The sequence below is a fragment of the Alteromonas sp. genome (assembly GCF_984505615.1).
In genome coordinates, this window is sequence record NZ_CFHOXV010000023.1 from 1 (window position 1) to 57,349 (window position 57,349).

59 protein-coding genes and 1 other annotated feature (1 of these 60 cut by a window edge) are annotated in these 57,349 nt (G+C 50.3%); of the genes, 31 read left to right on the forward strand and 28 right to left on the reverse strand.

Annotated features, from left to right (window positions below):
* The first annotated feature begins 321 nt into the window (after positions 1–321).
* Positions 322–1,068: a substrate-binding periplasmic protein gene (locus AC4PME_RS12900; RefSeq protein WP_491046368.1), complete on the forward strand. Its 747-nt coding sequence runs from the start codon at positions 322–324 to the stop codon at positions 1,066–1,068.
* Here AC4PME_RS12900 and hisIE read toward each other — a convergent pair.
* The 8 genes from hisIE to hisG are packed head-to-tail and all read right to left on the reverse strand — an operon-like array spanning position 1,034 to position 8,134.
* Complete coding sequence (hisIE, locus tag AC4PME_RS12905; RefSeq protein WP_119501882.1) at positions 1,034–1,654, reverse strand: bifunctional phosphoribosyl-AMP cyclohydrolase/phosphoribosyl-ATP diphosphatase HisIE; 621 nt, start codon at positions 1,652–1,654, stop codon at positions 1,034–1,036. The two genes, AC4PME_RS12900 and hisIE, sit on opposite strands and share 35 nt — an antisense overlap.
* 11 nt (positions 1,655–1,665) lie before the next feature.
* Complete coding sequence (hisF, locus tag AC4PME_RS12910) at positions 1,666–2,451, reverse strand: imidazole glycerol phosphate synthase subunit HisF (protein WP_119501881.1); 786 nt, start codon at positions 2,449–2,451, stop codon at positions 1,666–1,668.
* Complete coding sequence (gene hisA / locus AC4PME_RS12915) at positions 2,433–3,170, reverse strand: 1-(5-phosphoribosyl)-5-[(5-phosphoribosylamino)methylideneamino]imidazole-4-carboxamide isomerase (protein ID WP_491046367.1); 738 nt, start codon at positions 3,168–3,170, stop codon at positions 2,433–2,435. The genes hisF and hisA overlap by 19 nt, the downstream gene beginning before the upstream one ends.
* Positions 3,170–3,772 carry an imidazole glycerol phosphate synthase subunit HisH gene (gene hisH, locus AC4PME_RS12920; protein WP_119501879.1) on the reverse strand — a complete coding sequence of 201 codons (603 nt, stop codon included), beginning with the start codon at positions 3,770–3,772 and terminating at the stop codon, positions 3,170–3,172. Before hisH ends, hisA begins: the two co-directional genes overlap by 1 nt.
* The gene (gene hisB, locus AC4PME_RS12925) at positions 3,772–4,842 is read right to left on the reverse strand and encodes a bifunctional histidinol-phosphatase/imidazoleglycerol-phosphate dehydratase HisB (protein ID WP_119501878.1); all 1,071 of its coding nucleotides are present in this window, start codon (positions 4,840–4,842) and stop codon (positions 3,772–3,774) included. Before hisB ends, hisH begins: the two co-directional genes overlap by 1 nt.
* Positions 4,839–5,921 (reverse strand): histidinol-phosphate transaminase, encoded by a 1,083-nt coding sequence (gene hisC / locus AC4PME_RS12930; protein WP_119501877.1) that lies wholly within the window; start codon positions 5,919–5,921, stop codon positions 4,839–4,841. The genes hisB and hisC overlap by 4 nt, the downstream gene beginning before the upstream one ends.
* Positions 5,918–7,225: a histidinol dehydrogenase gene (gene hisD, locus AC4PME_RS12935; RefSeq protein WP_491046366.1), complete on the reverse strand. Its 1,308-nt coding sequence runs from the start codon at positions 7,223–7,225 to the stop codon at positions 5,918–5,920. Before hisD ends, hisC begins: the two co-directional genes overlap by 4 nt.
* A gap of 6 nt (positions 7,226–7,231) precedes the next feature.
* Positions 7,232–8,134 carry an ATP phosphoribosyltransferase gene (gene hisG, locus AC4PME_RS12940; protein ID WP_119501875.1) on the reverse strand — a complete coding sequence of 301 codons (903 nt, stop codon included), beginning with the start codon at positions 8,132–8,134 and terminating at the stop codon, positions 7,232–7,234.
* Between the two features lie 46 nt (positions 8,135–8,180).
* Positions 8,181–8,297: a sequence feature (His leader region), on the reverse strand.
* Between the two features lie 234 nt (positions 8,298–8,531).
* Here hisG and AC4PME_RS12945 point away from each other — a divergent pair.
* Both AC4PME_RS12945 and AC4PME_RS12950 read left to right on the forward strand, forming a co-directional pair.
* The gene (locus AC4PME_RS12945) at positions 8,532–8,855 is read left to right on the forward strand and encodes a hypothetical protein (RefSeq protein ID WP_491046365.1); all 324 of its coding nucleotides are present in this window, start codon (positions 8,532–8,534) and stop codon (positions 8,853–8,855) included.
* Between the two features lie 109 nt (positions 8,856–8,964).
* Positions 8,965–11,682 (forward strand): M16 family metallopeptidase, encoded by a 2,718-nt coding sequence (locus tag AC4PME_RS12950; protein WP_491046364.1) that lies wholly within the window; start codon positions 8,965–8,967, stop codon positions 11,680–11,682.
* Positions 11,683–11,847: 165 nt separating this feature from the next.
* Here the strand turns inward: AC4PME_RS12950 and arsB are convergent, their stop codons facing one another.
* The 8 genes from arsB to AC4PME_RS12990 form a co-directional block, all read right to left on the reverse strand.
* On the reverse strand, positions 11,848–12,864 hold the full coding sequence (gene arsB / locus AC4PME_RS12955) for an ACR3 family arsenite efflux transporter (RefSeq protein WP_491046363.1): 1,017 nt from the start codon (positions 12,862–12,864) through the stop codon (positions 11,848–11,850).
* Positions 12,865–12,875: 11 nt separating this feature from the next.
* Positions 12,876–13,610, reverse strand: a complete 735-nt coding sequence (arsH, locus tag AC4PME_RS12960) for an arsenical resistance protein ArsH (RefSeq protein ID WP_491046362.1) — start codon at positions 13,608–13,610, stop codon at positions 12,876–12,878.
* Positions 13,610–14,083 carry an arsenate reductase ArsC gene (locus AC4PME_RS12965; protein WP_491046361.1) on the reverse strand — a complete coding sequence of 158 codons (474 nt, stop codon included), beginning with the start codon at positions 14,081–14,083 and terminating at the stop codon, positions 13,610–13,612. Before AC4PME_RS12965 ends, arsH begins: the two co-directional genes overlap by 1 nt.
* Before the next feature lie 21 nt (positions 14,084–14,104).
* On the reverse strand, positions 14,105–14,443 hold the full coding sequence (locus AC4PME_RS12970; protein ID WP_491046360.1) for a metalloregulator ArsR/SmtB family transcription factor: 339 nt from the start codon (positions 14,441–14,443) through the stop codon (positions 14,105–14,107).
* A gap of 125 nt (positions 14,444–14,568) precedes the next feature.
* Positions 14,569–15,105 (reverse strand): nucleotidyltransferase family protein, encoded by a 537-nt coding sequence (locus AC4PME_RS12975; protein ID WP_491046359.1) that lies wholly within the window; start codon positions 15,103–15,105, stop codon positions 14,569–14,571.
* 26 nt (positions 15,106–15,131) lie between these two features.
* Positions 15,132–15,698: a lipid-binding SYLF domain-containing protein gene (locus tag AC4PME_RS12980; protein WP_491046379.1), complete on the reverse strand. Its 567-nt coding sequence runs from the start codon at positions 15,696–15,698 to the stop codon at positions 15,132–15,134.
* A 227-nt stretch (positions 15,699–15,925) separates the two neighbouring features.
* Positions 15,926–17,845 (reverse strand): methyl-accepting chemotaxis protein, encoded by a 1,920-nt coding sequence (locus tag AC4PME_RS12985; protein WP_491046358.1) that lies wholly within the window; start codon positions 17,843–17,845, stop codon positions 15,926–15,928.
* A gap of 189 nt (positions 17,846–18,034) precedes the next feature.
* A complete protein-coding gene (locus tag AC4PME_RS12990; protein ID WP_491046357.1) occupies positions 18,035–18,925 on the reverse strand; it encodes a TraB/GumN family protein in 891 nt (296 codons plus the stop codon).
* 139 nt (positions 18,926–19,064) lie between these two features.
* Between AC4PME_RS12990 and AC4PME_RS12995 the strand changes: the two genes are divergently transcribed.
* From AC4PME_RS12995 to AC4PME_RS13055, 13 genes are all read left to right on the forward strand, one after another.
* On the forward strand, positions 19,065–19,964 hold the full coding sequence (locus tag AC4PME_RS12995) for a sulfite exporter TauE/SafE family protein (protein ID WP_491046356.1): 900 nt from the start codon (positions 19,065–19,067) through the stop codon (positions 19,962–19,964).
* Between the two features lie 69 nt (positions 19,965–20,033).
* Positions 20,034–21,341: an alpha-amylase family glycosyl hydrolase gene (locus tag AC4PME_RS13000; RefSeq protein ID WP_491046355.1), complete on the forward strand. Its 1,308-nt coding sequence runs from the start codon at positions 20,034–20,036 to the stop codon at positions 21,339–21,341.
* Positions 21,342–21,436: 95 nt separating this feature from the next.
* Positions 21,437–23,350 carry a DNA repair helicase YoaA gene (gene yoaA, locus AC4PME_RS13005; protein WP_490710244.1) on the forward strand — a complete coding sequence of 638 codons (1,914 nt, stop codon included), beginning with the start codon at positions 21,437–21,439 and terminating at the stop codon, positions 23,348–23,350.
* 11 nt (positions 23,351–23,361) lie between these two features.
* Complete coding sequence (tsaB, locus tag AC4PME_RS13010) at positions 23,362–24,036, forward strand: tRNA (adenosine(37)-N6)-threonylcarbamoyltransferase complex dimerization subunit type 1 TsaB (RefSeq protein WP_491046354.1); 675 nt, start codon at positions 23,362–23,364, stop codon at positions 24,034–24,036.
* Positions 24,037–24,174: 138 nt separating this feature from the next.
* Positions 24,175–24,480: a hypothetical protein gene (locus AC4PME_RS13015; RefSeq protein ID WP_303575407.1), complete on the forward strand. Its 306-nt coding sequence runs from the start codon at positions 24,175–24,177 to the stop codon at positions 24,478–24,480.
* A gap of 126 nt (positions 24,481–24,606) precedes the next feature.
* Positions 24,607–25,335 (forward strand): Slp family lipoprotein, encoded by a 729-nt coding sequence (locus AC4PME_RS13020; RefSeq protein WP_232373368.1) that lies wholly within the window; start codon positions 24,607–24,609, stop codon positions 25,333–25,335.
* Between the two features lie 82 nt (positions 25,336–25,417).
* Positions 25,418–26,257, forward strand: a complete 840-nt coding sequence (locus AC4PME_RS13025) for an alpha/beta fold hydrolase (protein ID WP_491046353.1) — start codon at positions 25,418–25,420, stop codon at positions 26,255–26,257.
* A 123-nt stretch (positions 26,258–26,380) separates the two neighbouring features.
* A complete protein-coding gene (gene fadD, locus AC4PME_RS13030) occupies positions 26,381–28,033 on the forward strand; it encodes a long-chain-fatty-acid--CoA ligase FadD (RefSeq protein WP_491046352.1) in 1,653 nt (550 codons plus the stop codon).
* A 63-nt stretch (positions 28,034–28,096) separates the two neighbouring features.
* Positions 28,097–29,257, forward strand: coding sequence for a ribonuclease D (gene rnd, locus AC4PME_RS13035; protein ID WP_491046378.1), 1,161 nt, complete (start codon positions 28,097–28,099; stop codon positions 29,255–29,257).
* Positions 29,258–29,277: 20 nt separating this feature from the next.
* On the forward strand, positions 29,278–29,574 hold the full coding sequence (locus AC4PME_RS13040; RefSeq protein WP_303575399.1) for a YcgL domain-containing protein: 297 nt from the start codon (positions 29,278–29,280) through the stop codon (positions 29,572–29,574).
* Complete coding sequence (locus AC4PME_RS13045) at positions 29,574–30,572, forward strand: lytic murein transglycosylase (RefSeq protein ID WP_491046377.1); 999 nt, start codon at positions 29,574–29,576, stop codon at positions 30,570–30,572. The genes AC4PME_RS13040 and AC4PME_RS13045 overlap by 1 nt, the downstream gene beginning before the upstream one ends.
* A 1-nt stretch (position 30,573) precedes the next feature.
* Positions 30,574–31,236, forward strand: a complete 663-nt coding sequence (locus AC4PME_RS13050; protein WP_491046351.1) for a fumarylacetoacetate hydrolase family protein — start codon at positions 30,574–30,576, stop codon at positions 31,234–31,236.
* Entirely contained in the window at positions 31,236–31,727 is a 492-nt protein-coding gene (locus tag AC4PME_RS13055; RefSeq protein ID WP_474881832.1) for a YcgN family cysteine cluster protein, read from the forward strand. Before AC4PME_RS13050 ends, AC4PME_RS13055 begins: the two co-directional genes overlap by 1 nt.
* 7 nt (positions 31,728–31,734) lie before the next feature.
* Here AC4PME_RS13055 and AC4PME_RS13060 read toward each other — a convergent pair whose 3' ends face one another.
* From AC4PME_RS13060 to nhaB, 3 genes are read right to left on the reverse strand one after another with little or no spacing between them, the layout of a single operon-like run.
* A complete protein-coding gene (locus tag AC4PME_RS13060) occupies positions 31,735–32,286 on the reverse strand; it encodes a GNAT family N-acetyltransferase (RefSeq protein WP_491046350.1) in 552 nt (183 codons plus the stop codon).
* Positions 32,283–32,804 (reverse strand): disulfide bond formation protein DsbB, encoded by a 522-nt coding sequence (dsbB, locus tag AC4PME_RS13065; RefSeq protein ID WP_491046349.1) that lies wholly within the window; start codon positions 32,802–32,804, stop codon positions 32,283–32,285. The genes AC4PME_RS13060 and dsbB overlap by 4 nt, the downstream gene beginning before the upstream one ends.
* Before the next feature lie 16 nt (positions 32,805–32,820).
* Entirely contained in the window at positions 32,821–34,404 is a 1,584-nt protein-coding gene (gene nhaB, locus AC4PME_RS13070; RefSeq protein ID WP_474869121.1) for a sodium/proton antiporter NhaB, read from the reverse strand.
* Positions 34,405–34,689: 285 nt separating this feature from the next.
* Between nhaB and fadR the strand changes: the two genes are divergently transcribed.
* From fadR to AC4PME_RS13090, 4 genes are all read left to right on the forward strand, one after another.
* Entirely contained in the window at positions 34,690–35,400 is a 711-nt protein-coding gene (fadR, locus tag AC4PME_RS13075; protein WP_474846489.1) for a fatty acid metabolism transcriptional regulator FadR, read from the forward strand.
* Positions 35,401–35,625: 225 nt separating this feature from the next.
* A complete protein-coding gene (locus tag AC4PME_RS13080) occupies positions 35,626–36,006 on the forward strand; it encodes a VOC family protein (RefSeq protein WP_119501851.1) in 381 nt (126 codons plus the stop codon).
* A 78-nt stretch (positions 36,007–36,084) separates the two neighbouring features.
* The gene (locus AC4PME_RS13085; RefSeq protein WP_119501850.1) at positions 36,085–36,444 is read left to right on the forward strand and encodes a phasin-related domain-containing protein; all 360 of its coding nucleotides are present in this window, start codon (positions 36,085–36,087) and stop codon (positions 36,442–36,444) included.
* A gap of 79 nt (positions 36,445–36,523) precedes the next feature.
* Positions 36,524–37,105, forward strand: coding sequence for a hypothetical protein (locus AC4PME_RS13090; RefSeq protein ID WP_491046348.1), 582 nt, complete (start codon positions 36,524–36,526; stop codon positions 37,103–37,105).
* A gap of 43 nt (positions 37,106–37,148) precedes the next feature.
* Here the strand turns inward: AC4PME_RS13090 and AC4PME_RS13095 are convergent, their stop codons facing one another.
* From AC4PME_RS13095 to AC4PME_RS13105, 3 genes are all read right to left on the reverse strand, one after another.
* Positions 37,149–37,328, reverse strand: a complete 180-nt coding sequence (locus AC4PME_RS13095) for a hypothetical protein (RefSeq protein ID WP_303575388.1) — start codon at positions 37,326–37,328, stop codon at positions 37,149–37,151.
* A 207-nt stretch (positions 37,329–37,535) separates the two neighbouring features.
* Complete coding sequence (locus AC4PME_RS13100) at positions 37,536–38,921, reverse strand: hypothetical protein (protein ID WP_491046347.1); 1,386 nt, start codon at positions 38,919–38,921, stop codon at positions 37,536–37,538.
* A gap of 49 nt (positions 38,922–38,970) precedes the next feature.
* Positions 38,971–40,422 carry a DUF3336 domain-containing protein gene (locus tag AC4PME_RS13105; protein WP_491046376.1) on the reverse strand — a complete coding sequence of 484 codons (1,452 nt, stop codon included), beginning with the start codon at positions 40,420–40,422 and terminating at the stop codon, positions 38,971–38,973.
* A 195-nt stretch (positions 40,423–40,617) separates the two neighbouring features.
* On the opposite strand from AC4PME_RS13105, the gene AC4PME_RS13110 reads away from it, so the two are divergent.
* The 3 genes from AC4PME_RS13110 to AC4PME_RS13120 are packed head-to-tail and all read left to right on the forward strand — an operon-like array spanning position 40,618 to position 43,930.
* Complete coding sequence (locus AC4PME_RS13110; RefSeq protein ID WP_490710254.1) at positions 40,618–41,826, forward strand: DUF445 domain-containing protein; 1,209 nt, start codon at positions 40,618–40,620, stop codon at positions 41,824–41,826.
* A gap of 2 nt (positions 41,827–41,828) precedes the next feature.
* On the forward strand, positions 41,829–42,494 hold the full coding sequence (locus tag AC4PME_RS13115; RefSeq protein WP_491046346.1) for a TetR/AcrR family transcriptional regulator: 666 nt from the start codon (positions 41,829–41,831) through the stop codon (positions 42,492–42,494).
* Positions 42,494–43,930: a wax ester/triacylglycerol synthase domain-containing protein gene (locus AC4PME_RS13120; RefSeq protein WP_491046345.1), complete on the forward strand. Its 1,437-nt coding sequence runs from the start codon at positions 42,494–42,496 to the stop codon at positions 43,928–43,930. The genes AC4PME_RS13115 and AC4PME_RS13120 overlap by 1 nt, the downstream gene beginning before the upstream one ends.
* 19 nt (positions 43,931–43,949) lie before the next feature.
* Here AC4PME_RS13120 and AC4PME_RS13125 read toward each other — a convergent pair whose 3' ends face one another.
* Entirely contained in the window at positions 43,950–44,678 is a 729-nt protein-coding gene (locus AC4PME_RS13125) for a DUF4403 family protein (RefSeq protein WP_491046344.1), read from the reverse strand.
* Positions 44,679–44,791: 113 nt separating this feature from the next.
* Here AC4PME_RS13125 and AC4PME_RS13130 point away from each other — a divergent pair, with 113 nt between their 5' ends.
* Positions 44,792–46,408, forward strand: a complete 1,617-nt coding sequence (locus tag AC4PME_RS13130; protein WP_491046343.1) for a GMC family oxidoreductase — start codon at positions 44,792–44,794, stop codon at positions 46,406–46,408.
* 40 nt (positions 46,409–46,448) lie between these two features.
* Here AC4PME_RS13130 and AC4PME_RS13135 read toward each other — a convergent pair whose 3' ends face one another.
* Positions 46,449–47,057, reverse strand: a complete 609-nt coding sequence (locus tag AC4PME_RS13135) for a TetR/AcrR family transcriptional regulator (protein ID WP_119501840.1) — start codon at positions 47,055–47,057, stop codon at positions 46,449–46,451.
* Positions 47,058–47,200: 143 nt separating this feature from the next.
* On the opposite strand from AC4PME_RS13135, the gene AC4PME_RS13140 reads away from it, so the two are divergent.
* Positions 47,201–49,225 carry an oxidoreductase gene (locus tag AC4PME_RS13140; protein ID WP_491224403.1) on the forward strand — a complete coding sequence of 675 codons (2,025 nt, stop codon included), beginning with the start codon at positions 47,201–47,203 and terminating at the stop codon, positions 49,223–49,225.
* Between the two features lie 40 nt (positions 49,226–49,265).
* Here the strand turns inward: AC4PME_RS13140 and AC4PME_RS13145 are convergent, their stop codons facing one another.
* From AC4PME_RS13145 to AC4PME_RS13155, 3 genes are read right to left on the reverse strand one after another with little or no spacing between them, the layout of a single operon-like run.
* A complete protein-coding gene (locus AC4PME_RS13145) occupies positions 49,266–50,372 on the reverse strand; it encodes a retropepsin-like aspartic protease family protein (RefSeq protein WP_491046802.1) in 1,107 nt (368 codons plus the stop codon).
* Positions 50,369–50,827, reverse strand: coding sequence for an acyl-CoA thioesterase (locus AC4PME_RS13150; RefSeq protein ID WP_119501837.1), 459 nt, complete (start codon positions 50,825–50,827; stop codon positions 50,369–50,371). The genes AC4PME_RS13145 and AC4PME_RS13150 overlap by 4 nt, the downstream gene beginning before the upstream one ends.
* Complete coding sequence (locus tag AC4PME_RS13155; RefSeq protein ID WP_491046803.1) at positions 50,811–51,521, reverse strand: DUF8198 family protein; 711 nt, start codon at positions 51,519–51,521, stop codon at positions 50,811–50,813. The genes AC4PME_RS13150 and AC4PME_RS13155 overlap by 17 nt, the downstream gene beginning before the upstream one ends.
* A 141-nt stretch (positions 51,522–51,662) precedes the next feature.
* Here AC4PME_RS13155 and AC4PME_RS13160 point away from each other — a divergent pair, with 141 nt between their 5' ends.
* The 6 genes from AC4PME_RS13160 to AC4PME_RS13185 all read left to right on the forward strand — a co-directional run bounded on the left by AC4PME_RS13160 (position 51,663) and on the right by AC4PME_RS13185 (position 56,213).
* Positions 51,663–52,229 (forward strand): elongation factor P hydroxylase, encoded by a 567-nt coding sequence (locus AC4PME_RS13160; protein ID WP_442858465.1) that lies wholly within the window; start codon positions 51,663–51,665, stop codon positions 52,227–52,229.
* Positions 52,226–53,353 (forward strand): ATP-NAD kinase family protein, encoded by a 1,128-nt coding sequence (locus AC4PME_RS13165; RefSeq protein WP_491046804.1) that lies wholly within the window; start codon positions 52,226–52,228, stop codon positions 53,351–53,353. The genes AC4PME_RS13160 and AC4PME_RS13165 overlap by 4 nt, the downstream gene beginning before the upstream one ends.
* 9 nt (positions 53,354–53,362) lie before the next feature.
* Positions 53,363–53,662, forward strand: a complete 300-nt coding sequence (locus AC4PME_RS13170; protein WP_119501834.1) for a YfcL family protein — start codon at positions 53,363–53,365, stop codon at positions 53,660–53,662.
* Between the two features lie 190 nt (positions 53,663–53,852).
* Positions 53,853–54,476, forward strand: a complete 624-nt coding sequence (locus tag AC4PME_RS13175) for a FlgO family outer membrane protein (RefSeq protein ID WP_119501833.1) — start codon at positions 53,853–53,855, stop codon at positions 54,474–54,476.
* Positions 54,476–55,228 (forward strand): FlgO family outer membrane protein, encoded by a 753-nt coding sequence (locus AC4PME_RS13180; protein ID WP_491046805.1) that lies wholly within the window; start codon positions 54,476–54,478, stop codon positions 55,226–55,228. Before AC4PME_RS13175 ends, AC4PME_RS13180 begins: the two co-directional genes overlap by 1 nt.
* Before the next feature lie 4 nt (positions 55,229–55,232).
* Positions 55,233–56,213: a FlgO family outer membrane protein gene (locus tag AC4PME_RS13185; RefSeq protein ID WP_491046806.1), complete on the forward strand. Its 981-nt coding sequence runs from the start codon at positions 55,233–55,235 to the stop codon at positions 56,211–56,213.
* 162 nt (positions 56,214–56,375) lie between these two features.
* Here the strand turns inward: AC4PME_RS13185 and mnmC are convergent, their stop codons facing one another.
* On the reverse strand, positions 56,376–57,349 hold the final stretch of the coding sequence (mnmC, locus tag AC4PME_RS13190; RefSeq protein WP_491046807.1) for a bifunctional tRNA (5-methylaminomethyl-2-thiouridine)(34)-methyltransferase MnmC2/FAD-dependent 5-carboxymethylaminomethyl-2-thiouridine(34) oxidoreductase MnmC1. It continues 1,015 nt past the right edge of the window; the window shows 974 of its 1,989 coding nt (coding positions 1,016–1,989); its start codon lies beyond the right edge, outside the window — the gene reads right to left on this strand; it ends in the stop codon at positions 56,376–56,378.

Consider the following 57,349-nt stretch of genomic DNA (forward strand, 5'->3'; position numbering starts at 1 on the left):
AATGGTAGGTTCCATTGAACCGGAAGGGATGTAATACCAGTCTGCCACACCGGCGCGCACAAACAACATCAGGCCGATAAATATAAAAAAGGATTGATTGTCTTTCCAAATTCGCTTCAGTCCGGTTGGCTTGTCTTTCATAGTCATCCTCTGATAGTTAAAAACATTGCTGGTCTGAATGTCAGAGCTGTTGTCCGGTGAAATAGTTCATCCACAGATGTAACAAGGTATGAAAACGGTAGTAATCGGTCGGGTGTCATTTTTATTGATGATAAAGCATGATATCGTACGTTTTATAATCACTATTGGTACGGTTCAGGGATGCGTATCTCTTTTGTATTACTCTTGTTTTTGATTATCAGCCACCCTCTGCCCGCTCAAAGTACAGTTCTGCAGGTGGTGACAGAGTCATCGCCTCCTTATCACTACCTCAATAAATATGGCAGGGTAGACGGCGAGACTACGCACAAAGTAAAGGCTATCCTTGAGGCCGCCGGGGTAAAAGGAGAGTTTGCGTTATATCCCTGGGCCAGAAGTATCACAATGGCAGAACGTCAGGCCGGCACACTTATCTATTCCATTGCACGGACACCGGAGCGTGAAAAACAGTTTCACTGGCTGGCTGAAGTGTCGGCTTTTCATCTTGCCGTTGTTGGCCTCAAAAGCCAGCCTGTTGCAAACGGGGAACTAAAGCAGGGATATCTCACTAACTATACATTTGCTGTGCAACGGGACGACATCAGCTACCACTGGTTACAGCAACAGGGGTTCAGGGAAGGTCAGAACATGCTGGTATGTGCAGATATTCAGTGCTCGTGGGAGTATCTGTTGAGGGGGATGGTCGATTTTATCATCGAAGATCCTGCCCTGATTCCTGCAACGGCGAAGAAATTAAACGTGGACGGGGAGCAGCTCAATCCAATAATGGATATTCCCGAGCTTGCCGTGACCGGCTATCTGGCTGCCAGTAAAGACACGGATCACGCTGTTGTGTCGCAACTGAAAGAAGCGGCACAACAGCTGGGCATGGGGATTACTTCTGGTGACGGGCGCGTAGCACCGCAATGACATCTTTCATTGACATGTCGCTGGCCTGCAGCAGCACTGTCAGGTGATAAAGCAAGTCGGCCGCTTCGTTCTTCAGCTCTTCTTTATCCTGCACCGTTGCAGCAAGTGCAGTTTCCACGCCTTCTTCACCCACTTTTTGAGCGATGCGTTTAATGCCTTTGCTGTACAGTGAAGCGGTGTAACTGGACTCAGGGTCCGCATACTTACGCTCTGCCAGAACCCGTTCCAAATCACCCAGGAACGTATAAGCCGGCGCCTGATTATCGAACCAGCAGCTTTCCGTTCCTGTGTGGCAGGTCGGGCCTTTCGGGCGGGCTAGGATCAGTAAACTGTCGTTATCGCAATCGCTACCCACTTCAACAAGGTTCAGAACGTTGCCAGACTCTTCGCCCTTCATCCACAAACGCTGTTTAGAGCGGCTGAAAAAGGTGACTTTTTTCGAATCAAGAGTCGCTTCCAGCGCTTCCGGGTTCATGTAACCTTGCATCAGCACTTTGCCGGTTACGGCATCCTGCACGATAGCCGGAAGCAGGTTATCCATTTTATCCCACGCTAATTGCGTCAGATTGTCTTTAGTAATAATCATTAAATTGTTCCTTAACGGCCGTGACGGATACACATGGGAATAGCCTGAGACGCCAGGGTATCTTTCAGTTCGTGCATATCAATGATGCCCTTGTGAAACACCGACGCTGCCAGCGCGCCATCTACGTCTGCCTGCTTAAATACGTCGGTAAAGTGCTCAATAGCACCGGCACCGCCTGAAGCGATAAGTGGTACGTTACACACGTCACGCACGGCTTTCAGCTGTTCGATGTCGTAGCCCTTACGCACGCCGTCCTGATTCATACAGTTCAGTACGATTTCACCGGCACCGCGTGACTGCACTTCTTTAATCCAGTCGATGGTGTGCCACTGAGTTTGCTGAGTGCGGCTTTCGTCACCGGTAAACTTGTACACATCGTAACGACCATTCGCTTCGTTGTAGAAGCTGTCGATACCAATGACCACGCACTGCTGACCATAAATGTCGTGCAGCTCGTTGATGAGATCTGGGTTAGAAAGAGCTGGGGAATTAATGGAAATCTTGTCCGCGCCCATTTCTAAAATACGTCCGGCGTCTTCCACCGATTTAATGCCACCGGCTACGCAGAATGGAATATCGATGACCTGGGCAATACGGCTTACCCAGCTTTTATCGACAACACGTTGATCAGACGACGCGGTAATATCATAAAACACCAGTTCGTCGGCACCGGCTTTAGCGTACTGTTCTGCCAGTGGCACAATGTCGCCAATGATTTCATGGTTGCGGAACTGAACGCCTTTAACAACCTTACCGTCGCGTACGTCGAGACAGGGAATTATCCGTTTTGCCAGCATGCGATAGCCTCCTCAACGGTAAATTTACCTTCCAGCAGGGCGCGGCCTAAAATCACGCCGCCTACATTGGTAGGACGAAGAGCACGGATGTCATCCAAGCCGCCAATGCCGCCCGATGCTTGCCAGCTCACTTGCGGGAATTGGGCACATACGTCGGTGTATAAATCTACGTTGCTGCCTTGCAGGGTGCCGTCACGGCTGATGTCAGTACACAGCACGTGTTTTACGCCGACTTCCTGAAAATCTTTCAGCAGACCTTCCAGTGCCACGCCGGAGTCTTCCTGCCAGCCGTGGGTAGCAATCATTCGCTCACCGGCGTCGTTGATGTTTACATCCAGTGCCAGCACAATTTTTTCTGCACCGTACTTCTGCATCCAGCCTTTCACCAGTTCTGGCTGCTTTACTGCCAGAGAACCGATTACTACGCGGCTTACACCAGAATCTAACAGTTGGGCCACGTCTTCTTCGCTGCGAATACCGCCGCCAGCCTGAAACTTCATGCGTTGGGTATCGACCATTTTGCGGATAAGCGTAAGCTGTCGTTTGCTGGTGTCTTTGGCACCGGTGAGGTCGACAATGTGCAGCCACTCAGCACCCTGATCGGCGTAGTCATGTACCACGTCTACCGGATCTTTCTGGTACTGGGTTTTCTGGTTGTAGTCACCCTGGAACAGGCGCACCACGGCGCCGTCGATTAAATCAATTGCTGGAATAATCATTACATTTCCACAAAATTAGTCAGAAGTTGTGCGCCGGCTTCACCGCTTCGCTCGGGGTGGAACTGCACGCCGAAGAAGTTATTGCTGTGCAAGGCGGCAGAGAACGTTTGGCCGTATTCACAGGTGGCCAGGGTTTTGTCGTATACCGGCACGGCAAAGCTGTGCACAAAATAGAAATAGGTGTCAGCCGAAATGCCCTTGAACAGCGTGTTGCTCTCAAGCGGCGTTACCGTGTTCCAACCCATATGAGGCAGGCGTAACTCACCCGCTTGCAAGCGGGCAACATGACCCGGCATCAGGCCTAAACAGTCAATCTGACCGTTGCTGGTTTCATCCGAAGTTTCGACCATTAGCTGCATACCTAAACACACGCCGAGCACGGGTTGTTCCAGTGAACGAATGGTGTCGGTGAGGTTCTTGCCGTTAATGCTGCGCATGGCGGCATAAGCACTGCCCACGCCGGGCAGGAACACTTTGTCGGCGGCTTTGATGATGTCGAAATCATCAGATACATCCACCGTCACGCCCAGGCGCTCAAGGGCAAATTTCACCGACGAAATATTCGCACAACCGGTGTTAACAATAACAATCTTCTGCGCCATTACAGAGCTCCTTTACTGCTCGGCAAGGCATCGCCCTGACGGGTAATCGCCTGGCGTAATGCACGACCAAACACTTTGAACAGGCTCTCTACCTGGTGATGCGCGTTTCCTTCGCTGGTGGAAAGGTGCAGGGACAGGCCCATGCTTTGCGCCAGTGAATAAAAGAAGTGAGGTACCATTTCAGTGGCCATTTCGCCAACCTGATCGCGGCTGAACTCTGCATCCATTTTCAGGTAAGGGCGGTTAGAAATGTCCATGATGCACTCGGCACGACATTCATCCATAGGCAGTGCGAAACCAAAGCGACCAATGCCGCGCTTATCGCCCAACGCCTTTTTCAGCGCGTCGCCCAGGGCCAGTGCCGTGTCTTCCACGCTGTGGTGATCGTCGATGTGCAGATCGCCGTCAACCGACACCTGCATTTCAAAACCGCCATGGGTAGCAATCTGATCCAGCATGTGGTCGAAGAAACCCATTCCGGTGTGAATTTGTGATTTGGCCGTAGAGTCCAAATCCACCCGCACGCGGATATCGGTTTCAGACGTCTTACGCACCACTTCCGCAATGCGCGATGATGCCAGTAAGGCTTTTTCGATATCTTTCCAGTTGTTGGTTTCCGGATTGTACTGGAATGATTTGATGCCCATGTTTTCGGCCAGCTGCACATCAGTGATGCGATCGCCAATCACATAAGAACGGGTAAAGTCGATGCGGCCCTGTTGCAGGTAGTCTTTAACCAGCCCGAGGTTAGGCTTGCGGCAAGCACAATTTTCGTGGTCGAAGTGCGGACAAATCAGCACATCATCAAACGTGACACCCTGAGATTCGAAAATCGCCATCATCGCATTGTGCGGCTTGTCGAAATCTTCCTGCGGGAAGCTGTCAGTGCCTAAACCGTCCTGATTCGACACCATGACCAGTGAGAAACCGGCAGCTTTCAATTTTAGTAAAACAGGAATAACGTTTGGCTCAAATACCAGCTTTTCCAGGCTGTCTAATTGCTTATCTACCGGCGGCTCTTCAACCAGCGTACCGTCTCGATCGATAAATAAAATAGCTTGCTGACTCACTTGGAAGCTCCTGTCTGGGAAAAATAATCATTAATCAGCTGTAGCAGGCGGTCGTCCTGCTCCGGACTGCCGATGGTTACGCGCAGGCAGTTTTCCAGATTCAGCTGTTTGGACTGGTCGCGAATAAGCATGCCGCGCTCAACCAAATATGCCATAAGTTCTTTGCAGCGCGCATAACGGAACAGCACGTAGTTGGCTTTGGTGTCGCCCACCATTTCGAATGCTTCAAACGCATTCAGTGCTTCTGTGAGGCGGGCTTTCTCTGCGTTAAGAATATCGACTTGCGCATGCAGGCGACCGATGTTTTCTTCGCTAAGCGCCTCGGCAGCGATCTGCGCCACCGGATCCGGAATAGGATAAGGCGCAATCACTTTCATCAGCGCAGCAATCACATCGTCATTAGCAATGGTAAATCCACAGCGTAAACCAGCCAGCGCAAAAGCTTTGGAAAGGGTACGCAGGATCACCAGATTCGGGTAATCTGCCAGCTTGTTCGCCCAGGTGTTCTCTGCGTCAAACTCAATGTAGGCTTCGTCAACCACTACTAACGCTTTGTCAGTGAAGTGGCGCAGCACGGTGTCCAGATCCTGTTTAGCCACCTGTGTGCCGGTAGGATTATTTGGCGCACAGATGAACACCACGTTAACGTCGTCGTTGCTGCAAATAGCTTCCACATCGAGGCTGAAGTCGGCTTTTAATGGCGCCTTTTTCACGCCAATATCGCAGGTTTCTGCGCTTATCGCGTACATGCCGTAGGTGGGCGGACAAATCAGAATGCTGTCTTTACCCGGCGTACAGAACGTGCGGATAAGCAGTTCAATGCCTTCGTCGGCACCGCGGGTCACCATCAGCTGGCTTTTCGCGACACGGGCGTAAGCCGAATAACCGTTAATCACGCCGTCAGGCTGACAGGACGGATAACGGTTGAAGTGGCTGCTGTCCACGTCGTAGTGGTTAGCAAACGGCGATTCGTTGGCATTCAGCCAGTCCTGACCACCGGCGTAAAGGCGGCGCGCTGATTCATAAGGTTTCAGCGGGATCAGGTTGTCATTAATCAGATGGTCGACCAGACTGCTCATTGGTCATTCCCCTTTTCAAGCTCAGCCATACGCAGGGCAACAGCCTGTTCGTGGGCATCAAGTCCTTCTGCGCTGGCCAGCTTCATAATGGCCGGACCCAGATTACGCATGCCGTTGGCAGACAATTCCTGCACAGTAAAACGACGCATAAAATCAAGCAGACCTAAACTGGAATAGTTGCGCGCATAGCCATATGTTGGCAGCACATGGTTGGTGCCCGAGGCGTAATCGCCCGCAGATTCCGGTGACCATTGGCCAACAAAAATGGAACCGGCATATTTGATGTCGGTTAGTAGTTCACGGGCGTTGTCGGTCTGCACAATTAAGTGCTCCGGCGCGTAGGCGTTGCTTACCAATACTGCCTCGCTAATGTTACCGGTGAGGATATAGCGGGCATTTTCCATGGCCTGAGAAGCAATGCTGTTGCGGGACAGTTTCGCCAATTGCAATTCTACCTGCGCTTTAGTGGCTTCAATAAGCGCTTCACTGTCTGAAACCAGAATGGCCTGGGAATCCGGACCGTGTTCAGCCTGTGACAATAAATCCGAGGCCACAAACGCGGCATTGGCGTTGCCGTCAGCCAGTACCAGCACCTCTGAAGGACCGGCTGGCATATCGATAGCGGCACCGTCGGCGCGCTGACTGACCTGTTGTTTGGCTTCAGTCACAAAACTGTTGCCCGGGCCAAATATCTTGTCCACTTTAGCAATGCTTTCTGTACCAAACGCCATGGCGGCAATGGCCTGGGCTCCACCACAAAGGTAAATTTCTTCAATGCCACACAGTGAAGCTGCAAGAGCGATTTCCGGGGCGATTTCACCGGCCTGGTCAGGCGGTGTGCACAGCACTTTGCGTTCGCATCCGGCAACCAGCGCCGGTACGCCCAGCATCATCACGGTTGACGGTAACGGTGCACTACCGCCGGGAATATAAAGGCCGACAGCATCCAGCGCGGTAAAACGTTGCTCGCAGACTACGCCCGGCGTAGTCGTCAGGATAATATCCTGAGGTTTCTGCGCTTCGTGGAATTGTTTTACGTTGTTAAACGCAACCAGCAGGGCGTCTTTTACGTCGGTGGAAACCCGTGCTGCCAATTCGTCTCGTTTTGCAACAGAAAGGGGCAGGCTATTCAGTGAAGCACAGTCGAACTTCCGGGAGTATTCCAGTACCGCTGCATCGCCCTGTTGGCGTATCGCTGCGAGTATGTCTGCAACGGTCACCCGGAGACTGTCTGAGTTTTTCATTACCGGCCGGGCGAGGGCTTCTGTCTGCCCGGCAGGTGAAAGTGAGGACCAGTTGATCATGGCAGATTAACCCATCATTTTTTCAATTGGCATAACCAGAATAGAACGACAACCTAAGGATTTCAGTTTCTCCATGGTTTCCCAGAATAAGTCTTCAGGGCTGACCACGTGTACCGCTACCGCATCATCAGACCCGGCAAGAGGCAGTACCGTAGGGTTCTCAGCGCCTGGCAGTAAACTCTTTACTTGTTCCAGGTAGGCTTTCGGCGCGTGCAGCATGATGTACTTGCTTTCTTTGGCCTGAATGACGCCATCGATACGGGGCACAAGACGATTCACCAGCGCTTGTTTCTGCTCTGAAAGCGCACCGTCAGCACGTTGGATGAGCACCGCTTTTGAACGGAAAATAACGTCTTCTTCCACAAGACCGTTAGCTTCCAGTGTGGCACCGGTTGAAACCAGGTCACAAATCGCATCGGCCACACCGGCGCGGGGAGCAACTTCTACTGAGCCGGTCAGCATCACAGCGCGGGCATTGATATTATTTTCTTTGAAATAACGCTCAAGCAGGTAAGGGTAGGTCGTTGCTACTTTTTTACCTTCCAGAGACTGAATACCTTCGTATTTCATCTCCTGCGGTACCGCGATAGACAAACGGCAACCACCGTAATCCAGGCGACGCAGTACTTCAAAATCAGACGCTTTGCCGGCCGCCTGACGTTCCAGCATTTTCTCTTCTAATTCGTTTTCGCCGATAAAACCCAGGTCCACAATACCGTCCATGACCAGACCCGGAATATCGTCGTCACGTACGCGCAGTAAATCGATAGGCTCATTAGTGGAATGGGCGATGAGAAGGCGGTCACGGATGTATAATTTAATACCAATCGCTTTTAGCAGCGCGATGCTGTCATCGCTGAGACGGCCTGATTTCTGAACTGCAATACGCAGACGTTTGCTGTCACCCATGTGAACATTCCTCTTTGTGTGAACCTGATTTGAAGCTGCTTAAACGAAAAACCCCCGGAAGTTTCCTTCCGGGGGTCGAGAATTTTTTATCTGCGCCACTGGAAGGAACAATAGACCTTCCAGCACGAACCTGAAAGGTTATGCTTTATGATGGTGGTGATGGTTAGCAGCGCAATTAAACATGTAAAATTCGTTTCCAATCTTTTTGACGCGGCAAACAGTAGCTAATTGAGTGATCTAAATCAACCCCAAAAAGCCATAATAAGGGAATTATTATACTAAATGTTTGGTCATAAGTTATATCTTACTGTTCGAAACGGGTTAAAACCTGCGACAGTGAAATAAATGTCATCAAAAATGCGAATAATGGCGTGTTTTTATTTACGTGGAGGTGAGGGTGAGCAACGACCTTATTTTTCCTATTCTGCCGAGAGAGGGCAAGGTGCCGGTTAAACCGGATGACCGCGTAAAGAAAGTCAGTAAGGAAGCGGAAACCAAAGGCCTGGGTGAAGATGAGCGTTATGAGCATGACGAGGAGCGTCGTGTGGCTGAAAAGCAACAACGTGACAGCGGGCATCATCAGGATGATAAAGCGGAGCAACAAGCTGAAAATGCTAAAGAAAATCAGGGGGGCAGTTCCGGACACAAGGCAGACAACAGTCAGGAGCCCTCTTCAGACAATAAGGACAGTAAAATAAAGCATTTAGATATCTATATCTGATCCAATTTTGTCTGGTGTTCCGGTAAATATCCGCTAGTATGAAAATTAACCTGTAGGGCTTGCGCCGGTGATACAGGACAACTAACAATAAATACTACGGACAGATATTATGAAGAAATCACTGCTGCTGATTGCGATGGCAATTACGCATACCTGCCTGAATGCTGCGTCTTTAAACGTTGACGATCTGGCTATCCCTCATACCCGTTATCAACTGGACAATGGCCTGACGTTACTGGTCCACGAAGATCACAAAGCGCCCATTGTCGCGGTCTCTGTTTGGTACAACGTGGGATCTAAAGATGAGAAACCCGGTAAAACCGGCTTCGCTCACCTGTTTGAACACCTTATGTTTAACGGCTCGGAAAACTACGACGGCGAATACTTCAAGCCCTTTGAACAGGTAGGCGCCACCGATATGAACGGTACCACCTGGTTTGACCGCACCAACTACTTCCAGAATGTCCCGTCTACCGCCGTCGATCTTGCGTTGTGGATGGAATCTGATCGCATGGGGCATCTGCTTGGTGCCATCACACAGGAAAAGCTGGATAACCAGCGTGGCGTGGTACAGAACGAAAAGCGACAGGGCGACAACACGCCGTACCGTAAGGCTGAATACAGTTTACTGGAAGGCATTTTTCCTGAAGGACACCCGTATCGCTGGAGTACCATCGGCTCCATGGAAGATTTGAATGCTGCCAGTCTGGATGATGTGAAAGCCTGGTTTGAGCAGTACTACGGTGCTGCCAATACTGTTATTGTCCTCGCCGGTGATATCACGCCTGAAGTGGCAAAGCAGAAAGTGGAGCATTATTTTGGTGATATTCCTCCGGGACCGCCTTTAAAACGTCTGAAATCCTATGTGCCGGTTAAAGACTCCAACAGCTATGAGGAATTGTTCGACAAGGTGGCGGCTGAACGCATCTATCGGGTCTGGCCGGTAGCCGGACGGGTAGATGATGATACTGAAGCACTGGATGTGCTGGCCAAAGTGATGGGAGAAGGCAAAACCTCACGCTTGTATCAGCGCCTGGTGGAAAAAGAAAAGCTGGCAACCGGTATTGATGCGTATTTAGAAGAGCATACGCTGGCAAGTATCTTTACCCTGGAAGTGACGCTCGGTGCAAATGCTGATGAAGATAAAGTGTCTGCGATTATTGATGAAGAAATTGCCGCTCTGCTTGCCAAACCGGTAAGCAATCAGGAACTGGAAGGGGCGCGGATGCGCACGCTTTCCCGTACTATACGCGGTATGGAGAAGATTGGTGGCTTTGGCGGAAAGGCTAACGTTCTGGCAGAAGGCGAGTTATATGCCGGCGATTCAGACCACTATATGAAAAGCCTGAAACGCTATTCAGAGGCCACACCAAAGCAGCTCAATACCGTCGCTAAAAAATGGCTCGATCTTCCTTATCATCAGTTGATTGTCCGACCGTTTCCGAATTATGCAGCAAGTACAGAAGGGGCCGACCGCTCTGCATTACCGGAAGTGACAGAAATGCCCGTGCTGTCGTTCCCTGAGGCAGAGGAATTTACCCTGGATAACGGGTTGCAGGTCTATTTTGTTAAGCGTGATGCCGTGCCTGATGTTTCTCTGCGTATCGTGTTCGACAGTGGTTATGCCGCCGACGCATATGGCTATCCATTGGGTTCATCATCAATGACCATGCGCATGTTGGAAGAGGGCTCCGGTAAAATTGATGGTGAAGCTTACAAAACGAAAATGGATATGCTGGGCGCTGCCAGCTATTTTGGCGGCTCGCTGGACAGTTCTTATGCACATTTACAATCCCTTACCGCGAATTTAAAACCTGCATTGTCACTATTCAGCAGCGTGGTGAAAAATCCGGCCATGCGGGAAAGCGATCTGGAAAAACTGAAGCCGATCTGGCTGTCGGATATTGCCCAGGAAAAATCTCAGCCGGTACAACTGGCTGTCCGGGAGTTGCCGCCGTTGTTGTACGGAAAAGAGCATCCATATGGTATGCCGCTGACAGGTTCCGGCACCAGTGAGTCGGTCAGTGAAATATCCACCAAAATACTCAAAAACTTCCATAGCACCTGGATACGCCCTGACAATGCGAAAATCATTGTAGTGGGTGACATCGAAAAATCAGCACTCCAATCCATGCTGAATGACAGTCTGGGTGACTGGAAAGTCAGTGGTAAAGCCGGAGAAAAGAGCATTGTTGACGTACCGCAGGTGAAAGGCCGTACATTCTACCTGGCCGACCGTCCTGATTCTCCCCAGTCGCTTATACTGGCCGGTAAACTCATCCCGCCTGTATCAGATAAAAGCACACTGGCTATCGAAACGGCTAATGCCATTGTAGGCGGTAAATTTACCGCCCGCCTGAATATGAATTTGCGGGAAGATAAAGGCTGGGCTTACGGTGCACGCAGCCTTGCGATGACAACACTGGGGCAGCGTCCGTGGTTTGTGTACGCGCCGGTACAGAGTGACAAAACCGTCGAATCGGTTAACGAAATAGACCGCGAGATGAAAGAATACAATGGTGATAATCCGGCAACAGAAACGGAGCTGACCGAAACCGTTACGACTGAAATCCGTAAGTTACCGGGCTTATTTGAAACAAACGGTAGTGTGCTGTCAGAAATTGAGTCCAGTCTGAAAGAGGGTAAGCCGCTCAACTATCCTATGTTATTACAGCAGGAGTATGACAAGCTTACCCTGGAAGACGTGAGGGCGCAGTCCGGTTTGTTCACTACTGATAATGTCATTTATCTGATTGTGGGCGACGCTGCACTTTACAAGGACGAACTGGAGACAATGGGTAAAGTGGTGATGCTGGAAATAGAGTAAGCTCCCGTCCGGCAACAAACCGGTGGTGCCCCGGAAGCGCTCTGAAATTCAGCGCTATGAACATAAATGCTTGAACGTTAACGCTCTGAATTAAAAACGAAAGGCCCGCTCTATATAGAGCGGGCCTTTTTGTTATTCGCAATCGCGGGTGGCGCCATGTATTAGTTAGTCAAACCAGTGCCGTGTTCTGTTTGCGAAGCCTACCAGCGACAGCATCACAGGCACCTCTACCAGCACGCCGACTACAGTAGCCAGTGCGGCTCCCGAGTGGAGACCAAACAAAGAAATTGCCACAGCAACAGCCAGTTCAAAGAAGTTTGACGTGCCAATCATGCATGCCGGGGCGGCAACATTGTGGGGCAATCCCATTCGCTTAGCCAGCCAGTAAGCCAGAAAGAAAATGCCGTAGGTCTGAATAAGCAGCGGTATGGCAATTAATACAATGGCCTGCGGATCTGCAATGATAGTTTCAGACTGAAAGCCGAATAGCAGTACGACGGTAGCCAGCAACCCGATAATTGACCAGGGCTTCATGGTGGTAAGAAATTGTGTCAGGCGCTGGTGGTTGTCCTTACTGTCCAGTACTTTTCGTGTAATCACACCGGCTACAAGAGGGATCACAACGTACAGCACTACAGATAACAGCAGCGTGTTCCAGGGAACAGTAATATCGGTAACGCCCAGCAGAAATGCCGCTAATGGCGCAAAGGCGAAAATCATGATGATATCGTTCACGGAAACCTGGACGAGGGTATAGTTGGCATCACCCTTTGTGAGCTGACTCCACACAAACACCATAGCTGTGCAGGGGGCCACACCAAGAAGGATCATACCGGCTATGTATTCGCCCGCTGTTTGCGGATCGACCCAGTCTGCAAAGATGCCTTTAAAGAACAGCCAGCCCAGAAAAGCCATAGAAAAAGGCTTAAGCAACCAGTTGATGATAAGGGTCAGAACCAGGCCTTTTGGTTTCTTTCCTACATCTTTAACCGAGGTGAAATCTACCTGCACCATCATCGGGTAAATCATCAGCCAGATGAGTACGGCGATAACCAGATTAACATGTGCATATTCAAGCCCTGCTACAGTAGCAAACAAGTCCGGAAACAAACTGCCTGCAAGCAAGCCTGTAACAATGGCAAGTGCAACCCAGACCGAGAGGAAGCGTTCAAATAATCCCATGGTTCAATATCCTAAATCGATTTTTGATTAACGCGCTTGCTCAGTGCCTCTGCAGTTTCCACCCGCTCAGAGTAGCGATCGACAAAAAAGTCTTTATTGCCACGAAGCAGCAGGGTGAATTTCATTAACTCTTCCATCACATCCACGATGCGGTTGTAGAACGGGGAAGGTTTCATGCGGCCGTCTTCTTCAAATTCGAGGAAGGCTTTGGGTACCGACGACTGATTAGGTATGGTAACCATACGCATCCAGCGACCCAGAATTCGCATCTGATTGACCGTATTAAATGACTGCGAACCACCGCAGACCTGCATCAGCGCCAGCGTTTTACCCTGAGTAGGGCGGACACCGCCGATATTTAACGGCACCCAGTCTATCTGACTTTTGAAAATGCTGGTCATGGCACCGTGACGCTCCGGCGAGCACCACACCTGACCTTCTGACCACATCATTAATTCACGAAGTTCTTTCACTTTCGGATGATGTTCATCACCGGTGTCGGCTTGCGGTAAACCTTCCGGATTAAAAATACGTGTTTCCGCCCCCATGGCGGTAAGCAAACGGGCGGCTTCTTCTACAGCAAGGCGGCTGAACGAACGATCACGCAGGGAACCGTATAGAAGTAATATTCGCGGCTTATGTTCAGAGGCGCCCGGCAAACAGGCATCAAAAACCGGTGTTTGCCAGTGTGAAGTATCGATATTGGGCAAATCAGAAGCAGGGGATTCCCCGGACTCTTTTGACATCAGTGTTGCACTCCTAAATCCGTGAGAGCCTTGCGCAGGGCTTCAGTATCGCCTGCTTTTTCAGCAATGGTCAGCAACTGTTTTGCTCTTTCTTCAATGATGCGGATGCAGCTTAAGAACGCTGTGCGGATCTCTTCAGTGGTGCCACTTTCTTTTGATGGATCCGACAGGCCCCAGTGAACTTTTATACTGTTACCGAACCAGACCGGGCAGGTCTCACCCGCTGCTGAGTCACATACCGTAATGACAACATCAGCGCTGAAGTCTTCGAATTCGTCCCATGACTGGCTTTGCAAGCCTGCTGTACTGTAGCCGGATTCTTCCAGATATTTCACAGACAGCGGGTGTACTTCACCTACCGGCTGGCTGCCGGCGCTGCGCGCTTCAATGATGCCGCGGCCAATCTGGTTGGTGATAGCTTCGCTAAGGATACTCCGGCACCGGTTGTGGGTGCAGATAAACAGAATTTTCATAAGTGTATTCCGGTTAAAAATTTAATTACAACAATCGTTGCCGTTAAGCTGGCATTGCTTAAAAGTCGCCAATAACGCTTCGAAGTCTTCGGTGTTACTTTCACTGGCGCTGGCAATGACAGATTTTGCCCATGCCGGCAGGTCGGGATGAAGGCGGTAGTACACCCATTTGCCACGGCGTTCATCCAGCAAAATGTTGCATTTACGTAGTGATGCCAGGTGACGGGATGTCTTGGGCTGATCCAATTTCAGGGTTTCCATCAGCTCGCACACGCAGGCTTCACCAAACGTGTGGATAAGCACAACGGATTTCAGCCGGGTATCGTCGGCCAGACATTTAAACAGTTGCAGCGCATTCATAAGTTAATACATGTGAAATAGTACATATGTGAAATTTCACATGTTTAAGGGTGAGAGTCAATGACAGTTTTGTGAAGTTTTCACCGGGATAAGAAAGAAAGGAAGGGCAAGAGCGCGAAAAGACGTTACCGCTGAATCTGCCCGTGTTGCACTTTCAGCTCCGGCCACTCAGCCAGCCACGATTTATTTTTTACCCGTGAATCAAAGGTTGCCTGTGCTGCCAGCGGGTTGCGGGTGATGGTATTGTTGTAGTTGTGACCTAATCCATAAGCACTGAATACTTCGATATTTCCGTTGTGAAGTCTGGCTGCGACAGTAGTTTCAATTTCAATCCAGTGTGAAACCGCATCCGGGGTACTGCTGAATGGCGGGCGTTCATGTTTGTCATGCATGCGTGCCTGGTTACGGACTTCCCAGTTCAGTACCGGCATGATGGTGTTCAACCGGCCTGTGTGCATGGTTTCGGCTTCGACAGAAACGTTGTCACTATCGAAGTACACCACATCCACGTCATTAAGGGGAGTAGGGATACTGCGCCGGTGAGTGTGATCCCAGATGAGGTTTCTGATGAATCCGGCGCCAATCCAGCAGTCCGGTAGCGATAAGGCCGCTACGGCTTGCAGAGCTGCATACCGTAACGGATCGTCCTTTAATAGCTGCACGGTTAAATCGCGCAGCGCGGTTTCATTTAGTTGAGTTGTTTGTCTGGCCAGAATTTGGTGCCTTTTACCGAGGCCTGCAGAGCAAGACCGGATTCCGTCATTGTGTAAACGGTAATATCACCTAAATAACCTTCACCTTCAACCGACATGCCTTTTTGACCAGCTTTTGCTGTGGCATCTGCGTTACCCCCTGCGGTCCAGCCGTTCTCAATAAAGTAGTTAATGGCTTTTTGAGAATGAAACACCAGCACAATGCGATAATCTTTTGCTCCGATCCCCAGTCCCACGCCGCCCTCGGCCATATTCATATATGTCTGGTGGCCGGTTGTGTTGTTGTTAACTACACCATAACCGGTGCCGGCTGAAACAAAGATAATATTCACATTCGCATTGCTGAAAACGGCATAGCCGGGCGCTGTTTCTATTTGCGCTTTTACATCGGGTTTTTCTTTGTAGAGTTTCGCCAGCGCCACATCCTGCATGGTTAGTATGGCGTCCCGTTTTTCAGCAACGGTGCCACTGCCCATGGAAGCGCAGCCTGATACCAGCATCAGTAAACCGGCAGCGAACACAATACGTTTGGTTTTTATCATTCTAATCAGATTTATCATGCTATTACTCCTGTAAGAACCTGTCTGAATGCAGACAAGGCAATAAGCAACTTCAGATCTGACAGAACAAAGCAATTAGCGTGCTTAGTTTTATAAAGTCTTTTTATTCAATGTGTTATGTGTGATTCGGGAAGGATGTAGCCGGAAAGGAAAGGGGGCGATGGCGCAATTTACAGACACTCGTCCGCAAATTGCGCCAAACTTGATCATCAGAAGCGGTAACGTCTCAGTTGCTCCCGCATTTGTTCAATCTGCTCAACCAGTGCTTCACAGTTATCAGATACCTCGCGGGCATGTTGCTCATTTTCACTACCAACCTGTTGAATGCTGTTCAGTCGTTTGGATACATCCTGCGATACTGCGGCCTGCTGTGTGGCCATCGATGCGGTTTCCTGATTCAGGGAAGTAATTGTTGCGACGGCGGAAAGGGCTTTTTGTAACGTCTCTCCGGCTTTTTGTGTCACTTCCACGGTGGCAAATGCATTGTCTTTATTCGACTGCATGCGCTCAGACGCATCGCGGCTGCCTTGTTGCAGGCGTTCAATCATGACGCGGATTTCTTCAGTAGAGCTTTGGGTACGGCTTGCCAGTGAGCGAACTTCATCTGCGACCACCGCAAAGCCCCGGCCCTGTTCCCCGGCACGGGCGGCCTCAATGGCAGCATTCAGAGCCAGCAAATTGGTTTGTTCGGCAATATTGCGGATAACATCCATGACACCACTGATTTCCTCACTGGAGCGGGCCAGATCGGTAATTACCTGTACAGAGGCATCCACTTCCCGGGCCTGTTTCTCTATGTCTTTAATAGTCGCTTTCAGCACATTAACGCTGTTACGGGTGTCAGCGTCGGCCGCATTTGCAGCATCGCTGGCATGATGGATATTTACTGAGACGGCTTCTGCGCTTTGTTGCAGCTCAGTGATGGCACTGGTGATCGCACTGGTTTCGTCAGATAAGGATTTCACGGTTTTCTGTGCGCTGGAGGCTGTTCTGTTCAGCACCTGTGATTTGGACTGCATAGCCTGAGTGGCACTGTCGACGTTTTGTAACGTGGACTGCAGTTGTGCCAGTAATTTATTGAAGGCCTGTGCCATGCGGCCAAATTCATCATTCTTTTTGTTTTCAAAGCGGAAAGTCAGATCGCCTTCACCGCCGGACAAACTGGTGACAACCTGATTAAACTCATCCAGAGGCTGACCCACATAACGTTTCACCAGGATAACCAGACTGATAAGAATAATGCCACTCGCCACCAATACTTTAATCAGCAAAACGAAAAGCGCTGTGCTGAGCATGGACGTTTTCTCACTGTTCGATTCCGCCAGCAAGATGTCGTAGCCCCAGCGGCTGAATGGCACAACGGTAAGATTCCATTTGTCGTCTCCGGAGAGGGCGGCTTTGACGTCACTTTCGTTCACATGAGAAGAATGCATACGTACATTGCCTTTTGCATCACGCAGGGCAACGAACCCTTTTTCCAGTATATGACTGCGGGCGATGGCTTCTTCCAGCAGTTTTAAATCAGCGGAGTACCCCACATACCAGATGCCGACAACCTGACTGGCGTTATTGAACATGGGTTCATAACCGGTCAGATAAGGATTGCCGAGAATATCTACTTCACCGTAATAGGCTTCGCCATTTTTGATTTTCGCCATGGCTTTGCCCTGAGGGGCGAGTTTTGTTCCAATTGCGCGTTGACCGTCTTTAATCACATTTGTACTGACGCGGATGTAGTCATCACCCCGGCGACTGAATAATGTTGCCGTGCCGCCCATGATGCTGGTTAGCCCGTCAACCAGAGTAAAATCATTCGCCTGCGGTTTTTCGCCCAGTAAAAGCTGCGTGGAAAGCGTTTCTTTCACCATCACATCGCCAGCCTGTGAGGGTGTTCCCAATGCTGCGCCCCGTTGCTTTAATAACGCCATACTGCTTTTTACCCGTTCACTCATCAGTGAATCGGTGACTGTGAAAATATCCAGCAAGCGCTTAGATGTCTGATCTATTTGTGTCTGGATCTGATGGTCAATATCAGATTTGATGGATACGGAAGTTACTATACCTACAATGACAGTAAATACCGCTATCACAATGGAAATGGCGATGAGAAATCTTCGCTTTATGGACATGCAAACTCCGTTAAAACAGTCGGACGCTTAAACTTTCCGGACAGTACCGGCTGCAGAGGCGACCTGAATACAAGTCGCTCTGGTTAACTGGCATATTTTGTTGATTTAAGCGTAGTTTAAAATTTCAGAACAGTGATGATTATTTTGTCTGAAATCATCTTTACGCTTACATATATCGGCGGGTAATACTTATTTGTTAACTTTAATGACGGAATAACCTTCACTTTCAAGCATGGCGATAACCCCTTCGGCACCGGCCATATGCATGGTGCCAACCAGTACAAACTCTGTTTCCGGCGTGGTCAGGTACTCTTCAATGTGCGGGAGCCATGCTTTATTTCTGTTCGTCAGCATTTCATCGTACACCTCAGGATAGTCTGTTTTGAAGCTTTCCATGCTGTCGTTATACAGTGCCTGCATGTCTCCGGTCAGCCAGTTTTCCTTCATCGGTTCCAGTGAGTCATTCATGGTTTCTAACTCTTCCAGGGTGTAGCGGATGTAGGCATCTTCGTCGCCTTCACTCAGTCCGGCCAGCATCATTAACTGCTGCTCAGGCGTTTCAAACCAGCCTACAGGCTTCTGGTCTTCCGTCGCGCGGGCGAAAAAGTATTTGTCGACGCCCTGACTGGTTAAGCCTGCCCGCTGCATTTCCAGCATAGAAAGCGATATACCAAGAAATGATGCCTTCATCTTGCTTACCTGAGCTACCGGAATACCTCTTTCAGAGAGCCAGTCAGACAGCATACTGAATGTTTCTTCAGATAAATCATCTTTGATTGTGCGTCCGTCCTGATAAGTCATCAGTTGTAATGTTTTACGGGTGAAATCCGGCGTATCCAGCGCATCCAGATTGGTTTCGAATATGACTTTACCGGATGCTTTGTAAGCGATGTCATATTCTGCCGGTAGCGGATAGTCCTGCGGGCTGAGGATATGCAGTGTGCCACCGAGATAGACGGTATTCCCGTTCTTGCTCACCTCCCAGACGGATGCTGAGAAAGCAGTGAGCGGCGTGGCCATACCCCATAAAGCCACTGCGGCTATAAAACCCTTTTTTAATCCGGTGAAGGCTGTTCGCATAATACTGAGTCCTTTGCTACGATTCCTCTCATAATGTGCTATGCAATTTACTGTTAAAGCTGTAAAAGTACAATTCTCAAATGTTTGTTTTCACCTGCGAAGGCCATCGCGGTGTATTTTCTGGATAAGTAGTCTGTCTGTGTTAAGTATCATTCGTCAGTTTTCCGTTCCCTCAGCGTTGATCATCCTCTGGTTTATTGTGTTGTTTATGCAACCGGATCCGGCTGGCATCGTGGCAGAAAATGGTGCTTTTGCGTTACTCGGCGTTATCGGTGCGGTGTTTGCGAACGCAACCGGGGCCGGTGGCGGCGTTGTTTTTGTGCCGGTGTTCCACCATCTTGATTTTTCCCCCCAGAACATTGTGGCAACCAGTTTTGCCATTCAGTGCTGCGGTATGACGGCCGGTGCATTAAGCTGGTGGGCTTTCTTTCAGAACAAAGAAAAGCATAACGAGAACTGGCAAATATTACCGCAGGTGGTGGCACTCACAGTGCCGGCTTCGGTGTGCGGTATCCTGATGGCACAGTTTGCTGCCGGCAGCATTCCGTTGTTGTCTTTCATTCAGGGGAACGTGAATGATTTGCACCTGGGCTTCGGTATTTTCTCTATTTTTCTGGCTCTGGTCATTTTTGCCAGTATCCCGTTGCTAAAGAAAACCCGGTTCAGAAGTAGTCTCTCCATGACTGAAACTGCGCTGTTGCCCGTGGTGGCGTTTGTTGGCGGAGCAGTGACTGCATGGTTGTCTGTCGGCGTCGGTGAGCTTGTCGCTGTATTTCTTATTCTGAGGGGCTTTCACGTTACTATGGCAATTGCTGTTGCTGTGATGCTGACTGCATTTTCAGTGTGGGGCGGGGTGATTTACCATGTTACTGAATCCTTAGCTATTGTGTGGCCGGTGGTACTGTTTGCCGGAGCAGGTGCAATCATTGGCGGCAGACTGGCTAAATATGTTGTGCTGGCATTTTCCGTACAGAAACTAAAATTGTTTTTCGGTTTGTGGGTTTTACTGCTGGGGATCAGCGGATTGCCGGTATTCTGAACGGAAAACTTTTCGACGGGAATGACGTATCAATGCTATGAGATTGATTTTTAACGCCCGGAGAACATCATGGCAGCAGATTTTTTACCGCAAAACCGTTATCAGGTTGCGCAACCTGCGTGGTCTGAAAACGCGGTCATCTATCAGGTCAATACCCGCCAGTTCAGTGCTGAAGGAAATTTTCAGGGCGTAATTAAAGGTCTTGAGCATATCAAAGCGCTGGGCGCAGACATCATTTATCTCATGCCGGTACAGCCCATCGGTATCAAAAACCGCAAGGGGGCATTGGGCAGTCCCTATTCTGTAAAAGATTACTTTGCCATTAATCCCGAGTTCGGAGACGAGAACAGTTTCGCCGCACTTGTCAGTGAAATTCACCGGCTTGATATGAAGGTGATTCTCGACTGGATCCCTAATCACAGTGCCTGGGATAATCCACTCACCGTGTCACATCCTGACTGGTATGCAAAAGATTATCAGGGTAATTTCAGACCGTCACCGTGGTGGGACTGGGAGGATATTATTGAGTTTGATTACAGTGTGCCGGCGTTGCGCCGTTACATGACTGAGGCAATGTGTTACTGGGTAGAACGGTTTGATATTGACGGTTTTCGCTGCGATGTTGCCGGTTACGTGCCTAATGATTTCTGGGCTCAGGCCAGAGCCGCGCTGGATGCCATTAAACCGATTTTCATGCTGGCTGAATGGGAGAACCGCGATCTTCACGAACAGGCATTCAATATGACCTATGCCTGGAGCTGGAACGAGGCTATGCACGATATTGCTCAGGGCAGAGCACCGCTGGACAGGTTGAGAAAATATTATTCCTGGAACGAGCGTAGCTGGCCGGAGTCAGCCTACCGGATGACATTCGTCAGCAATCATGACAAAAATGCCTGGGATGGCACGCAGCATGAGCAGTTCGGACAAGCTCTGGAGGCTGCTATTGTGTTGTCTGTCACCGGCGAAGGTATGCCGCTTATTCACAATGGTCAGGAAGCGGGGGAAAACAAACGTCTGGCCTTTTTTGAACGGGATCCCATCGACTGGCAGGACCATGCCATCGGCGATCTTTACCGTGAACTGATTAGTTTGAAAAAGCGCGTGAAGGCATTGTGGAACGGAAAAGCCGGTGCAACCATGTTGCAGGTGAACAGCAATGATCTGAAACGGGTTTTCAGTTACGTGCGCATGCAGGGAAATGAGAAAATTCTGGTGGTGCTTAACTTATCCCCGGATACCGTTTCACCCACCTTTGATGCCGGTCTGTATAACGGCCAGTACCGCGACGTGCTGAACCGTCAGGACATCGTGCTTGATGCTGCACAACCGCCTATTTTGGCCCCCTGGGCCTATCGTGTTTACGAGGCGATATGAACATGAATTAAACTGGCCGGCCGGTCAGTGAATTCCTGCCCCATTTAGCTGATAATTCTGGCATACTACGCGCTTTGAATTTTTAGTGTTTGTTTATGCCTTCTGTATCTTCCCTGTTTACTGCTGACGGTTTACTGGCTAAGGCCATTCCGGGGTTTTCTCCCCGCGCCGCCCAGACGGACATGGCGCTGGCTGTGAAGTCAGCGCTGGACAATCAGCATTCGCTGATTGTTGAAGCCGGCACAGGAACAGGCAAAACTTTCGCTTATCTCGGTCCGGCATTGCTGGCCGAAGGTAAAGCAATCATTTCTACCGGAACGAAAAATCTGCAGGAGCAGCTTTACCACCGTGATTTGCCGGTGGTTAAAAAAGCGTTGGGCTCCCGCAGAAAAACAGCGTTATTAAAGGGCCGTTCGAATTATTTGTGTCTGCACCGCATGGGGCAGCACGGTGGTAATTCCACGCTGGTGGAGAAAGAAGTACTCGGTCAGCTTTCAACGGTGAGAAGCTGGGCCGAGACCACCAAAACCGGTGATACCGGCGAACTGAAAACGTTGCCGGAAGATGCCAAAGTACTGCCGTTGATCACCTCAACAGTAGACAATTGCCTGGGACGTGATTGTCCCGAATATGAAGAATGTTATCTGGTAAAAGCCCGTCGCAAAGCGTTAGAGGCTGATATCATTGTGGTCAATCATCACCTGTTTTTTGCTGACATGGCGCTTAAGGATACAGGCTTCGGTGAGCTCATCCCTGAAGCGGATGCCATCATTTTCGATGAGGCTCACCAAATCCCCGATATCGCCAGCGATTATTTTGGTGAATCCTTGTCCAGCCGTCAGTTACAGGAACTGGCAAAAGATATTAACGTGCTTTACCGCACAGTGCTCAAAGACGCAGAACAGCTGGATAAAGCCGCTGAAAAATGCCGGATTGCATCAGCCGATCTGCGCCTGCTGTTTCCGGAAAATCCTGAAAGAGGCAACTGGGCCGAAGCGCTGGACAGAGATGACGTACAAACCCAAATCGCCAGATTAAAAGACGGCATCGGTGTGCTTCATGAAGTGATCAAACTGCACCTTGGCAGAGACAAAGATCTGGATAATATTTACGAGCGGGTAGTGCAGACACGGGAACAGCTTGATGCGTTATGTGATGCAGAACAGCAGGGCGTGAGCTTGTGGTATGAAACCACGCAAAGACACCTTATCCTGCATCTCACGCCGTTATCCATTGCTGCGAAGTTCCGCCGGTTTATCAATGCCGTGCCGAGAGGATGGGTTTTCACGTCTGCAACCTTAACCGTCGATGGCGGCTTTACCCACTTCCAGAAACGGATGGGACTGGACGACGCCAAAACTCTGGAACTGGAAAGTCCGTTTAACTACAAAGACCAGGCAATGCTCTGTGTGCCGAGGTTCCTGCCGGAGCCGAACAGTTTTGCCATGAAAGACACGTTGTTCGAAACGGCGAAACGTCTGATTAAGGCCAGTAAAGGCCGCTGTTTCTTGCTTTTCACCAGCCACGCCATGCTCCGTGAAATCGCCAAAAGGCTGGAGTTTGAGGTACCTAACAAGCTGCTGGTGCAGGGAACGACGACAAAGCAGGCACTGCTGGATGCTTATCTGGCAGATGAAAGTGCGGTGTTGCTCGGGACCGGTGCGTTCTGGGAAGGGGTTGATGTTCGCGGTAATGACCTTATATGCGTGATGATTGATAAACTGCCATTTGCTTCACCGGATGATCCGCTGTTACAGGCGCGCATGGAAGATGTGAAAAAGCGCGGAGCGAATCCTTTCGCTGCAATTCAGATCCCGCAGGCAGTCATCACGTTAAAGCAGGGGGCGGGACGGCTTATCCGTGATCCCACCGACAAAGGCGTACTGGTTATTTGTGATAACCGTCTGGTGACCAAACCCTATGCACAAACATTTGTATCAAGTTTACCTGATATGCAGAGAACACGTTCACTGGACAAAGTTGAATCGTTTCTGCAAGCGATTAAATAGCCCGGAGTTTTATGATTTTACTTGCCATTGATACCGCTACTGAAGCCTGCTCTGTTGCGGTGAAAACCGAAAACGGTATTTTTCACCGTTTCGAAATTTGTCCGCAGCAACATAGTCAGCGATTGTTACCTATGGTTGATGAGGTAATGAAAGAAGCCGGTCTGAGCTTAAAAGAGACCGGCGGGCTGGTTTACGGTCGCGGGCCAGGCAGTTTCACCGGCGTTCGCATTGCCACCGGCATGATTCAGGGACTGGCTCTGGGCACGGGCCTGGAAGTGGCAGGTGTCAGTACGCTTACCGCGATGGCACAGCAGGTAATTGATACGCAGGGTGCCGGCCGTATCGCCTGCGCCATTGATGCGCGCATGGGTGAAGTGTACTTTGCACAATTTACAAATGTAAACGGTCAGGCGGAGTTAAACGGTGAAGAACAGGTATGCCCGCCTGAACACGCTGCAACGCTGCTCTCCGGAGATTTTGCCCGTGCCGGTACCGGCTGGATGGCCTATGATGAACTTAAGCAGTTTGGTGATGAGCCACCGCAAGTACTCTATCCCGACGCATTGCACATGCTGAAACCCGGCGAAGGGATGTTTGCCGGAGGCATGGCTACCAGTGTGGATAACATTGAACCTGTTTATCTGCGGGATAAAGTGACGTGGAAAAAGCTTCCCGGCAGGGAATAGTGGTGCGTTTTTTGCGTGACATTGTATTCGGGCTAAAATAAGCTTAAATATTCAGTAAACGCCACTCAGCGTTTTTTACAGCTTACTTAAACCCGGTATCAGCTAACCGTCAATCACGAAAACAGGAACTCATACAGCGTGGAAATTCAGTCCGGCTTCAGTATTATCAGACCTGATCAGGCGCCCCGCCGGGAGCAGCCTGAGAAAGTGGATGCCAGACAGAAAGAACCTGTTCAAAGTGTTGAGGGTATCGTTGTACCTGAACCGGTGCGTAGCAGCCAGTCTGATGACGTACTGAACTCTGCAAAGAAATTTCAGCAGCAAACCGGTTACGATCAGCCGGAAGGCAAAGGTCAGCAGGCCACTGCAGCCTATCAGAGCCTTGAACGGGAGGCACAGCGGGATTCCATCCGTCAGCTCCTCGGTGTAGACATTTACGCCTGACCTCCTTATTCTTGAATCTGGTCTGCTCACCCCGATTAGTTTCGTTTTTCAGGCCATTGTTCAGGTTGCATTCAGTTTGCAACGTCATAATTAATAAAGTTTATCTTTTAGCATTCCGGGGCGTTTATGTTGCGTAAAATTTTTCTGCTGGTGGCGGTAGTCTTAGCAACCGGTTGTACCATTATTCCTGAAGATATCCGCGTACCGGACGACACCAATCTGGTCTCCTACAACAAAGCGGTTACCGGCGGTGACGGCGTGAAGGGCAAAATGGCCCGTTGGGGTGGTGTGATCGTTGGCGTGGAGAACAAGGAAAACAAGACCTGGGTTGAAGTGGTCAATTTTCCTCTGAATCACTACGGGCGTCCGAATACGTTTGAAGAAACCATTGGCCGCTTCAAAGTGGAACTTGATGGTTTTGTTGATCCGATTAATTTCGAAGAAGGCCGCTCCGTCACCTTCATCGGTGCTGTGGAACGACCTGTTGCCGGTATGGTCGGTGAACAGCCTTACATGTATCCGCGTATCAAGGGTGAAAACTTTCATATGTGGCGTCAGGATTCACTGAACTACGTACACCCCATGTTCTTTGACTACCGTATGGGCTGGTACTCACCGTTCTACTATTCATTTTACCGTCCGTATTATTCGCCCTATACGTTCGGCGTCGGTTTCTCCCGCGGGTATTACAGAAGTGCTTATCCCAATGTCTCGCCGGTACGGGTTTCAGTTACCCGCAGTGGCAATAAGGGGACGATCAGCCGGCCATCAACATCGACCCGCAGCAGTGTAAGCAGACCGGTTACCAGAACCTCCACGCCGGCCAATGGCGGCGCAAGACAAAATCTGAAGTAATCCGGCGGCAGGTTTATTCCTTATAAAGCGGCAATTCATTGCCGCTTTTTTCTTATTTTTGCCGCATCCGGAGGGCGTAAACATGTTAGAAACCGAATTTCAGGCCGGTGAACTCAAACTGGCTGCACTTGATAATCAGGGAGCCGGAACTGTTGTGATCGGTTTGCACGGCTATCTCGATAATGCTGCATCACTGGCGCCGCTGGCGCCTTATCTGCAATCCTGCCGCTTCATCGCACTGGATTTACCGGGACACGGTCAGTCAGCCCACCGGCCGGCCGGTGCCCACTACCACCAGTTTGATTTCCTGCAGGATTTATACGCGCTCATCAAAGAAAATCAGTTTGAAAATGTGATCCTGCTGGGTCACTCACTGGGCGGTATTCTGGCGACGCTTTATGCCGCTGTGTTTCCTGAACAGGTGAAAGCAGTGATTTCCATAGATGCCTGCGGACCGCTTACTCTGGATCCGCAAACAAGCGCTGAACAGGTCAGGGAGTCTGTCATCAGTCGTGATAAGAAGCGGCGAAATAAACTGAATATTGTGGATTTGGATGCTGCGGTGAAAGCCCGTTGCGCTGTTGCTGATATCCGGCCTGAACATGCCCGGGCAATTCTTTCGCGCAATCTGACGCAGGATGCATCCGGCCATTGTTTCTGGGCGAGCGACCCCCGCGTGCGCACAAAATCTACCCTGCGGCTGACTGAGCCTCAGGCAGAGGCATTCATGCGAAGCATAGAATGTCCGGTATTGTTTCTGGCAGCGGACAGCAGCTTTAAAAAGGTTGAGCAGGTTTATGCGAAAAGGCAAAACTGGTTTAGTCACTGTCAGTGTAAAACTTTTGCCGGCGGCCACCACATACATATGGAAAAAACAGACGAAATTGGCTGCGAAATTCGTCAATTTGTTGAGCAATTGTAAATAGTGGCGTTTATCTTTTCCTTATCATCCTATAATATACGGAAGAAATCAGACCAGTTGTGAAATATTGGTTAAAGTTTGTGCTTTTTTGCAAATATAAAAATAAAAGTTACCGGAGGGTGTGTGGAAAAAATTTGGCTTGAGCATTACGACCCAAGTGTTTCGGCAGAAATTAACCCTGATCGATATGCCTCTATCGTAGATATTTTTGAACAATCTGTGACGACCTGGGGCGATAAAACCGCTTACATGAATATGGGTCATAGCATGACTTTTAATGAGCTGGACGTGTTGTCTGCTCAGTTTGCGGCTTATCTGCAAAACAGTGGCTTAGAGCGTGGCGATGCTGTCGCCATCATGATGCCAAATTTGTTGCAATACCCTGTTGCTATGTTCGGCGTATTACGGGCCGGACTCACCGTCATTAACGTGAACCCGCTTTATACCGCCCGCGAATTAAAGCACCAGTTAAACGATGCCAATGCGAAGGCCATCGTTATTGTCGATAACTTTGCTGCCACGCTGGAAAGTGTGATTGCTGATACACCGGTGAAAAAAGTACTGCGCACGGCGTTAGGGGATATGTTACCGGCTCCTAAGCGCTGGATAGTAAACCTGGCGGTTAAGCACGTGAAAAAGATGGTGCCGGACTTTTCTCTGCCACAAGCTGAGTCGTTCATGTCAGCAGTGAAAGCCGGCGCGAATTACACTTATCAGCGTCCTGAGATAACAGGGGACGACCTGGCATTTTTACAATATACCGGTGGTACAACAGGCGTATCGAAAGGTGCGATGCTGACACACCGTAATATGATTGCAAACCTGGAACAGGTATCGGGTATTCTCGAAATCGTCATTGAGCCCGGTGAAGATGTCGTTGTCACTGCGCTACCGCTTTATCACATCTTTGCATTACTGGCGAACTGCCTGTTGTTCCTTAAATTTGGTTGTCCGAACCTGCTTATTACCAACCCGAGAGACATGCCGGGTTTTGTGAAAGAGTTGTCGAAGCACAAATTTGCCATTTTGCCCGGGGTGAACACCCTGTTTAACGGTCTGCTTAATACGCCGGGATTCAGCGAACTTGATTTCTCCGGATTTAAGTTCGGTCTGGGTGGCGGTATGGCCGTGCAGCGCCCGGTGGCTGAACGCTGGCAAAAAGTCACCGGCACGGTACTGCTTGAGGGTTACGGCCTGACTGAGTGTTCGCCGGTGGTAGCGGTTAATTCACCTACCATTAAAGCTTATAAAGGCGCTATCGGTATGCCGGTACCTTCTACAGAAATCCGTCTTTTGGATGATAATGGCAATGATGTGCCCTTAGGTGAAGCCGGTGAAATGTGGGTGAAAGGGCCGCAGGTCATGAAGGGGTATCTGAACCGTCCCGAAGCTACAGAAGAAATTCTTAAAGATGGCTGGCTGGCAACTGGCGATATTGCGAAGTCAGACAATGAAGGTTACTTCTATATTGTTGACCGTAAAAAAGATATGATCCTGGTCTCCGGCTTCAATGTGTTCCCGAACGAGATTGAAGAAGTGGCAGCCATGCATGATGATGTGGTGGAAGCGGCTGCTATCGGTGTGCCTCACGAAGTCAGTGGTGAAGTCGTGAAGTTATTTGTGGTTGCCAAGGACAAGAGCCTGACCGCCGAAACGGTTATTGCACATTGTCGTAAGCACCTCACCGGCTATAAAGTGCCGAAACACGTTGTCTTTAAAGACGAACTGCCAAAAACCAATGTAGGCAAAATTCTGCGTAGAGAACTGAGGGACTGAGTTCACCGTGACTTTACGCAACTAATTGGGACAGCCGGCATCATTGCCGGCTGTTTTTTTATGATGAAATATACCTTAATAACCGACGAAATTGCGCTTAAAGCTGTCTGTGAGAAGGCTTCTGCCGCTGAAGCAGTTGCCATAGATACTGAATTCGTACGTACCCGTACCCTGACGCCGCAGCTGGGATTATTGCAGTTGTTCGACGGTGAGCAACTGGTACTTATCGATCCGCTGGCAATTAATGACTTAAGCCCGTTTGTGGCATTAATGACGAATCCTGATGTGATCAAAGTGCTGCATTCCTGCTCAGAAGATCTGGAAACATTTCTGGCAGCATTCGGTGTAATACCTGCGCCGGTATTCGATACTCAATTTGCAGCAAGTGTGCTTGGCATGGGCGCGACCCTGGGTTATGCACGGCTGGTGGAACTGATGAGTGACGTGGTGCTGGATAAAGGGGAGTCCCGCACTGACTGGCTGGCCAGACCGCTACGGGAAAGTCAGCTGGTGTATGCCGCCAATGATGTACTGTATCTTTTACCTGTGTACTTACAACTGAAAGAACAAATCGAAGATGCCGGTAAATTTGATTGGGTAACGCAGGAAATTGCTGCACTGGGAGAAAAGAAGGCCGCACAAATTCCTCTGGAGCAGGCTTACCTTGTGCTGAAAAATACCTGGCGGCTTAATCCTGAGCAGCTTACCGTGTTTCGCCATCTTGCAGGCTGGCGGCTTAAGGTTGCCCGTGAAAAAAATCTGGCCCTCAACTTTGTGGTCAGAGAAAGTCAGCTGTTCGATATGGCAGTAAAAATGCCGTTAAGCCGCACTGCGCTGAGTCGTATCGAGGGATTGCAGCCACAAACCCTCCGTCGTTACGGTGAAACCCTTACCGCCCTGGTGGCTGAAGCGAAATCCCTTTATGAAGATACCCCCGCAGACAAACAATTACCCCGTATGCGCCGGCTGATTGACTATCCCGAATATAAAAAGCATCTGGCGGCTATTAAGCGCTTGAGTGCAATGGTTGCCGCAGAGCAGGGCGTGTCAGAGGAAGTTGTGGCCTCTAAAAAACAAATCAATCAGCTGTTAAAATGGCAATGGTTTGAACTGGATGAAACCCGTGTGCAGGGGCTTCTGCCTGATCTGCTGAGTGGCTGGCGCCGTCCTCTGCTGGAAAAGGGGCTGGCCTCATTATTAGGGCCGCTGGCTTTCACCCGTTAAGAAATAATGCAGGACTGAATATGCTTTGTGCAATTTATAAAACCCGCCGGAAAGAAGGCATGTATTTATACGTGCCCGGCAAAAATGCTTTCGGTGATGTACCGGAAATACTGATGGAGAAATTTGGCACGCCGGAACTGGTGATGTTGATTTCCCTGGATAAACGGCCTCAGCTTGCCGGTGTCAGCAAAGCTGATCTGGAAGTAGCGCTGAAAGAAAAAGGCTTTTACCTGCAAATGCCGCCAAAAGCGGAAGATATGCTGGCCGCTCACCGCACAGAGCTTGGTCTGACGCCCCATGTGGATGAAAAACGGTGATGAAGGCATTGTTCTCAGTCAGCCCTGTTGTTTTGTTCACCGTTTTTTTAATGCTGGCTTTGCCGGTTTCAGCAGAAGAAAAAAACGAAGCAGGATTTAAAGTCTGGTTACAGTCTCTGAAGCAGGAAGCATTGGAAAAAGGCTATACGGCAGAACTGGTGGACAAAGCGCTGGACACTGCCACATTTCGTCCCACCGTTGTAAAGGCAGATAAAAATCAGCCGGAGAAAAAAATCACGCTGGATGATTATCTGGCTACCCGCGTGCCGGACTGGAAGGTCAAGCAGGCAATTACCCTGTATCGTGAGCATCAGTCTCTGCTGGATGAAATCGGCAGCAAATATGGTGTTCAGCCCCGCTTTATTGTCGCTTTGTGGGGCAATGAGTCTAACTTCGGTAAGATTCAGGGCAACTATCCGGTGTTCTCCGCAGTGCTGTCTTTAGCCTATGAAGGGCGTCGTGAAGCAATGTTCAAAAAGCAGTTCTATGCTGCACTGGATATCATTCGTGATGGTCATATCGGTATTGAAGCACTGAAAGGTTCCTGGGCCGGTGCGATGGGCCAGAGTCAGTTTATGCCCGTGTCTTTTTTAAATTATGCCGTGGATTATGACGGTGACGGCAGAAAAGACATCTGGACCACGCCGGCAGATGTGTTTGCCTCTATCGCTAACTTTCTGTCCAGCGAAGGATGGGACGATGACTATACTTGGGGCCGCCAGGTTAAGTTCGTTGACGGTTATGACGGTGCACATGCAGGCTTTGCAAAAGATGATTTCGTGCCATTAACGGTATGGCAGGAAAGGGGCGTGCGTAAATTTGATTTAACAGACTTACCTGCTGCCGGTATTAAAGCCTCTCTTATCATGCCGGACGGTATCGATGGCCGTTTATACCTTGTCTATAATAATTTTCATACGCTGATGAAGTGGAACCGTTCATCATATTTCGGCGTCTCGGTCAGTTATCTGGCAGACCGGATCCGCAAAGGGGAATAACATGTATCAACATCTCAATATTCAGGGCCAGCCTGTTCCTTTGCCTGTGACACGTGCCCTGTGTATCGGCCGCAACTATCTTGAGCATATTCAGGAGCTGAACAACACTGTGCCGGATGAAGCCTTATTGTTTATGAAGCCGGCTCCGGCACTTTGCCATTTGTCTGAACCGGTGGTGATCCCTTCATACAAAGGCGAATGCCATAACGAACTTGAAGTGGCAATCTTGCTGAGTCAGTCACTGTGCAAAGCGACGCCTGATGACGCGCTGGCCGCTATTTGGGGCGCAGGGCTCGCCCTTGACCTGACCTTACGTGATGTACAAAGTGAACTCAAAGCGCAGGGCTATCCCTGGGAGCGTGCCAAAGCCTTTGATCGCAGCTGCCCGGTTTCCGCTTTCGCTCCGGTGACGCAAACCGGAGATCTTACTGACATTCATTTCACCCTGACTGTGAATGATACCGTGCGTCAGCAGGGGCATACAGCAATGATGATCCGGCCGGTAGCGGAGCTTATCGCAGAAATGTCTCACATCTTCACCCTGCAACCCGGCGATATTATTCTCACCGGAACGCCAAAAGGCGTAGGCCCGCTAAATGCCGGTGACAGGATCCGCGCGGAGCTGGGTGAATTAATGTCTGTCGAAACGAATGTGGTGATGTGATGACACCGTTCTGGGAAACGAAGACGCTTGATGAAATGACTGTTGCTGAGTGGGAATCACTGTGTGACGGTTGTGCAAAATGTTGTCTGCATAAGTTCATTGAAGATGACGATGCTGAAGAAGCCGCGCCAACGGATACCCTGAATCAGGGAGAGGAAATTCACTATACCAACATTGCCTGTTCGCTTCTGAATACCAAAACCTGTGGCTGTACCCGCTATGCAGAGCGCACAAAGCTGGTTCCTGATTGTGTAAAGCTGACCAAAGAGAATCTCAAGGATATTTTCTTTATGCCGCCAAGTTGCAGCTACCGGCGTTTGCATGAAGGTCGCGGGCTGCCGTCCTGGCATCCGCTGCTAAATAAAGGCAAGAAAGCCAAAATGCATCAGGCCGGTATGTCTGTGAGAGGGAAGACTGTATTTGAAACGGATGTGGATTTAGACGCGTTTGAAGATTATATCGCCAGCTGGCCTTTGCACGACGCAGACTGATGTCCGGCTATTCGTTCGTTAACGCGTAAAGCAATGCATGTCTGCCGCAAACACGTTTGCGGCAATAACCTTCCTTTTCTGCTCCCAACTTTTCAGCAACACGTAAACTGGCTTTGTTATTGGGTTCAATAAACAACTCCAGACGAAATAAATCCATCTGATTAAAAGCCAGTTTCTTCAAAGCCTGACAAAGCTGAACAGCCAGACCCTGTCCGCATGCCTCAGGCCGGATCCAGAAACCCAGATTCGCGTTACGGTGCAAAGGGTGGATATAGTTTATCAGTCCCATGCCCAGACAACGGTTGTCCATCACCAGCAGGTAGGTGATACCATAACCCTGCTCACGCTGATTCTCCAGGGTGGTCAGACACTGACGGGCCTGCGCGGGGGTGACAGGGCACAGATCTGTACCCATCCATGGCCGCACATGACTGACTGATTGCTGAGACGCTTCACACAACATATCGGCATGTTTTTGCCCGGCCCGTTCAATACTGATGGGGCTGGTTGTGGTTGCAATAGCAGGAAGCCGCGATGGCAGGGTACTTAAGTCAATCAAAAGGGTTTCTTGTCCAGTAAACGACAGCCAAAGACGATAACGAATACGGCAGCGTAAATCCCGAAGATCACCATCATCCACTCAGGCATACCCAGTCCGGCAACACGCCAGCCGTCATCCAGGCAATCTCCTTTTGCTTCAAATATGGCCGGTAACCAGTCATAAAGGGGCATAAATGAAGGGAAATTCGGCACTATTTCGCAACTGGCAAACAGAGAAGTACTGTGAATGATGTCGTACTGTTCACGGGCGATCATAAGGCCCCAAACTGAAGAAACCGCCCAGCCGGCGAAAGCCAGCATCCGCGTCAGGCTATGATTCACAATAACGACCAGTAAACCGGACAACAAGATACCGATAACCGCTGTACGCTGATAAATACACATCACACAGGGTTGCAGGCCATTAACATGCTGAAAATACAATGCTGCAGACAACAGCCCTGCGGCAGATAAAAATAAAAGAAGCCAGGCGGGTTTATACTCCGCCTGGCGACTAATCCATTGAATGAGATTCATTGTTGCAATAAAAACCTTAGTGCGGTTCAGCGCCTGATACTGGCATCGTGGCTGAATGGTGCTCAATAAGGTGCATATCGTATAGCGCTTGTGTGGCATCTGCCAAGCCAAAATAGGTGGCTGCCAGTCCTACTAAGGTGAGTACCACGGTGTAAGGCAGCGCCATCACTACCATTTTTCCGTAGGACAAGCGCAACAGCGGGGCAATGGCCGACGTTAACAGGAATAAAAATGCTGCCTGGCCGTTAGGTGTCGCTACAGAAGGCAGGTTCGTACCTGTATTAATAGCAACAGCCAGTAAGTCGAACTGGTCACGGGTGATCTGGCCTTCCTGCAGCGCTGCCATCACTTCCGTAATGTATACAGAGCCTACAAACACGTTGTCACTGACCATCGACAGCACACCGTTAGCAAGATAGAACATCACCAGTTGGGTTTCGCCTTCGAAAGACAGTACCCAGTGGATAACCGGCTGGAACAGGCCCTGATCGATAATTACCGCAACCACACCGAAGAAAACACATAGCAATGCTGTAAACGGCAGGGCTTCTTCAAACGCTTTACCTAACGCATGCTCTTCAATAATACCGCTGGCAGATGTTGCCAGAACAATGACTGACAAACCGATAAGACCAACAGAAGCAAAGTGACCCGCAAGTCCCACAACCAGCCAGACACCAATTAACGCCTGAACGGCCAGACGGGCTTTATCGCGGTTAGTACGGCCTTCATCCATATGTTTGTCGTAGGATACAAGAATGTCTCTTACTGCCGCCGGTAGCTGGGCGCCATAGCTGAACAGTTTCGTTTTCTCAAGTATTATTGTAGTGGCCAGACCGCATACGAATACGGGTAAGGTAATCGGTGCCATTCGGGTAAAGAACTCAACGAAGTCCCAACTCGCTTTATCAGCAATAATCAGGTTTTGCGGTTCACCTACCATGGTCATTACGCCACCCAGCGCAGTACCCACCGCTGAGTGCATCATCAGGTTACGCAGGAACGCACGGAAGTTCTCCAGATCATCACGCCCCAGATTCGACACACCGTCATCGTCTGTATGATCATGGTCATGATGAAATTCTTTGCCGGAGGCGACCTTGTGGTAAATCGTGTAGAAACCCAGACCCACCGCAATAATGACCGCGACAACCGTCAATGCGTCAAGGAAAGCAGATAAAAACGCGGACGCTGCAATAAAAGACAGCGACAATATCATCTTGTTTCTCACCCGTATGACCAGCTTGGTAAACAGGAACAGCAGCAGATCTTTCATGAAGTGAATACCGGCAACCATGAAGACCAGTAACAGCAGTACCTCAAGGTTCACTTCAATTTCATGCATCATGTGTTCGGGCGAGGTCATGCCAATGAACATCGCTTCAATCAGCAAAAGACCACCCGGTTGCAAAGGATAACATTTCAGTGCCATCGCCAGCGTGAAGATAAACTCGATGACCAGTGTCCAACCCGCGAGGTATGGATCTACCATGAAAAGGAAAGGATTAAGAATAAGGAACGCTACAATTGTTTTTTTGTACCAGTCCGGCGCATGCCCGAGAAAGTTCTTATAAAGCGCCATAGGTAGCGATGTTTGCATAGTTAATTTTCCTTTAACAACTTGTTGCGATGTGAATGTAATTATTATCGTAAATCTTGTCCAGCGAATGTTGGACATTAGCCAAGTTATGGTTTTTAGTGGCTTTTATCACATCTGGTACACTCATAACCAAACTCTACCTGAAAAAAACAGCTTGAGAAAGCTGCCGCAGGCCTCAGTTAGTATAACTTATATCAGTTTTATGACTGATTAATTGATTGTGTTAAAGAAAATTCCTCTGGTACAATGAGTTTGACAATAAAAAGAGATTCAGGCGAGTCACCTATGATTTATAAAGCCCAGAGCCCGGCAGGTTTTGCTGAAGAGTATATTGTTGAGTCTATCTGGAGTGGTCGTTTCCCTCCGGGGACCATTCTTCCTGCAGAACGGGAGCTGTCCGAGCTTATCGGTGTAACACGCACCACGTTACGCGAAGTATTACAACGACTCGCCAGAGACGGCTGGTTGACGATTCAGCATGGTAAACCCACAAAAGTGAACAACTTTTGGGAAACTTGTGGTCTGAATATTCTGGAAACCCTGGCCCGTCTCGATCAGGACGGTATTCCCGAGCTGGTGGATAACCTGCTGGCCGCCCGTACGAATCTGAGCGCAGTGTTTATTCGTATGGCAATCCGGAATAACCCTGAAGACTCTGCGGAAATTATCGCCCGGTATCTGAATATTGAAGAAGACGGCAAAGAATTTGCGCATTTTGATTATCAGTTAAACCACGATCTTGCGCTGGCATCCGGCAATAAAGTGTTTGTTCTGATGATGAACGGCTTCCGCGGATTGTATTCCCGCATCGGTGGTTACTTTTTTGCCCAGCAATCCGCCCGTGATGTGGCGAAAGATTTCTACGGTAAACTGTTAGCGGCAGCGAAATCCGGAGACCACGAGAGTGTACCAGGCCTGATCCGTCAGTATGGTATCGCGTCAGGTAAAGTGTGGGCACAAATCCGCGAAGATATGCCTAAAGATCTCGTCGACTAATCATTCTGTTTTATCCTGAAAGCCCGGTATCCGCCGGGCTTTTTGCTATCTGCCTTTCGAATCTCCCGGGCTTGCGGTAAAGCCTTTACTTCCTTTATGCTGGGATCCGTTTTACCCGTCATGTTGTTTTCTTGCTGTCGCCGCACGCCGGTGAAGTCAATGCCGGTGGTGTTCAGAACGGGTCAGCCGGCCCTGAATCAACCTCTCAGACAGTAAGGAAACACAATGAACCTCAATCCCGTTGGCTGGTTTGAAATTTACGTCAGTGATATGTCCCGGGCACAAACCTTCTATGAATCTGTTTTTATGTGTGAGTTAGAGACAATCTCTGTACCTGCGGATGAATCGCTGGTCATGAAAGGATTTGGCTCTGACATGACGGCTTACGGAGCCAGCGGCGCGCTGGTCAGTATGGAAGGAATGACACCCGGCGGTACGGGCACACTGGTCTACTTCTCCTGTGATGACTGTGCCATTGAATGTGCCCGCGTACCCAAAGCGGGCGGCACGGTTATTAAGGAAAAATTTCCGATTGGCGAATATGGCTTTGTCGCACTGCTGCAGGATAGTGAAGGCAATATGATTGGTCTGCATTCCCAAAAATAAACGGGATTAGTATGCGCTTTCTAACTTTTCATTTTATGGTTGTGTCAGATGAAGCGAATTCCACTAGGAGATCCGAAAATGACCAAATCAGATACCATTAAAAGCAAATTGAACGATGCTGAAGATTTCGCCCGCAAAGTCTGGCTTGCCGGACTGGGTGCCTATGGTAAAAGTGTTGAAGAAGCACAGGGCCGTTACGAAAAGCTGAGCACTGAAGCGTCTAAAATGTTCGATGAATTAGTGAAAAAGGGTGAAACTTTAGAAGATGACGCCCGTACTAAATTCAAAGAAACCACTGACGATGTTGAAAGCCGTGTGAGTGATGTACGTCAGAAGCTGGGACTTGATACGGATAATACTGATCATCGTATTGAAGAGCTTTCAGCCAAAATTGACGCATTGACAGAAGCGGTTGCCAAGCTGGCAGCGAATAAATAATGTCAGATTGCCGTGTGTCCGGCACGACGGGCACGCGGTGTTTTCGCCGCTACGATTTCTTCAGTATAAAGGAAAAGTGATGGTACAGAAAAATAAGCCAAACGGTCCGTTGACCGGCTGGATTGAAGCCGGCTCCGAACTTATCGCTGAGCAGTTGTCCGGTGTGACTGAACAGATTAACCGTCAGCTTGATGCGCAAAAAAAATCCTTTGATGAGCTGCAGCAACGGGGTGCCAGGATGGATGCACATCTCCGGTCATCTTTATCGCCTTCGGCTGTTTTTGCCAATATGGAACAGTTAGTCAAAACCAGTCCGCTCTGGTCATTTATGCCGTCTTTCACGGCAAAGCGTGATAAACGTGAGCAACAACTTGATGTGTTGTCGGCGAAAGTGGATGTGCTGGTCGAACAGGTTGCGTTACTGGCGGCAAAGCAGGCACAGGAAAAAGCTCAGGCAAAACAGGAAGCTGAAGCTTCTGCCAAAGTGAAAACGAAAGATGTAGCTGAAAAAGTTGATTCCGCTGTTACAGCTGCAAAATCTGCCAGTGTAGAGACGCCGGAGAAGCCTTCGCGGAGACCTTCAACCCGCAAGAAAACGGTGACTTCTACTCCCGGAGCGAGACCCCGCTCGGTATCTTCAGTTCGTCCTAAAGCAAGGTAACGCTCACAGCCTGCCTGTTGTCTTTGAGTGGGTAGCGAAAGCGCTACCCTTTTTTCGTGTTCAATAACTTAGCCCTGGTTTTAGGGTTGCTGAGCAAAATCGCCAGCGCCAGAAATATCAAACCCACAGTAAGATAATAAGGTTGTTCAAGCCCTTCCACAAAATAGGCTGCGAACAAAAGAAAGGCTGAAAATAGAAGAATGTAAGGCGTTATCCGTTTCATGTATACTCTCCGGTGAAGGGGGGCAGTTGTCCGCAGTTAAACTGCCCCAAATTCTGACTATGGTGTCGTTAAGCTTGTCGCAATATCCACAGCAGCAATACCGATCATGCCTGCTAAGCCTGATTTTTAAGCTCGCGAGCTAATCTATAAAATTGAAATATCAAATAAAACTGAACCCGGGGCGAGGATTTCAGTGATTGATGACTATCACCGCCAGATAGATTGGTTTTTGCGGTCGGCAAAGAAGTCGTGGGGTTCCCAGAATGCCGGAATGTGTTCGTCCACATCGGCGATGGTGAAGTTCTTTTTCAGCTGACTCATGATTTCTGTCATGCGTGCGCGGTCGATTTTCATCAGCTTTTGTTTGGTGGCGTTAAAGAACAGATTTCTGTCTTTCGCTACCCGTTCTTCTTTGCCGGCAGCAAAAAAGGTCAGGTTCCTGGACACAATTTTGCAAACCGGTTCAGCAGGATGCTCCGGGTTTAACCGGGACACAATGGCATATTCATACTGGTCTTTTTCCTGACCTTTTTCATTCACCGGAATGAAGCACACACCGAATCCCTGAGGGAAATAACCCACAATATTGATGAAGTGCTCAGCGAGCCGGCTGTTAACACTTTTTTGTTTCGCCATTTGTTCAATCAGCATATAACCCTTCGGCAGCATAGAGCGGTTATAGCCGGGTTTGGTGGACAGGACGATGGAGGAATAGACCTGCGGGATTTTTAAAATATCGCCGATTCCGGATTTACCGGTGAATGTGTCCTGTATCAGTTCCATAAGAAAGCCGTGGGGGCCTTTGTTCTGCTCACAGCCGATAAAGGAAACACCGTCTCTGATAAAGGTCAGTGTTTGCTGATAGTTAATTTTTAACAGTTGCTTGCGGAAGGATTCGCCAAGTTCTCTGAATGGATCATCTTCGCCGTCTTCCCCGTACAGAATGCGCACAGCCTCTTCATGATAAAGTCCGATGTCCTGAAAAACAGCCGCTGCGATGACAGGGGTAGCGATGAAGTTTGCCCATTCCCGCATTTTTACTTCATCAGTAAACCGTTCAAGTACGCCGGCATATTTTGATAAATAGCTATGTTTTACGCTGCTGTCTGCCAGCACTTTGTCACTTAATCTGAGAGCAAGTACGGCTTTATAAAGCGGTTTAAGCCGTTGATGATAGCGGGCGTAATTGCCGTCCTTACCCCGCGTGAGCAGAAGCAATGTGCCCAGAAAGCGGGAGCTGGCGGTCTGGGTTTCATAATAAGTTTCCCCTTCACTCAGGGCAATTACCTGCGACACAATAGTGATTATCAGGCGCTGGCGATCTGCCTGTTCTTTCTCAAGTTGCTGCACCGCGGCTTTGTGTTGCTTCTTCAGATCTTCCAGCACGGCAATGTTAGCCCTGGTTTCGCTGACAACTTTGACTTCCTGCGCCAGGCTCTGAATGCGCTTTTTCAGGTCTGCGGTTACCGCATAAAAGTGTCTGGCGTATGTCACCACCGAGGGCTTTGCCGTATCCACAGGATCGACAAGTTCAATGAGTTTTTTGACTTTGCTGACATACTGGCTGTCAGCCTGAGTGGCATTGCGGTTCACGGCATTCCTGAGCGTTAAAATACTCCGGGTCTTCCTTTCCGGTTTTTTATCAGTGCCCTGATTCCCTGGCTTCCCGTTCTTTTAGCTTAGTTAAATATAAGCGTAACGTCTCGCTAATTTTAGTATTTCTTTCAATAACATCAATGTGCTCCCAGGTAGCCTTCTCGCCACTGCGTATCAGCGATGTAATACTTTCTGGAGTCGGGTTGGCGAGGATCTGACTGAGACTTCTGAGCTGCTTATGAGGAAGAATATTAATATTGCCTACGTACTGCTGGTCAATAACCGACCGTACTTTATGAATTGCGAGGCGGGCAGCCTTGTTACCGGTGAGGTTCTCAAGCATGTCGAACGCATAAATGCTGTTAGACTTTGCCAGTTGACTGACGTGGCGGAATGTCAGTCCGGTCAGTGTGGTAGCGCCGGCGCGGTTTGAGGATAAAAAAGGCACAGCCAGGGGATTTGTCTGGCTGACAATGCTGTGGTTAACACCGTATAACCGCGACAATTGTCTGAAAGGCAAATCCGCCATGAGTGAACCGTCCACAAACCTGCGGTTAGGGATGTACGGTATGATATCGCCGGCAGCATTTTTAGCGCGTAGTTGCACGGGGCTGAAAAATAACGGGACGGCGGTGGAGGCCCGCACAGCCTGAGTAATAATAGCATTCGGAGACGTTTTGGCGTTGAGTACCCGTGATTGTTGATGCAAATCCATCGGTGATACGGAAATGTTGATATGACGGCCGGTCTTACTGAAAGCCTCTTCAAAAGTCATCAGATCAAACAGTTCAATGAGGGTGTTTTCCAGCGCTGTGGCATCCAGCAGCGACTTCCTGCCAAACCCTGACCATTTTCTCCAGTAACGAAACTTACTCAGAATAAACTCAGGAGACAGGGCTTCCTGCAGTTCCTGCTGGTTTTTTGTGCCAATCATAGCGGCGATAATAGCACCGGCACTGGCCCCTGATATCACGGTGGGCAACAGGTTGTGTTCATTAAGGGATTTCACTACACCGGCGTGAAAAAATCCCAGACCGGCACCACCGGACAGCATCAGACAGGAACGGCCGAATGCATGGGCCGTCTCTTCAAAAAACTGCTTTTTATGGAAAAAATCCACCACAGACTCATCAGCCCGGTAAATGGCATCCAGTGCCATCACCACTTCGCTGATAAAGGTCTCGATAAGCTGCTTGGTACCCGTTTTACTGTGTGTCAGCAGGGCAGGGTTGGCGATATTACCCAGGTTGCCATGTAACCCTTCATGGAGTATCGACATCAGGCCGGTCACATCCTGTAACTTTCTGGCTGACTGCATGCGTTGAATACGCTTTCGTATCAACCGGTAGTCATAATCTCTGCTGGCTTCTTTTCGCTTCCAGTTCTCTGCGCCGGTCAGGGCGTCGTGAGCCAGGCAGGCTTCACGGTATTCAGCATAATCAGAAGCCTGTTCAATATCCTGCTCTATTGCATTCGATTTTGAGAAAAATACCATAATACCGGCCTCTTACTGATCTTTGGAAACGCATCACTTGCAGTGATATTAACCAGCCTGGCAGGAATAATTTGAATGCTCTACCTAATTTTGAACGTATGGCGCAGATCAAGCTTTCACCGCAAAAGGTTTGCTAAATATGCAATCTCCCTTTAGCCTGAAGCTATGTCGGTAAAATAGCCAAAAACAATAGCTTGCATGGAATGGAACCCGGAACTGCTTAGCCTGCTGTCTATCCCGTTTATCAGCGCGATTGTGGGTTGGGTGACCAATTATCTGGCGGTCAAAATGATGTTTTATCCCATTGAATTTAAGGGGATCAGACCATTTTTTGGCTGGCAGGGGCTGATCCCTGCAAAACGGCGGGAAATGGCTGAAATTGAAGTAGAGCTGGTTCTGGGCAAACTGCTCAGTGTTGAAGAGCTCGCCCAACGCCTGGACGGCGAACAGCTGGCCTGTGCCATCGAACGGCGCTTAAAGCAGGTGCTGAAAAGTGTGGTCAACGAGGTGATGGAAGCTTCAGCACCGGATTTATGGGCCGCAGTGCCGGTGCAGGGGAAGAATCTGGTTTACCGCCGGATTGAAAATGACATGCCCAGGGTTGTAAAAAAGCTGGTCACAGATTTTCAGTTAAACATAAATGAAATTTTGAACATCAAAGAGTTGGTAGTAGAGCAACTGGTCGGTTCGCCTTCTCTCATCAATGAAATTTTTCTTACTGCCGGTGCCAAAGAGTTTCCGTTCATCGTCCGTTCCGGATTTTATTTCGGTTTTCTTTTCGGCTTACCCACCATGTTTCTGTGGCACTATTTTCAGGCCTGGTGGTTATTGCCGCTGGGCGGATTGCTGGTGGGCTACGCCACTAACTGGATTGCTATTAAAATCATCTTCGAGCCTAAACGTCCCCGCAAGTTTGGTCCTGTGACTGTTCAGGGCATGTTTCTGAAACGACAGGCAGAAGTGTCCCGTGTGTATGCTGAAATTATCGAAAATAAGCTTATCACTCCGCAAAATATTACCCATGTGATCCTGCACGGTTCCGGGTCAGCATCGTTACTGGAGCTTATTGAGCTGCACGTCAATGATGCTATTGAGCGCTATGTGGCCATTGCCCAGCCGTATTTCGGGCTGGGTGTAGGGTCTGAAAATTACTTCAAAATGAAAGCGCTGGCCGTACAGCGTATTTTTGAAAACTCAGATAAAACCCTGTTTTATGCTTACGATTACGCCCATTCTGCTTTGCGGGTAGGTGATGACTTACGGGTCCGCATGCAGGCACTCTCGCCGGAAGAATTTGAAGGTGTATTGCGTCCTGCTTACCGGCAGGATGAATGGAAGCTTATTCTGACAGGTGCATTGCTGGGTCTGGCAGCCGGGTTTGCCCAGCTTTATCTAGTGTTTATCTGATCATGAAAACCGCAGACAAAATACTCTACACGGCGCTGTCATTGTTCAATGAGCATGGCGAAAACAGCGTAACCAGTGTAGATATTGCCATGGAACTGGATATCAGTCCGGGTAATCTGTACTACCATTACAAAGGCAAAGAAGTGATTGTTGAACGCCTTATCAGCATTCACAAAAATCAGATGTTGCATGTACTGCGAAATGATATTGCCGGCCGCATCAGTGCCGAAGATGTGTTCTATTATTTCTACATGATCATTGAGAAACTGCATCTGTTTGAATTTCTTTACCGTAGCCCGGCAGATCTTGCCGAAAAGTATCCGCACGCCCACAAAGTGAGAAATCAGGTGGTGAGTGCGCTGGAAAAACAGATAAGCAATGTTTTGCATGCGCTTAAATCCTCCGGTTCTCTGACCCTGGAGAAAGCGGAGTTACCTCTGCTTACAGAGCTGTTAACCCTGGTATTGACCCAGTCGTTCCAATATGACCAGCTTGGCCGCAGCCTTGACGGTGAATCTCAGCGATATCACTGCCTGTCTTTGTTAATGATGAGTTTATTGCCGCGGTTAACTTTACCGGAGGGCACCCTGGCTGAACTGAATCAGGGGATTGCCCGTCACAGTCTGGCAAACCTGAAACATACTGACTGGACAGACGGGGAAGACTGATGGGCCGCTCACTGTCTTTTCTGGACAAGTCTTTCTGGCTGGCGGAGTCTGATGCCAGTCCCAAGCATGTGGGTTGTGTGCAGATCCTTGAAATGCCTGAGCAGGCATGTGCTTCAGAGTATGTCAGGGCGCTTTACGAAGAAGTAAAATCGCACACAAAAATTACCCCGCCATTTAATTGCAAGGTTAAAACGCTGCTGGGTTACCCCTTGGGTTTGCAGCCTGTTAAGCACATGGATATGGATTATCACGTGCAATTTCATATTACTGAAAACATTCAGGATCGCAGACAGCTCGATAAACTCACCGAAACACTGCATGCTTCGCGGCTCGACCCGGAAAAGCCACTCTGGCAATTCATTTTTTTGCATGACAACACCAGCCGTCAGTTTGTGATTTATGCGCGGGTGCATCATCTCTACGGTGACGGCGCAACGCTGGTTCGCTGGTTTCAGGCCGGATATACCGCCGGACCTGCTGAGCAGGGGTTTACTCCGGTCTGGGCACTTAAACGGCTGCGCCACAAAAGAAAGCATCTGGTGCGCTGGCGCGACAGGTTGTTCGCTGTCTGGCAGGGACTCAAAACCAGCTGGCAGTTTTTCATCATTATGTTGCGGCTGCTGATGAAGCTGGTGCGTATTAATACTCATTACATGCCGTTGCCCTTCAGCGGTACGCAGACGCCCCTTACCGGTCAGGTGAGAGCGGGCAGAGCTGTAACTACAACAGACATCGATTTTGCGGAGATTAAAGCGCTGGCAAGACGCACGCGGGCATCTGCCAACGAAATATTGCTGTGCGTATTTGATATTGCGGTTCACCGTTTTCTGAAAGATCACGGACAGCGGTTTACCCGTCCACTGTATACCAATATGCCGGTTAATTTGCGCAAACCGGGCGAGAAGACCACCGGAAATAAAATTGCCATTGTGCCTGTTGAACTGGCCCACGGTGAGCGGGACCCGTATGTGCGGTTAAGGCAAATCATTGTGAATCACCGTATCGTCAAACATGCTGCACAAAAAGCGACGCCGGGGGCATTCAAAGCGTACACCATCACTATTCAGGCCGTATCACTGGTGTTTGAATGGTTACACTTGTCAGACCTCGTCAAGCCCATAGCGAATATTTTAATTTCAAACCTGCCCGGACCAAAAGAAGCCCGTTATCTGAAGGACAGCAAATTACTGGCCTGTTATCCGGTGTCCACCATGACGCCGGGTGGCGGCGTGAATATCACACTCATGACCTACAACGGGACGGCAAACGTGGGGATGGTGTGCTGCAACCGGCATGTCAAAGACATCAGCCCTCTGGCCGGTTATGTCCATGAAGCTTTAGCCATTCTGGCCCGTTCGCTGGATGAACCCGGAGTGGGTATTGAAGATATCGGCGAGCAGATTGAAAGTTATCCCCGTTCGGTGATTGCTGAATAGTGTGAGGGTGTCAATAACCTCAGCGGAAACTGAATCTCAACCCGCCGTTGACCACGAATACCTGTTTTCCCCAACGGTGAAAAACATCTTCCCGCCAGTGCCCGCCTAATGCATAACTGAGATCCTGCGTTTCAGCATGGCGCTGCAACACCGCATCAATTTCCGGTTTGTGATAGTCCAGAATGCGCTGCTTGTTGTGATCAAGATACAGACGCAGATACGACAACAAACGGTCAGTTTTGCCGGTGGTGGCGATACTGGCGATATTCAGAAGGGGAGCACTGATAAACTCAGTCAGTGACTTACCCAGTTGTAACCCGGGTACAATCTGACGGATCAGTGAGCGGGTGTCATTGAGCAGTGCATAGTTGTCATTAACCAGTTGGATGGCGTCGGATTTGAGATCCTCAATACTGATCACATGGTTTTGAATATCGTAAACCGGCGTTCCGCTTATCACGACAATGACATGGGCCCGGTAAAGCGGGGTATCGAGCACCGTAATGTTGAGTTCCGCGAAACATTGCAGTGCCAGCCTGTTTGATTCTTCCTGACAATGAACCTGCGCTTCCGTGATAGTCAGGCGGGCCTTTCCTCCCGGTACATCAAACGGAAAAGAGCGGGGAAACAGGGGAGTCAGTAACGCCTGTAGTTCTTGTGTGGTGTAGTCGTCATACGTCAGCCGGCCTGTTTTTATCATCAGGCCGCAAACGGCGACTTTCCATTTTTCCCGCCAGCTGAGTGTCAATCCTCTGTCCCTGTGGTTGCGTCTGTCACTACAGTAACATAAAAAACACAGACAATAGCCGACAATTTGTTAAACTGGTAAGAGCAGTTGAGTAAGCACATTGCGGGTGGCGTATGGTTGAAGAACAGTATGATTATGTGATCACCGGGGCGGGGTCTGCCGGCGCAGTGCTGGCGGCCCGTTTGTCAGAAAATCCGTCTGTTACTGTGTGTCTGCTGGAAGCCGGCGGTAAAGATAACAATCCGTTCATCCATGTGCCGTTCGGATTGTCTTTGCTCAGTCGTTTTGACAGCATTGGCTGGGGATATTTCACTGCGCCGCAACGTGAGCTGAATGACCGCGAACTTTTCTGGCCCAGAGGGAAAACCCTGGGGGGCAGCAGTTCTGTCAATGCCATGTGCTACATTCGCGGCCAGCGGGAAGACTATGACCGCTGGGCTGAATCCGGCGCTGCCGGCTGGAGTTACAACGAAGTGCTGCCATGGTTTAAAAAGGCAGAAGATTATCACGGCGGTGCTGATGCTTATCATGGCACCGGCGGTCCCCTCAGAGTTGAAAAGCTTCGTCATACCGATCCGCTTTCCCGGTGTTTTGTGAATTCTGCAGATGCCGCCGGTTTGCCTGTCAGAACCGACTTCAACCGTGAACAGCGGGAAGGGCTTGGTTTTTATGATGTCACCCAAAAGCACGGCCGGCGCTGGTCCACGGCGCAGGCGTATCTTAAACCGGCGTTGAACCGGCCCAATCTGACGGTACATACCCGGACGCTCACTGAAAAAGTACTTTTCACCGGTAAAACCGCCAGCGGCGTGCAGGTGCGGTATAAAGGCAAAGGTCGCCGGATTGGCGCACGTAAAGAAGTCATTCTGTGCGGGGGGGCAATTAATTCACCGCATTTGCTGATGCTCTCCGGGGTGGGGCCCCGTGACATGCTGATGGAAAAAGGCGTGCATGTAGTCGCGGACTCCCCCGGTACAGGCCGCAATTTGCAGGATCATCTGGACGCTATTGTGCAATACCGGTGCACGTCCCGTCAGGGCTATGCCGTCGCACTTTCTGCCATACCCTCTTACATTGCAGCCGGTTTCCGGTATTTGTTTTCATCAGGAGGCCTGCTTTCTTCTAACATTGCTGAAGCCGGCGGTTTTGCTTCTTCTTCACTGGCGCAGTCCGGTCAGCCGGATCTGCAATTTCATTTTCTGCCGGCCATTCTGGCTGAACATGGCCGCCGCTCGGTTTACGGATACGGTTTCGGGGTCCACGTTTGTGCCTTGTATCCGAAAAGCCGTGGCAGTATCTCTTTGCAAAGCAGTCATCCTGCTGACCATCCGCTTATCGAGCCTGCTTATCTCACCCATCCCGACGATAAAAAAGTGCTGCTCGAGGGGGTTGCTCTGGCAGACAAGCTGGTAAACAGCGCGGCTTTCGATGACGTGCGGGGAAAACGATTGTCACCGCCACAAGGGAATAACGATGAGGCATTGCTGGACGAATTTATCCGTGAGCATGCGGAAAGTATCTATCATCCTGTGGGTACCTGCAAAATGGGAGCGGCAGACGACGAAATGGCGGTGACTGACAATCAGTGTCGCGTAAAAGGGGTTAATGGCCTGCGGGTAGCAGATGCGTCGGTCATGCCTGTGTTGCCCGGGGGCAATACCAATGCGCCGGTGGTGATGATTGCAGAGCGGGTGGCGGACCTGATCATCCGTGGTGCCGGTCATCCCTGAGCCGCCGTGGTTTCTGCAAAAGGTACTTCGCCTTCAGGACTTACTTTAATCCGGCAGAGCGGATAAACACTTCTGCGGCACAGTCGCACATTTCGCTGATATGCGACTCGTCGGCGTAAATACCATCAATTAATAATCTTGCGATACCGTGCAGGGTACTCCAGGTGACCTGCGCCAGTCTCAGTGCATCCTGGTCCTCAGGGAGCAGGCCACAGGACTGCCAAGTGCGGGTCATGGTGAGCTGGTATTGAAAACAGGGATAAGCAATGTCTTTCAACTGTGCTGTTGCCTGATCGTTGTGCCATAACGTCCGCCCGAACATCAGTTCATACACCTGCGGGTGGTTCGCGGCATAATTGACATACTGGTGGATAAAGCGGCGGAAACGGGTAGCCGGAGTCACATCTTCCTGTTCAAAAATAGCTCTGGCAGAGGCGTGCCAGTCGTCAAACCCTTTAGCAGCAATAGCGCTGAGTAATGCATTTTTATCTTTAAAATGGTGATACGGGGCGGTTCTCGATACGCCCGTTACCTCTGCCAGTTTTCTCAGCGACAAAGCGTCTATGCCACTGTCTTCAATGATAGTGGTGGCCGCTTCTATGAGCGCACTGCGTAAATCACCGTGATGGTAAGAAGAACCGGAAGTCATAGCGTTTCCTGATAAGTCGGTAAGCGGAGTGTCCCGTTTAATCTTGACACTGTCAACATTGGTGTTATCTTGACGGTGTCAAGTTTGCGTTGTTCACCAAACCTGGCTACAAATTCAATGACAGGCAACCATCAGGACTAAACATGAGCACCACCACGTATCCGCATCTGTTTCGCCCCCTTGATTTGGGATTCACTCAGTTAAAGAACCGCGTCATCATGGGCTCTATGCACACCGGGCTTGAAGAAATGCCGGGCGGGCACAAACACATGGCTGCATTCTATGCCGAACGTGCCCGGGGCGGTGTGGCGTTAATTGTGACCGGTGGGATCGGGCCGAACGAAGAAGGTTCTACCCATCCTGCCACACGGCGGCTTGATTCAGATAAGGCGGTTGCGCATCATCGTGAAGTAACGGATGCGGTGCATGCAGAAGGCGGGAAAATTTGTATGCAAATCCTGCATACCGGCCGTTATGCCTACTCAGAGAAACTGGTGGCGCCATCGGCTATTCAGGCGCCGATTAATCCGTACAAACCCAAAGCGCTGACAGAAGAAGAAATCGAACAACAGATCAGTGACTTTATTTTTGCTGCCACTCAGGCGCAGAAAGCCGGTTATGATGGTGTGGAAATCATGGGTTCTGAAGGGTATTTCCTGAATCAGTTTATTGCCGCCCGCACGAATCAGCGTGATGATGACTGGGGAGGCAGTTATGAGAACAGAATGCGTCTGCCGGTTGAAGTGGTGCGCCGGGTCCGTGAAGCCACCGGCGATAACTTCATCATTATTTACCGGCTTTCCATGCTGGACTTAGTCGAAGGCGGCTCCACATACGATGAAGTGGTGAAGCTGGGGCTGGCTATTGAGGAAGCCGGCGCGAATCTTATCAATACCGGGATCGGCTGGCATGAAGCGCGAATTCCTACCATTTCAACACGGGTGCCGCGGGCTGCTTTCACCTGGGTGACTGCGAAGTTTAAGGCGGCGCTTAACGTACCGCTGATCACCTGTAACCGCATCAATACACCGGAAGTCGCAGAAGCCGTACTGGCGCGGGGTGATGCGGACATGGTTTCCATGGCGCGGCCATTTCTGGCAGACGCTGAGTTCGTTATTAAAGCTGAACAAAACCGCAGTGATGAAATAAATACCTGTATTGGCTGCAATCAGGCGTGTCTGGACCATATTTTTAACGGCAAACTCACCAGTTGTCTGGTTAACCCGCGGGCCTGTCACGAACTGCAACTGCAAATTGCACCGGCGCAGTCAGTGAAGCACATTGCTGTGGTCGGGGCCGGTCCTGCAGGGCTGGCGGCGGCGACTACCGCAGCACGGCGGGGGCATAAAGTCACGCTGTTTGACAGTGCATCTGAGATTGGCGGTCAGTTCAATATCGCCAGACAAATCCCGGGCAAAGAAGAGTTTAATGAGACCCTGCGCTATTTTGCCCGCCAGCTTGCGCTCACCGGCGTAGATGTTCAGCTGAACACCAGAGTGACCGCAGACACACTGAATAACGGCAACTTTGATGACGTTATTCTGGCGACCGGTATTACCCCGAGAGTGCCCGACATTGAGGGCATTGAACACAGTAAAGTTCTCACCTATCTGGACGTGATCAGAGATAAGAAGCCGGTGGGTAAACGGGTCGCGGTGGTCGGTGCCGGTGGGATCGGTTTTGATGTCTCTGAGTATCTGTCACACGGGAAGGATGCGCCAAGCCTGGATATTCCCGTTTTCATGAAAGAGTGGGGCGTGGATATGACACTGACAGCAAGGGCTGGTGTGGAAGGGGTTAAACCTGCACCGGAGCCGTCATCCAGAGAAATCTTCCTGCTCCAGCGGAAAACTTCCAAAGTAGGCGCCGGCCTGGGTAAAACCACCGGATGGTCTCACCGCGCCAATCTTATGATGAAAGGAGTGAAAATGATCGCGGGCGTGACCTATGACCGCATTGATGATGAAGGTTTTCACTGCACAGTAGAGGGCAAGTCAATGGTATTACCGGTGGACAATGTCATCATTTGCGCCGGACAGGAGCCGCTGCGGGCATTGCAGGAGGGCCTGACGAAACCGTGTCATCTTATCGGTGGTGCGGATGAGGCCCGTGAGCTGGATGCCAAACGGGCGATTGAACAGGGTACAAAAGTCGCTGCGGCTTTGTAACGGTTCGAAGCAGACTGAGCCCGGTATTACAAAACCGGGCTTAATGAATGGGATCCAGCAGCAGCGCATTCCCGGCCTGGTCAATGCGGAAATGAAACCGCTTGAGAATATTCATGCCTAACAGCCCCTCAGTGCCATCAAGCGTACCCGGAGGCAGCACCAGCACCGATACATCCGCCAGTCGCCACGGACCAAACTCTACTTCTTTTAACGTTACCATGCGGGCGTCTACCCGGCCGCCTGCGGTATTGACTGCAAAATTTCCCAGGTCCCGGTAATTTCCCCGTCTGGCTAATTGTCTGAATACCTCCGTCGTCACCGTTGTAACCGACGCACCGGTATCTACCAGTAATCTTGAGTGGCGGCCGTTAAGTGTCAGTGGCGCGAGATAATGATCGCCGGTTTGTTCCAGCGGCATCCTGTATGCGTTACCGGATACCTCACGTTCTTTCTCCGTGGGCGGGGTATCTTCACTTTGTGCGTCTGCTGTCTGAGGATACAGCACACGCCGTAACGCTTCAGCCTGCCGGTCTTCAGATGGCAGCGAAGCCAGTACATTTTCCATCAGTGTAAATTTCTGCTGTCTGCCATACGCCTCTGCCAGTTGCAGGGTATAAAAACGGTCTTCCGGCCGGTACTGGTAAAGTGGCTCAACAAACGCCGCAAGGGTGTCCCAGTCGCCGGCGAGCCGGAGCTTTTCTGCTGCGGTATCTGCCATTTGGGTAATCAATGCGGAGATATCCTGTTCTACCTGCGGCGGAGGGTTTCGCTCAAGAATTTTGTAGTACTGGATGATAGCTTCGCTTAACGGTTCCTCACGTTTTACCCACATTGCTTCCAGCAGTAATAATTCCCAGTTATAAGGCTGATCCCTGAGGGCGGCAGTGAGGGCAGGAAAAAAGCGTGGATCGCCATTATTAAACCAGGCTTGCAGTGTAGCGGCAGATGGCCTTTCTTCCTGCATGGGATCTGAGATTGAAAGGGGGGAGCTTGTCACTGCGGAGGCTTGCACAGCAGGGCGAATACTTTCATGAGTACCGTCTGCCAGCGGCACAACCTGCTGTGTAACGGGCTCCCGGCGGGTTACCAGTAATATGCCGTTAAGGGTGAGAGATAACACCAGAGCAGCCAGCAACCATTTGTTCACGACGTTGTCACCGCTTCAGTATACGTATTTTTAAACAGTGCAGGCATACGCGCAGGGGCACCGGTTTTTAAATTGACGCAAACAAAACGGGTTCTGGCGGCAAACACCGTTTTCCGGCGCACGGGACAGATAAACTGGAAACGTCGCTCAAGGTTCAGTTTACCGTCGCATTCCACAATCCAGGTGGCACACAATAATGTATCACCTTCGTGACAGGGTAACAGATAGTCCAGTTCGTGACGGTGAATCACCATACCTTTACCGCATGCCCGGTAATCATCGAATGTCAGTCCCAGATGATTTGAATGTGACCAGGCCAGCGACTCCAGTTGTGACAGATAGGCCACATTGTTAACGTGCTGATAGTGATCTATGTGGGAGTCGTTTATTTGCCATGGTTTAACGAAAGGGGCAGGCAGTGCCCATTCCGGCTGGTATTCATCGTTCGGGTACATGGGGTACAGGATTGTTTTCAAGGCTAAAATCGTCGGAAAACAGTTGTAACATTAATTGTTGCTCACGGGCAATAACCGGTCCGGTAAAGCGTTCAACATCGCCAAGTTGTCTGAAGGTATCGTATCCCCGCTGCAAAAATTCGTGCAGAGAAAGGAGTCCCGCCAGTTTTGCCGGACGGCGGGATACCGAAATCAGCATACCAATACCCCGTATTTTAATGATTCCGGCCAGTTGTTGTCCCAGGTGCCGGATGATGTCAATTTGCTGTGTTCTTGCTGCTTTATCACCCGCTTCACGGTAGGCCAGTGCATAGGTATTGTTGTTAAGCGGCTGGCCCTGCAGTGCCTCAACAACCTTTTGATCCAATTCAAAAGAGAGGGCATTCAGTGCAAGGGCGTCATCCAGCGCCTGCATGGCTTTGTCCGGCAGTACTTTTGCCAGTTTCGGGATCACCCGCGCGATATCGGCATCCCGCTGTGAAAAATCTTTCGGTCCGTAGAGCTCTTCAGTGAAAAATGCCATAGCCTGGCGGTACTGTGGCTGAGCCGCCAGATCTGCATGAGTCACCAGCAAACGTTCACACTGCCATTGTTGCAGGGCATGGATAGCCGGCAACTGGCCCATTTTCTCTGCCATGTTTTTCAACGCATTCACGCGGTGGATGTGTCTGACAATATCGGACGTGGTGTTCAAATCTGCTCTCCTTATGTTCACATCAACATATCACATTCATGCTCAGATTTGGCGGAATGACCGGCATTTGGTACTATGCGCAACCTCTTTTCAGGCTTGTCAGTGAGTTGAATGCAGCAACAAAATTCAGCCTTAAATACGATGCAACCACAAATGCAGTTTACCCCGCAGGACGATACCGATCCGCAAGTGGAGGAACTCATCCGCCTGTTTGACGCCACCTTCGCCGAAAACTGGAATACCCGTCTTGTGCGCGGCGATGATGAGCCGGTGTATTTGCCCGCGGGTGATGAAGTACTTTTTCACCGCATCGTTTTTGCCCACGGTTTTTTCTCCAGTGCGTTGCATGAAATTGCGCACTGGTGTATCGCCGGTGAAAAACGGCGACTGCTGGAAGATTATGGTTACTGGTATTGCCCTGACGGCCGGGACGCCGTTCAACAGAAAGCTTTTGAACAGGTGGAAATTAAACCGCAGGCAGTGGAATGGGCTCTGACGCTCAGTGCGGGGCGTCAATTCCGGGTCAGTACGGATAATCTGGACGGGGCAGAGCCTGACCGTGAAGCGTTCACCGCTGCTGTGCATGAGCAACTGGTGCAATATACCCGTACTGGATTTCCACCCCGTGCCGGTATGTTGATGACAGTACTGCAGGCGCATTTTAATACGGCGCCGGTTACTACAGAACGGGCAGAGGCATTAGCATGAGCGATAAATTTCGTCTGGGCGTGGTGGTTAATCCGTTTGCCGGCATTGGCGGTGCGGTGGCTCTCAAAGGCAGCGACGGTGCTGCGGTACGTGAACAGGCGCTGGCAGCCGGAGCGGAACAACTGGCGGGTATTAAAATGACCCGCGCGCTGAATGTACTCAGTTCGCTTGCCGGTCAGATCACTGTGATAACCGCCTCCGCTGAAATGGGTGAAAACAGTGCCCGTGAGGCCGGTCTGACAGCAAAGGTGGTGTACACACCCGCACAGGCACAGACTGAAGCTGAAGACACAGAAGCTGCAGTGGAAGCCATACTTGCTGAGGGGATCGACTTACTGTTATTTGCCGGCGGTGACGGCACTGCACGAAATGTGTGTCAGATTGCAGAGCTGCAAACGCCTGTGCTGGGCGTACCGGCCGGGTGTAAAATCCACTCCGGAGTATATGCAGTAACCCCCATAGCTGCCGGTGAAGTGGTGGCTATGATGGTTCGCGGGGAGCTGGTGAGTGAAGCCCCGGCGGAAGTCCGTGACATTGACGAAGAGGCATTTCGTCAGGGCAAGGTACTGGCAAAGCATTTCGGTGAAATGCGGGTGCCGGACTCACTGACCTACGTACAGGCCGTCAAAGCCGGCGGCAAGGAAAGTGATGAACTGGTGCTGGAAGATATCGCGGCCTTTATCCGTGAAACCATCGAAGATGAGCCGGACACGTTTTTCGTGATGGGATCGGGCTCGACCGTGGCCGCAATTATGGATTCAATGGGTCTGGACAATACGCTGCTGGGCGTCGATGTCGTGAAAGACGGCGAACTGGTGGCGTCGGATGTGACAGCGGCACAGCTGCTTGAACTTACTGACGGCCAGCCGGTTAAAATGGTCATTACAGTGATTGGTGGTCAGGGGCATATTTTTGGCCGTGGGAACCAGCAACTCTCACCGTCATTTATCCGCCGGACAGGGAAGGAAAATGTACTGATCACCGCTACAAAAACCAAATTACAGTCTCTGGATGGCCGTCCTCTGCGGCTCGATACCGGTGACGCTGAATTAGATACCGCACTTGCCGGCTATTTTCCGGTGATCACCGGATACCGGGACAAAGTGCTGTATCCTGCAAAATAAGGAGACTTTATGGAATTTCCCGCCGCCGCCCCCACTGAATTTATCGGGCAATCCGGACACATCGAAGACGCGCTGGATGGTGTTGTTGATCATGGTAGTGACGATGAACTGTTTATTGCCAGCTACCTGCAAGGTCATTTTGCGGTGATTGCCAGACAACAGGAAATGCAGCCTGATGCGAGCCTGGCCACCCTGGACGAAGCCATGCAGGGCAGTTTACAAGCCGCCTTTGATAATAAAGAACTGGAAGAAGAGGATCAGCGGCTGGTTATGGCGCTCTGGCAACGTCTTCTTGCCAGTGCAAAATAGCGACTCCCTGCTGACAGCTTTTCCCTGAAGCGGCAGACTCTTGCCGCTTCACCTCTTTCCCGCCGCCTTAAATCCCGCTTACCGGTTACTGAATTCCCCTCTGCGCCGCCACATCTTTGACGTTTCCACATGGTACGAAAATTGCGAATACCTCAGCAGACAATAAATGGCGGGTTAACGGGCCGGAGTAATGAGTACTAAATATCTGAAAAAGACAGTCCCTGCAGCATGGCTGGCAGCAGGCAGTTTGATGCTCGGAGGCTGTGCCGGAGAGAGTCCTTCGGTGGTGATGCAGGAAGAAAATATGGCGTTACCTGCATTAGGCAATATGGAGTACCACACTTACGTCCTGGCGAATGAGCTGTTTGCCCAGCTACGTCCTTCGCGTCAGGCGAAATATGCCGTTACCGGTTTTGTGCCGGCAGATACCATGAGCTGGAACAGCAAACAGCAGGATCCGCTGATGATGCTGGGCCACCAACTTGAAGAGGGGTTGATCACTGAAGCCGCAAAACGGGGCTTTACCACTCAAGAGTTTAAGCTCACGGACGATATAATAATGGGAGAGTATGCAGACCGCGTACTCACCCGGGATATCGAACAACTTCCCGGCATCGAACGGGTGGATTTTTATATCACCGGCACCATTGTCCGCCAGCAGGCCGGTGCTATGGTTAACGCCAGAGTGATAAACGCCAGAACAAAAGATGTCGTGGCTGCTGCGACACGTTTCTTTCCTGAAGGCTTGTTCTGGGAAGAAGAAAAGATCACGACCCGGAACGGGCGGCTGTACAGAACTGAGGATAAGGGGTAATGCCAATGACTTTTCAACGCAATATGATTGCCATGGCAGCAATGCTGGTCAGTATTTCAGGTTGCTCTCTGCTCAGCGATGAAGAGACTGCAGAAGCGCAGCCGGGTGCAGCTGAGCCGGTGATGAATGTCATTGACGTGCGTGCTGAAGACCGCGCTGAGGTTGTCGCTGCAGCGCCTGAAGACGAAGCCGACAGTTTCGGTGCTATTGGCCAGCCGCCTCTGTACAGCAGTGTGCAGGGTGCCTATCAGGGCCGTCCTCTGAACCGTCATGTTGGCGATTATGTCAAGAACATGACTCAGGACCTGGTTTCCAACATGGAGTACGTCACCAATAAAACGCCGGTGGCGGTAACCAATTTTGCTATGCTGGACTCTGATCTCCAGCACACCAATTTACTGGGCCATCAGATGGCTGAATCGTTTATGCACGAACTGCATAAATACCGCATTCCGGTAGTGGATTTTAAAGCAACTGATTACATCAGAGTAACAGACAGCGGTGATTTTCTGCTGAGCCGTGACTATCTCGACTTAAACAGCAGCCTGCCCATTGATTACGTTCTCACCGGCACGATGGCGAAGCATCAGGGCGGAGTACTGGTAAACGCGCGTATTCTCGGCATAGAAAGCCGCGCTGTGGTGGCATCCGCCCAGTTACTTATACCGTTTTATGTTGTGGATGCGCTCATTCCCAGCGACAGCAACGGTAAAAGTGGCATCCGGGATGGTGTGAAGCTGACACGGGGTTAAGACGATGACGTTTGCCAAACCTTCAGTTCCGGCTATCACAGTAATATCAGGCCGTTTACTGGCTGTTATGCTGGTAGCCGGGCTCTCCGCCTGTACTACCATTGATGAACATTACCATGCTTACATGGATGGTGAGGGAGATGCTCACACGCAGCCTGCGCAACCGCCGGGTGACAGTGCAGCTGACATGCCGGGGAATCATGACGGCCTGCTGAGCGGTAATGAAAAATCTCAGGTTCAGGGGGGAATGCAATCTGCTGATGATATTGAGCCCGCAGAGCAAACTGCAGCTTCATCTTCAACTTCAGCGGCGACTTCCTATCCGCAGACTGATGTAGTGACTCAAGCTGCACCAGAGGTCATTGCACCTGAGCGCAACGCACCGGTGACCATGGCAGCGGTGCCTGAGACAGCACAATGGCAATACCGGCCTGATTCCCGTGACCGTAATATGGTGGCCAGTGAACAGACAGGGCCGGTAGCGGTTGAGTGGCACGATCCTCTTGTAACCGGCTATCAGCCGGACAGAACACACAAAGCGCTGGCTGACTATGCATCCCAGCTGGCAATGCAACTGATGGACTCTGCTACCCAGCTTAGCAGCAACGATTTAATTGGTGTGGCAAGCTTCGTAAGGCTGAACCGGTCACTGCAGGAAACCACTGTGATGGGAAATCAGCTGGCTGAACTGCTCATCGCAGAATTGCAGAGTTTTGGTGTGGGTATTGTGGATTTTAAAATGGCTGATGCGTTAACAGTCACGCCTTTTGGTGACCTGGCCATGACACGGACCGGTGAGATACAGAGCCGCTCAATGCAGATGGATCATATTCTCACCGGTACCCTTATCGAAGAGCCCAGAGGCGTGCGGGTCAATGCACGTATTGTGTCCGTTGAGAAGCATCAGGTTGTCGCCAGTACCAGCCTGCTTATTCCATCTTTTATGGTTACTGCGCTGAACAGCGGCAGTCAAACCGGAAAATAGTCATCTTTTAGTATGAGATTTCCTGCCGGCCACCGATAAATACTTTCCTATCGGGGCAGGCTGGATTATTATTCATACTGGCGTTTGAATGCCATATTCAAATTGCCGCTCTGCGCCGGCATGGTGTTATGACTCAACCATCTCCATAGCACTCTGCCCGGCTCAGGGCGCCACTCCCCTGATTGAATTCCTGATAGCAAACCTTTGCGGTGCGGTTGCCTGAAGTAAAGACTCCGGTGCCGGCAGCGGTGTATGGGTTAACTGGCCTGTTAAAATTTGCGCCATTAACGGCGCTGTAGTTAACCCTCTTGAGCCGAGTCCGGTTAAAGTGAACAGTCTGCCGGCAGGCGGCTGTGTCTGGCTGCTGAGTGGCTTTCCGGTGCTCAGGGCGCGGTATTCTTCGTACAACACGTCATTACTCAACAGTTGTCCGCTTGCGGGCTGGTGATCCGGCAGTGTCAGACGGATTGCTGCTCTGGCTTTTCCGTCGTGTTGAAGCTGCGCTACCCAGCTGTCTGCCCCCATTGCTTTTTTATGTGTCGCCAGATTTGTCTGTGTGTCGCTTTCACGCACATCACACCGGGTATCATCTTTTCCATAGGTAGACCCCAGAGCATGGCGGTTGTCCATTTGTGGTGTCATGTAGCCTTTATGACAAAGTACGGTTCGCAATGCACTGACTGAAGGCTGGCCGGGAATAGCTTCTACCTGGCCCCGCACGGGACGAAGTGGCAACGCCGTCATCTGCGGAATATGGATACTGTCAGCACCGGTGGCAATCACCGCGTAATCAAACTGCTGTTCTTCTCCGTTAACACAAAGGGTGACGCCATCTTCCTGTTCAGTAACGGCAGTGACGATTGCGCTGGTCTGAACCCGGATATTTTCGTCGCAGCCGGCGATTAACGCATTGACCAGTTCCGGCGGGCAAACCCAGCCACCCAACGGTATGTGCAGTCCGCCGGCGGGCAACGGTACACCGGCAAAATCACTGGCATCCTGCCTGGATATGGCGCATACAAGCGCTTCTGGCCAGACTTCGCTGTCCAGCAATTTAGCCTGTCGCTCACCTACCGTTTCGCTGAAATTTAGTTGCAGTACGCCACACCAGTCATGTGTGAACGGTTCCGGTAACT

Coding starts and splice junctions, on each gene's coding strand:
- hisD (WP_491046366.1), bottom strand. CDS start 7,225: ATGATCAACTGGTCCTCACTTTCACCTGCCGGGCAGACAGAAGCCCTC.
- tsaB (WP_491046354.1), top strand. CDS start 23,362: ATGATTTTACTTGCCATTGATACCGCTACTGAAGCCTGCTCTGTTGCG.
- AC4PME_RS12965 (WP_491046361.1), bottom strand. CDS start 14,083: ATGAAAATTCTGTTTATCTGCACCCACAACCGGTGCCGGAGTATCCTT.
- AC4PME_RS12990 (WP_491046357.1), bottom strand. CDS start 18,925: ATGCGAACAGCCTTCACCGGATTAAAAAAGGGTTTTATAGCCGCAGTG.
- AC4PME_RS13050 (WP_491046351.1), top strand. CDS start 30,574: ATGTATCAACATCTCAATATTCAGGGCCAGCCTGTTCCTTTGCCTGTG.
- AC4PME_RS12970 (WP_491046360.1), bottom strand. CDS start 14,443: ATGAATGCGCTGCAACTGTTTAAATGTCTGGCCGACGATACCCGGCTG.
- AC4PME_RS13025 (WP_491046353.1), top strand. CDS start 25,418: ATGTTAGAAACCGAATTTCAGGCCGGTGAACTCAAACTGGCTGCACTT.
- AC4PME_RS13140 (WP_491224403.1), top strand. CDS start 47,201: ATGAGCACCACCACGTATCCGCATCTGTTTCGCCCCCTTGATTTGGGA.
- AC4PME_RS13090 (WP_491046348.1), top strand. CDS start 36,524: ATGGTACAGAAAAATAAGCCAAACGGTCCGTTGACCGGCTGGATTGAA.
- hisC (WP_119501877.1), bottom strand. CDS start 5,921: ATGAGCAGTCTGGTCGACCATCTGATTAATGACAACCTGATCCCGCTG.
- hisIE (WP_119501882.1), bottom strand. CDS start 1,654: ATGATTATTACTAAAGACAATCTGACGCAATTAGCGTGGGATAAAATG.
- fadR (WP_474846489.1), top strand. CDS start 34,690: ATGATTTATAAAGCCCAGAGCCCGGCAGGTTTTGCTGAAGAGTATATT.
- AC4PME_RS13085 (WP_119501850.1), top strand. CDS start 36,085: ATGACCAAATCAGATACCATTAAAAGCAAATTGAACGATGCTGAAGAT.
- nhaB (WP_474869121.1), bottom strand. CDS start 34,404: ATGCAAACATCGCTACCTATGGCGCTTTATAAGAACTTTCTCGGGCAT.
- AC4PME_RS13000 (WP_491046355.1), top strand. CDS start 20,034: ATGGCAGCAGATTTTTTACCGCAAAACCGTTATCAGGTTGCGCAACCT.
- AC4PME_RS13080 (WP_119501851.1), top strand. CDS start 35,626: ATGAACCTCAATCCCGTTGGCTGGTTTGAAATTTACGTCAGTGATATG.
- AC4PME_RS13130 (WP_491046343.1), top strand. CDS start 44,792: ATGGTTGAAGAACAGTATGATTATGTGATCACCGGGGCGGGGTCTGCC.
- AC4PME_RS13175 (WP_119501833.1), top strand. CDS start 53,853: ATGAGTACTAAATATCTGAAAAAGACAGTCCCTGCAGCATGGCTGGCA.
- AC4PME_RS13055 (WP_474881832.1), top strand. CDS start 31,236: ATGACACCGTTCTGGGAAACGAAGACGCTTGATGAAATGACTGTTGCT.
- dsbB (WP_491046349.1), bottom strand. CDS start 32,804: ATGAATCTCATTCAATGGATTAGTCGCCAGGCGGAGTATAAACCCGCC.
- AC4PME_RS13165 (WP_491046804.1), top strand. CDS start 52,226: ATGAGCGATAAATTTCGTCTGGGCGTGGTGGTTAATCCGTTTGCCGGC.
- hisF (WP_119501881.1), bottom strand. CDS start 2,451: ATGCTGGCAAAACGGATAATTCCCTGTCTCGACGTACGCGACGGTAAG.
- AC4PME_RS13020 (WP_232373368.1), top strand. CDS start 24,607: ATGTTGCGTAAAATTTTTCTGCTGGTGGCGGTAGTCTTAGCAACCGGT.
- arsB (WP_491046363.1), bottom strand. CDS start 12,864: ATGGGATTATTTGAACGCTTCCTCTCGGTCTGGGTTGCACTTGCCATT.
- hisH (WP_119501879.1), bottom strand. CDS start 3,772: ATGGCGCAGAAGATTGTTATTGTTAACACCGGTTGTGCGAATATTTCG.
- AC4PME_RS12900 (WP_491046368.1), top strand. CDS start 322: ATGCGTATCTCTTTTGTATTACTCTTGTTTTTGATTATCAGCCACCCT.
- AC4PME_RS13110 (WP_490710254.1), top strand. CDS start 40,618: ATGGAATGGAACCCGGAACTGCTTAGCCTGCTGTCTATCCCGTTTATC.
- arsH (WP_491046362.1), bottom strand. CDS start 13,610: ATGTCAAAAGAGTCCGGGGAATCCCCTGCTTCTGATTTGCCCAATATC.
- AC4PME_RS12980 (WP_491046379.1), bottom strand. CDS start 15,698: ATGATAAAAACCAAACGTATTGTGTTCGCTGCCGGTTTACTGATGCTG.
- AC4PME_RS13160 (WP_442858465.1), top strand. CDS start 51,663: ATGCAACCACAAATGCAGTTTACCCCGCAGGACGATACCGATCCGCAA.
- AC4PME_RS13045 (WP_491046377.1), top strand. CDS start 29,574: ATGAAGGCATTGTTCTCAGTCAGCCCTGTTGTTTTGTTCACCGTTTTT.
- AC4PME_RS13095 (WP_303575388.1), bottom strand. CDS start 37,328: ATGAAACGGATAACGCCTTACATTCTTCTATTTTCAGCCTTTCTTTTG.
- AC4PME_RS13120 (WP_491046345.1), top strand. CDS start 42,494: ATGGGCCGCTCACTGTCTTTTCTGGACAAGTCTTTCTGGCTGGCGGAG.
- AC4PME_RS13170 (WP_119501834.1), top strand. CDS start 53,363: ATGGAATTTCCCGCCGCCGCCCCCACTGAATTTATCGGGCAATCCGGA.
- AC4PME_RS13150 (WP_119501837.1), bottom strand. CDS start 50,827: ATGTACCCGAACGATGAATACCAGCCGGAATGGGCACTGCCTGCCCCT.
- AC4PME_RS13115 (WP_491046346.1), top strand. CDS start 41,829: ATGAAAACCGCAGACAAAATACTCTACACGGCGCTGTCATTGTTCAAT.
- hisA (WP_491046367.1), bottom strand. CDS start 3,170: ATGATTATTCCAGCAATTGATTTAATCGACGGCGCCGTGGTGCGCCTG.
- AC4PME_RS13040 (WP_303575399.1), top strand. CDS start 29,278: ATGCTTTGTGCAATTTATAAAACCCGCCGGAAAGAAGGCATGTATTTA.
- AC4PME_RS13180 (WP_491046805.1), top strand. CDS start 54,476: ATGCCAATGACTTTTCAACGCAATATGATTGCCATGGCAGCAATGCTG.
- AC4PME_RS13135 (WP_119501840.1), bottom strand. CDS start 47,057: ATGACTTCCGGTTCTTCTTACCATCACGGTGATTTACGCAGTGCGCTC.
- AC4PME_RS12985 (WP_491046358.1), bottom strand. CDS start 17,845: ATGTCCATAAAGCGAAGATTTCTCATCGCCATTTCCATTGTGATAGCG.
- yoaA (WP_490710244.1), top strand. CDS start 21,437: ATGCCTTCTGTATCTTCCCTGTTTACTGCTGACGGTTTACTGGCTAAG.
- AC4PME_RS13185 (WP_491046806.1), top strand. CDS start 55,233: ATGACGTTTGCCAAACCTTCAGTTCCGGCTATCACAGTAATATCAGGC.
- AC4PME_RS12950 (WP_491046364.1), top strand. CDS start 8,965: ATGAAGAAATCACTGCTGCTGATTGCGATGGCAATTACGCATACCTGC.
- rnd (WP_491046378.1), top strand. CDS start 28,097: ATGAAATATACCTTAATAACCGACGAAATTGCGCTTAAAGCTGTCTGT.
- hisG (WP_119501875.1), bottom strand. CDS start 8,134: ATGGGTGACAGCAAACGTCTGCGTATTGCAGTTCAGAAATCAGGCCGT.